We start from the raw sequence: 49,825 nt of genomic DNA on the forward strand, positions 1-49,825 counted from the left end.
GGGGATTCTCCTTCGTTCTCACCTCCCACCCCCGCTCCCACAGGGATCAAGACATTCGAAGAAGAACAACACATGCCCGACCAATCCCACCTCAACGCCGAAATCCGCGACATGCTCATGGACTGCGGCCAGTTCGACACCCTGCAACCCGGCGACTACCTTGCCGCCGCCGGCTATTTCAGCCTCACCACGATCAGCGAAGGCCAGACCATTTTCAGCGAAGGCGATGCCGGCACGTTCATGTGCATCCTGCACCGCGGCGTGGTCTCGGTACGCAAGACCGACGCCACTGGCGCCCTGGTGGAGATCGCCACCCTGCGCAAGGGCCGTGCCTTCGGCGAAATGGCCGTGCTCGACGGTGAGCGGCGCTCGGCCACCTGTGTCGCGGCCAGCGACTGCCAATTGCTCACCCTGGGCAAGGACTCACTGGAAAAAATGCTGATGGACGCGCCGCGCATCGCCGCACGCATCATCCGCGCCCTGGCGGTGGCGTTGTCCAAGCGCTTGCGCATGCAGGACGGGCAAAGCCTGGCGCGCCAGGTCTAGTCGTTTTTGCCCGGGGCTTTCGGCGGGTCCTGGTTCAACCCAGGCAACGGCTGATCCTTCGGCGGCCCAGGCACCGGCATGGGCGGTAACAACGGTGCGCCGGGGCGGTTGGCGCCGGCCTTGGGCGGCGTGCTCGGGGTGATCTGCGGATACGGCGTGGGTGTCGCCGTGCCGGGCGCACCGGGCGCGGGCGTGAGGGAGCCGGCTTGTTGGCCGGCGGCATCGGCCATGGGGGTGGCAGCGCTCAGCAGCGCGGCGAGGATTGCATGCAACATCTGCCACCTCCTGTCGGGAACCTTGCTACAGGCTAGGCCGATCCTTGCGTTTTTGCCTGTCCGCTGACGGCACAGGCGCGCTAGACTCGACGCTATAACCGTCATTCGCCTGATCAGAAAAAAGGTAACACCATGAGCTCCACCTCCGCTGCCACCGCCCGCCTCGACCGCATCCTCGCCGACGCCAAGCGCGACAAGGAAATGGGCTACCGCGACAAGGCGCTGAAAATGTACCCCCACGTGTGCGGCCGCTGCACCCGCGAGTTCTCCGGCAAGCGCCTGTCGGAACTGACCGTGCACCACCGTGACCACAACCACGACAACAACCCCCAGGACGGCTCGAACTGGGAACTGCTGTGCCTGTACTGCCACGACAACGAGCACTCGCGCTACACCGACCAGCAGTATTTCAGCGAAGGCTCGCTGAGCTCGCCGAAAACCGCCGTGGCCACCCATAACCCGTTCGCCGGGCTGGCCAGCCTGCTGAAGAAAGACTGAACGTCGATTCCCGCCCCCACCGCGTCGGCGACCCCGTATAATCGCGCTCTTTTTTTGCGAAGGGCCCGACTCGTGGCGAACAAACGGTACAGCTGCATCGGCCTGTTCAACCCCAAATCCGCCGAGAACGTCGGTTCGGTGATGCGTGCGGCAGGCTGTTACGGGGTCAATTCGGTGTTCTACACCGGCAAGCGCTACGAGCGCGCCCGCGACTTCGTCACCGACACCAAGCGCGTGCACTACGACATTCCGCTGATCGGTATCGACGACCTGCAGCGCATCATCCCGCTGGGTTGCACGCCCGTGGCGGTGGAGCTGGTGGACGGTGCCAGGCCGCTGCCGGAGTACACCCACCCGGATCGGGCGATCTACATCTTCGGGCCTGAGGATGGCTCGCTGAGCGAGGATGTGCGGGGGTGGTGCGAAGAGACCATCTACATTCCGACCCAGGGCTGCATGAACCTGGCGGCGACGGTGAATGTGGTGCTGTATGACCGCATGGCCAAGGGCTTGAATACCCGGTCGGGGCCGAAGTTCAAGTAAGCAGGTCTGGCCCCATCGCGGGGCAAGCCCGCTCCCACAGACGCAGCGCTGTTTTCGTGGACATCACGGAACCTGTGGGAGCGGGTTTACCCGCGAAGGGGCCGGCCCTGGAAACCCAGGACCGGCGTGGTGCCGAACTCCGTCAGAACAGCACCGGTGTTGCTCGCCTTACGAAGCGTTGATCCAGATGGTCTTGAGCTCCGTGTACTGATCATGCGCCCAGATCGACTTGTCGCGCCCGCCAAATCCAGACTCTTTGTAGCCCCCGAACGGCGTCGAGGCATCGCCCTCGCCGAAGCAGTTCACCGTCACCACACCCGCGCGGATCTCCCGCGATAGACGTAGCGCATTGCGCAGGCTACCGGTGTAGGCCGAGGCGGCCAGGCCGTAGACGGTGTCGTTGGCCAGCTCGATGGCTTCATCGATCGTCGCGAAGCTGGTCACGCTCAGCACCGGCCCGAAGATCTCTTCAACGAACAGTTTGTTGTCGCGGCCGACGTTGTCGACGATGGTCGGCTGCACGAACACGCCAGCTTCGGTCTCGCCGCCCTGCACCACGCTGAGTTTGTGCTCGGCGGCGTACTCCAGGTACGACTTCACTTTCTCGAAGTGCGCCTTGCTGACCATCGCGCCCAAGCGGTTGTCCGGGTCCAGCGGGTCGCCCAGCTTCCAGTCCTTCAGGTGCTTGCCGATCAGGCCCAGCAGCTCGTCCTTGACGTCCTTGTGGACGATCAGGCGCGAGGACGCCGAGCAGTTCTCGCCCATGTTCCAGAACGCACCGGCGGTGACGAACTGCGCCACTTCGTCGAGGTCCTCGCAGTCGTTCATGACCACGGCCGGGTTCTTGCCACCCAGCTCCAGCACGATGCGTTTGAGGTTGGACTCGGCGGCGTACTTGAGGAACAGCCGGCCGGTGTCGGTGGACCCGGTGCACCAGCACCACCAGGGTGCAGGGGAAGGTCATGCCAGAGCGATTGTGCCGGTCGGAATCTGGACTGAGCATCCGCGCACGAGCCAGAGTCAGCTGCTATCGCTGCCTACTGAAGACTTGGCGATGCTCAATCTCCATTCCCTAAGCACACAACGTCCATGATCTGGAGCGGATGAGCTCACCGGCCAGCCTACTTTCAGGGGGCAACTGACATCCAATTCTGCAAAAAACGTAGGACGCATCCCTAACGTTTGAAACGGGAAAAAGCGCTGAATCAAGGCTGTTAGCGTTCAGGCTTTCACTCACAAGGACGCTTCAACATGAGCCTGCGCATGAACATTTTCGGCAAAGGACAAGGCCTCGATGGCGACAAAACCAGCACCGGCGCAACCTGCATTGCCAATCAAGCTCGTGGCTTCAACGAAGGGCGTCGCTGGCTGCTCGAAGGCGACAAGACCACCCCCTGCCCTAGCTACGGTGAAGAAGGAACGATCATCGACGGCGAATCACGTTGGCGCCAGGATGGCCTACCCGCCGTAGTCGACGGCACGCAGGTGCAGTGCGGCTGCCCGCCGGGTAACAACTACGTTCTCGCCCCGCTGGAACAACGGGCTACGCCACAAGCGGGCGCAATCCCTCGCCCGGCTCCAAGCGCTTTGCGCAGCCAATCGCCCCTGCAAGCTCGGCAAAACTTAAGCGGGGCGACATCTAACGAGGTTTGGGCAACACCAGGTGGGCTTGAGCCCGGTTTCCACATTGTGCAGAGCAGCACTTCATTTCCACAATTGCTTATGCAGCTGTTCGAGAAGCATGGCGCCTTGCCTGTTGCCCGCTTGCAACGGCTCAACCCGACATTTGCACAGGGCTTCAAGGCCGGTGAGATTTTCGTCATTGGCGACCCTGATAATGGATATACCTGTACTCGCGAGGAGGCTGAGCTGATGGCGGCGGCCGAGCGAGCGCGAGCGGCGCTGGGTGATCTCACGCGTGAGGAAGCCAATTTCATGATGCGCTATCAGACAGAGATCGCAGGACTATTAAGCGATGTGAGCTTGGCAATGGGAGTAAGCCAGGCAATGATGGCAAAATCACTCAACGAGTTGAAAAGTACATTACTGCACATCGAAAAACTACATCAGGCTCAGTTCACAACGCATGGAAACCTCGCTAGCCAAGCATTCTTTGCTGAGCGAAAAAAGTTATTCAAGGAATTGGATGCAAAACTTAGAACCAGCTTCTTGAACAAACAACTGAACCTTGGTAGCTACGATACGCTGCGCAGGGATCTGCGAATCTCCAGCAAAAGCTTGGTACACCACTGGAGCAAAGCCGGTGTGGCCGGACAAATCCCAGGTTACGCGACTCATCTTGACAAACTGGCAAGCATGTCTAAATACCTCCAGGCGGGTGGACGAGTGGGCGTAGTGTTAGGTGGGGCCGGCTCATTCTTGAAGATTCGTGAAGCTTGCACCGCTGGAGATGATGTAGCCTGCAAGAAAATAAAGTTCACGGAGTCTGGAAGTTTTGCTGGGGGGCTTGCGGGTGGCGCGACAGGAGGGGCAGTCGGTCGAGCAGTTGCAGGCTTTGCCTGCATTGGCCTGGGTCCCGCAAGTGCCGCCTGTTCAATCGTGGTCACTGGCGTTAGCGCACTCGGCACCAGCGTCGCGGGAATGAGTGGAGGCGAACAAATAGGAGAGGAACTTTATGAGCTTATTGAGCGCCACTGAAACCCTGAATACGCTTTGGCGCCTGACTTTATCTATGGCGCCCTTCATATTAGGGCTTGCTGGGCTTTCCATGACTGTTCACCTCGCCTGCTCACGTCACTACCATGCTCTTACTTACACACTAAGGCGTAGCAAGTGCTTGACAAGTGCCATTCAAACGTGGGGCAGGAAGGGGGTAAAATCGAGAATATCCGTTGTGTCGACTCTGAACGGAGTTGCGCTCTGCCCTAGATACTTCGTAAAGCGGGGCCTCGTGCATGCGGACGATGCAATACAGTTCCCCCGCTACCTTAAACGACGAATGCAGGTGGCTTCATGGTTACTACTTTCAGGTATGACATGGCTGATCTTGGGCGCATTCATCCGCCATTAGGATGGAAAGACAAATCAAGCGTTGAAATTCCATGTTCTAAAATTTCTCCCTTTGGTAGACAGCCTGAATACAAACGTAAGAGTCACCAGCAGCCTCCTTTCTCTTGAAAATTCAGAGAGCCGCTCACCATCACTTGATGGGCTGATTCACAGGAGCATCTCTACCGCAACAGCTTGCTCTGCAACACCTCGGACTGGCGCCCGAGCACGTTCTCGCTGATCTGCACGAACTCTTCTGTGCTCACGCTGGACAGGCGCATCAGTGCCCGCGCCACATCGTCCAGCGAGCGCTTGTCGTGGTTGTGCAGGCGGATCTCGCGGTCCAGCGCCTGCAACAGCAACACCCCGCGGGCGACTTGCGCGGCGTCGGCCTTGGCGCCCTTGAGCTGAGTCACCTTGGCGCCCTGCTTGTGCAAGCGGGCCTGCAAGGCCTGGTAGCGGTCATCGCTGATGCCGCCTGCCCGGCGCAGCAGTTCGGTGGCGTAGTAGTCGGTGAGGCTCTCGCCGAGCCAGTCGCTGCCATCGCGGTCGTTGATCTGCGCGAACAGCTGTACCACTTCGCGCAGCAGCGGGCTGGCGCCGCTGTCATTGATCAGCGGGGCGCCGCTGTGCAGGTACAGCGAGTTGTGCCCGGCCAGGGCGCCGCGCCACATGCCGTCCCGGGCACCGACCAGCAGCAGCTTGGGCGGGTTGCGCGGGAACACCGCCTGCAGTTGCGGCCAGACGAAGGTCAGCAGGGTCAGCGTATCCATGCGGCGCATGCCCTGGCCCTGCGGCGCGGCAACGGTGACTTCGGTCTCGCCAAGGCGCGCACGGCGGCTGCCGAGGTTGCCGGCGAGCATCCAGCCCGTGGGGCGGTCGAACAGGCGCGAAACATCGTCGATTCGGAATTTCTGTCGGCCGATGCGCGGCCAGGCGGTTTCCACGCTCTTCCAGCCGGCGGGCAACTCGAAGGTCAGGCGCGCCACCAGTTCGGTGCCGTCCTGCTGGTCGAGGCGCGCCGGCGGCACCAGTTGCTCACCGCGCAGCAGCGCCCAATGCGCGGTGATCCGCGCCTCATGGCTGGCGCCAGGCTGTGCCTGATCGAGCAGTACCCGGTAGCTGAGGCTGGTCTTGCCGGGGGCCGGGCGCCACACACCACGGCCGCCCTGGGCCTGCCACTGGCCGTCGGCGAGGAAGTCGCTGTAGGCGCCGCTCTGGCCCAGGTCAAAGTCCAGGCTGCGGACCACGCTACCGTCGGCCAGGGTCAGGCGCACTTCGGCCTGGCCGCTCTGCGGCAGCAGGCGCACCTGGTAATCGAGGTCGACTTTCTTCGCCAATACCTGGGAACTGGCCAATAGGCCAAGCAGCAGCAACAGCGGGCGACGCATACAGAAAACTCCTTGTTCCCCAGAGGCGAAAGCCAGGGCGATTCAACCAGCGCGGAAAATCAGGTGATCTTCCCAGTCGTCTTCATCCACATCGTTTTCACTGAGCATGCGCCCGGACCGGGAAATGCGCTGCTCGTGGACTTGCTCGCGGTCGCCGCTGACCAGGTGATGCCAGGCCGGCAGGTCCTTGCCCTCGCTGACCAGGCGGTAACCGCAGGTGGGCGGCAGCCACTTGAACTGGTCGGCCTTGCCCGGGGTGAGCTGGATGCAGTCGGGCACCTGGGCGAAGCGATTGGGGTAGTCGCTGCACTGGCAGGTGGTGAGGTCGAGCAGTTTGCAGGCGATGCTCGTGTAATAGACGCTGTTGTCTTCTTCGTCCTCGAGCTTCTGCAGGCAGCACAGGCCGCAGCCGTCGCACAGCGACTCCCACTCGCGCGGGTCGAGTTCTTCGAGGGTCTTGCGCCGCCAGAAGGGCGCGGTGTCGGCGATCATCACACGTATTCCTGCAATCAACTTGAATCCGCGGCGCGCGGCGGCGCCAGTCTAGAGGCTGTCCGGCGGCAACGCCAGACCGCTTGTCAGTGCTTGCCGGACGCAGTAGCGTGCGGTCTTTACCCCGCCCACTGCAGGAGCAGCCATGAGCGCCACCCCTCGTATTGCCGATTACGCCATCAACGAGCAGTTCATCAACCGCTGGTCGCCTCGCGCCTTCACCGCCGAGCCGATCAGCCAGGAGACCCTGCTGAGCTTCCTCGAAGCCGCGCGCTGGGCGCCGTCGGCCTACAACTCGCAGCCTTGGCGCTTCCTCTATGCGCGCCGCGACACGCCGAACTGGGAGCGCTACCTGGGCATCCTCAACGAGTTCAACCGCAGCTGGGCGCAGCAGGCTTCGGCGCTGGTGCTGGTGATTTCCAAGACCACCTTCGCCGCACCGGGCTCGGAGGAAGAAAAGCCAGCGCTGTGGCACACCTTCGACACCGGCTCCGCGTGGGGCCATCTGGCGCTGCAGGCCAGCATCAGCGGCTGGCACACCCACGGCATGGCCGGCTTCGACCAGGACCTGGCCCGTAGCGAGCTGAAGATCCCCGAAGGCTACGCGCTGCACGCGATGGTGGCGATCGGCAAGCTGGGCGACAAGGCTACCCTGGCCGAGGGCCTGCAGGCCCGCGAAGTGCCAAGCCCGCGCCGGCCGCTGAGCGAGCTGGCGGCTGAGGGTGAGTTCAGCCTGTAAGCCTTCTGCTGGCTGCTCTGGCCTTTTCGCGGGTAAACCCGCTCCCACAGGGCCTTCACTGCCCTCAAGATCAGTGAGGGCCCTGTGGGAGCGGGTTTACCCGCGAAGAGGCCGGTACAGGCCAAAGATCAATCAATACCCCCGGGCGAAATCCACTTCGCCGCGCAACCCCTGCCCCGCGGCATAGGCCCGCACATTCTCGACGAACAAGCGCACCATCGCCGGCGGCGAGGTCGGCGCCGAGCTGTGCCCGGTCAGCAGCAGCCCCCAGGCGGTCCAGAACGGGTGCCGCGCAGGCAACGGCTCCTGCCGGCAGACATCGATCACCGCACCGGCCAGATGGCCTTCCTTCAGCGCCTCGACCAGGTCCGCATCGACCACCGCCGCGCCACGCCCGGCGTTGATGAACAATGCGCTGGGCTGGAAGCACTTGAACAGCGCGGCATCGTAGAGGTCGTGGGTAGCCGGGGTGTCGGGCAGCAGGTTGAGCACGTAATCGGCCTGCCCGACCATGCGTGGCAACTGGTCGAGCCCGACCACCTCGACGAAGGGTGCCTGCTCGCGCGCAGTGCTGGCTACGCCGTACAGGGTCACGCCAAAGGGCACGAGGAACTCGGCGACCCGCTGGCCGATGTCGCCCGTGCCGACGATCAGTACCCGGCGCCCTTCCAGGCTGCGCCCGGGGCGGTCGTCCCAGCGCCGCTCGACCTGGCTGACCAGGCGCGACAGCACTTCGCGCTCGTGCACCAGCATGTAGGTGAGCATGTACTCGGCCATCACCTGGCCGAAGATGCCCACCGCCCGGGTCAGGCGGTAGTCACGCGGCAGCGCATCGGCCAGCAGCGGGGTGATGCCCGCCCAGGTCGATTGCATCCACTCAGGTTTATGGCCCTGGCGCAGCAGGCTGGCCAGCAGGTCCGGCTGGCCCAGCCACACCGGGCAGTCGGCGGCGAAGCGCGCCAGTTCGGCGGAATCGCCGCTGGTCAGCACTTCCAGGTCCGGTGCTGCCTCGCCGAGCAGGCGGGCGTAGTTGGCATGATCCTGTTCAGCGATCAGTACGCGCATGTGAAACACAACCTTGGCAAACAACGAAAGCGGCCCGCCAGGCGGGCCGCAGCTATGAGGGTGAGCGCGGCCGAATCAGACCGGGTCGTTGCGGCGCAGCAGCTCTTCGGGCAGGTGCTCGATGTACTCCTCTTCCGGCGGCGGCATCTGCAGGTGGTAACCCTGGTTGTCGAGGTTCTCCAGCACTTTCACGATGTCCTCGCGGGCCAGCTTGCGCTCCGGGGTCAGCACCAGGTCGAAGGCGTGCACCGGCGTGCCAAAGAACGGCAACAGGCCTTCCGGGATGCGTTCCAGGCCGTCGGCCTTGAGCGCGTAGAGGTACATGCCGTTCTTGCGTGGGCTTCTGTAAATCGAGCAGATACGTTTCATTGAGCTTCTCCGGCGCCTGCCAGGTCGTCCAGCAGGGCCTGGCCCATACGCTCGCGACGCCAGCCGCGCAGCGAATCGGGCAGTTGATAGGGGCCGTCGGGGTAGCCGCTCTTGAGCAGGGCCTCGAGGGTCTTCTTGCGCAGCATCAGTTCCGGGGCGATCTGCAGGCGTTCGCCTTCGGCCTGGCCGATGGCACGCAGGCGCTTGAGAATGCCGGCGGCTTCGATCGGCAGCGGCTCAGGCAGGCGCTGCGGCCACTGTTCGGCGGGAAGGCCTGCGGCGCGCTTGATCAGCTGGATGAGGAACTCGCCGTCCTGGCGGATGGTGCGCGGGTGCATCTCTTCGATCTTGCCCAGGGCCGGCAGGTTGCCGGGTTGGCTCTTGGCCATGGGCCACAACGAGTGTTCCTTGAGGATACGGTTGCGCGGTACGTCGCGGCTGCGGGCTTCGCGCTCGCGCCAGGCGCACAGTTCGCGCAGCACAGCCAACTGCTGAGGGCCCAGCTTCCAGGCCAGCTTGACATCGCGGTACAGGGTCTCTGGCTCGACTTCACGGCGCAGCGCGGCGACCAGCTCGGCGCCGTCGTCGAGGACCCAGGCGTACTTGTCGTCGGACAATTTCGGGCGCAGCGCGCTGAACAGCTCGGCCAGGTGCACGGCATCCTCGGCGGCGTAGCTCACCTGGGTATCGGACAGTGGGCGCCGCAGCCAGTCGGAGCGGGTCTCGCCCTTGGGCAGTTCAAGCCCCAGGACTTCCTGCACCAGGCGCGAGTAGCCCATGGAGAAGCCAATGTTCAGGTAACCGGCGGCCAGCTGGGTGTCGAACAACGGCTGCGGCAGCTTGCCGGTCAGGCGCAGCAGCACTTCGAGGTCTTCGCTGCAGGCGTGCAGCACCTTGACCACGGCCGTGTCGTCGAGCAGCTCGGCCAACGGCTGCCAGTCACCAATCAGCAAAGGGTCGATGAGGTAGGCGTGCTCGCCGACGCCCACCTGGATCAGGCCGGCTTTCGGGTAGAAGGTGTCGACCCGCATGAATTCGGTGTCGAGCGCTACGAAGGGCAGTTCGCGCCAGCTTTGGCAGTGCTCGGCCAGGGTCTGGTCGTCACGGATCCAGTGAATTTCGATGGCCACGAGGCTCTCCCACTAACATTGGCGCGCAGTATATACGGCGCGGCCCCTGGGGGTGAAACCTCGCGCCATCCATGGTGCCGGGCGGTTGCCCGGACGGTGACCGGGTTTATCCATCGCGGGACAAGCCCGCGATGGCGTAAACACCGTGGCTCAGCGCCCCGCCGCCAGCCACGGCCGGCAGCTGGCGAACATGTCCAGCGACTGCTGGTAGACATCGGTGCGTACCTGCAACAGGCCGAGCATCGAGTGGAACAGGTTGTCCTGGGACAGTGGCGCGTCGCGCAGCTTGGCCAGGCAGTCGGTGTCCAGGCCGAAGTCCTGCTGGTAGCTGTCGGAGAACCAGGTCAACAGCGGCACGTGCTTCTGCTGCTCCGGCGCCATCACGTAGGGGGTGCCGTGCAGGTAAAGGTTGTATTCACCCAGCGACTCGCCGTGGTCGGACAGGTAGATCATCGCCGTGTCGACTTTGTCCTGCTTGCTGCGCAGGGTATCGATCAGCGAGCCAAGCACCTTGTCGGTGTAGGCCAGGGTGTTGTCGTAGCCGTTGACGATTTCCGCCTGGCTGCACTGGTTCAGCGCATTGCTGCGGCACACCGGGGTGAACGGCTCGCTGCCCGTCGGGTAGCGTTTGAAATACTCGGGGCCGTGGCTGCCCATCTGGTGCAGCACCAGCACGGTGTCCTTGTCGAGGTTGTCGATCAGCTCGCCCAGGCCCTGCAGGAGGATCTCGTCGTGACACTCGCCGTTGGCGCACAGGGCCGGGTCGGTAAGGTTGCTCACGTCGATGAACTGCACGCGGTCGCAGGTGCCCTTGCAGCCGGACTGGTTGTCACGCCACTGCACGGCCAGGCCGGCGCGCTGGAGGATGTCGAGCAGGCCTTCGCGGTTCTTGGCCACGCGGGCGTCATAGTCCTTGCGGGTCATGCCAGAGAACATGCACGGCACCGACACGGCGGTTTCGGTACCGCACGAGTGCACATCGGTAAAGCTCAGCAGGCCCTGCTGTTTGGCCAGGTTCGGCGTGGTGTCGCGGGCATAGCCAAGCAGGCCGAAGTTCTCGGCGCGGGCACTTTCACCCACCACCAGCACGGTCAGCGACTTGCGCTCATGGTGCTGCCAGGCGGCATCACGGTGGGCATCCGTACCGTAGGGCTGGAAAGGCCGTGACGCAGTACCCAACTGTTCGCTGACATAACCAATGGACGCACCGACGATATTGCTCGGGGTAAGCATCAGGCGCAGTTCATGGTGGTTGCGAAACAGCGATGAAAGCCCCTGGTAGTTGACCAGTGCCACCGAGCCCAGCGCCGCCACACAGGCCCCCGTTACCACCAATTTGCCCAGCACTTCGCGGTACCAGGGGCGATAGGCAATTTTTGCCTTCCATACCAACAGCGACGGCAGCACGCCGAGCAGCACGATATACAGCGCAAACTTGATCGACAGCAGGTCGCGAACTTCCGCAACGTTGGTTTCCGCCACATTGCGGAACATGCCGGTATCGATCAGCACGCCATATTGATTCATGAAATAGGCAACGCCCGCGCCGCTCATGAACAACAGGATCAATACCGGTTTCAACACATACTTGAATGCCAACAAGGTCAATATCAGATTGAAGGCGAACAACATCAGCACGGCGAATGCCAGCCCCAGCCACAGCCCCACCATGCCGGGCGGCACGATGGCTTGCAGGTGTTGCCAGAGGAAGGTGTTAAGGCCGATCAACAGGTAAAGGCTGGCCAGCAGCGTGACCCATTCAGTCCGCAGGGATTTGACGTTGAGCATGGCATTCGCAGGTAGAGTTCATGAGCGGCCAGGGTGCCCGGGCGGGCACCTTGGGAAGTTGGCCGAACTCTAAGAAGGCTAGCATCAATTTTTTGTGAAAAACTTGGTAACAATTGGTCGGAATGCAGCTTTCACCAATTAAACAAGTTTCATTCAGCTTTTATTCAGCCGGCAGACGCAGCTTGGCGTAGGGCTCACGGTCGATGTCCAGCACCTCCACGCACAGCTGGATATCCAGCCCGGCCTGGGCAGGGATCGCCTCCTGCAGCACCGCGAGCAGGCTGCCCGACAACTGCTGCTTCACCTGCTCCGAGCGCCCGCTGAGGATCGCCAGGCGTACATGGGCGAAGGCACGCTCACCCGGTGCCGTGCCCACCCGGTACTTGGCGAAGGCCTGGGCGCGGCTCTTGATGTCGGCTTCGTCGGCAAACTGGCCGCTGCCCACCAGGGCGTGGTTCAGGCGCAACAGCAGCAGGTCGACGTTGAGTTCGCCCAGGTTGTCGCTGTATTCCAGGTTCAGGTGAGGCATGGCGCAGGTTCCGGTCAAGGGAGGGTGTGCGACAGCCTAACCCAGTCCCCCATTGGGGCAAAGGCGACTATCCTCATGATTCAGGCCCGTTCGCCAACCCTGAAGAGGTGAAGAAATGCCAGTTCCGCACGATTTGCTCGCAGACCTGCACGTTAGCGCCGACCAGTTCCAGGCCCTGATCGACAAGAATCAGGACCTGCACAAGCTGCACAAGGACTACAACGCCAAGGACAAGGAAGTGGTGGCTGCCGAAGGCAACGGCAGCGCCGACGACAAGGTCAACCTGTTACGCAAGGAGCGGCTGCTGATCAAGGACAAGATCGAACGGATCGTCCATCCGCCCAAGTCCTGAACACCCCGGATAACCGGGTAAACCCTTCAAAATGATCGCGGGGCAAGCCCGCTCCCATGTGCGTGGGAGCGGGCTTGCCCCGCGATGACGTCAGCAGCCCTTAAGCCGACGCTTTGAGCGCCGTATCCAGGTCCTCGATCAGATCCCGATAATCCTCGATCCCCATCGACAACCGCACCAGGTTCTCGCTGATCCCCATCACGCCCTTCTGCTCAGGGCTGAGCGAGTTGTGCGACATACTCCAGGAATGGTTGATCATGCTCTCCACGCCGCCCAGCGAATCGGCCAGGACGAAGATCTGCAACGCCTCGACCAGGCGGTTGACCGCAGCCCGGTCACCCTTGATGCGAATGGCCACCACGGCCCCGCCGGTGCGCATCTGGCGCTTGCACAATTCATGCTGCGGGTGGCTCTGAAGCCCCGGGTAATACACCTGCTCGACCTGCGGATGGCCTTCCAGGTACTGCGCCACGCGCAGTGCGTTGGCGCTCTGGCGCTCCATACGCACATCAAGGGTCTTCAGCCCGCGCAACGCCAGGTAGCAATCGAACGGCCCCTGGATCGCCCCCACCGCCATGCTGATCTTGCGCAGGCGCCCCAGCAGTTCGTCGTTGGCCGCCACCACCACGCCGCCGGTGAGGTCGGAGTGGCCGCCGATGTACTTGCTCGCCGAGTGCATCACCAGGTCCACGCCCAATGTGATCGGCTGCTGGTTCCACGGCGAGCAGAAGGTGTTGTCGATGCAGGTCATGATGCCGCGTGCGCGGGCCAGGTCGCAGACCGCCTTGATATCGACCAGGTGCAGCAAGGGGTTGGTCGGCGACTCGATCCAGATCAGTTGCGTGTTCGGGCGAATCGCCGCGGCCACGGCCTCGACGTCGTTGAGGTCGACGTAGGTGGTGGTCAGGCCCGAGGTGCGCCCGCGGTAGTCTTCCAGCAGGCGGAAGGTGCCGCCGTAGACGCCGTTCATCACCACCACGTGGGCATCCTTGGACAGCAGCTCGAGCACCGTGGCCGTCGCGCTGACGCCAGAAGCACAGGCCACCGCGCCGACACCCTCCTCCAGGGCCGCCACGCAGGTCTCATAGGCATGCCGGGTGGGGTTGCTGACCCGGCTGTAGGCGTATTCGGGGTTGTCGTCCAGGCCACGCTTGATGAACGAGCTGGAGGTGACGATGGCCGGGAAGATGGCGTTGTCGGCAACGCTGGACTGCTCGCCGGCGTGGATGGTGCGGGTGGCGAAATTGCGCGGCTTTTCGGACATGGTCGGGTCCATTGACTAGGGATGGAAAAGCGCAACTATCTCATATCCGCCAGCGACCGGCGCCAGCCAGAACATTATTACCTTATGCGGGCCATAGCGATTCCAAGCTGCATCGCCAACGGCTAATCTCGGGAAACTTTTTCTCGCCTGGAGCCCAACAGCGACATGGACAGTTTCGACCAGCACATCCTCACCCTGCTCCAGCGCGACGCCTCGATCTCCCTCAAGGACCTGGCCGAAGCGGTCAACCTGACCACAACCCCCTGCTGGAAGCGGGTCAAGCGCCTGGAGGACGAAGGTTATATCCGCGGCCGCGTCGCCCTGCTCGACCCCCAGCGCCTGGGCCTGGGCCTGACGGTGTTCGTCCAGCTCAAGACCCAGCGCCACGACAGCGCCTGGCTGGCGCAGTTCGCCGCCACAGTGACCGCGTTCGAGGAGGTGATGGAGGTGTACCGCATGTCCGGCGACTGGGACTACATGCTGCGGGTGGTGGTGGGCGACATCGCCGCCTACGACCGCTTCTACAAGAAACTGATCACCAGCACCGACGGGCTGTCGAACATCACCTCGAGCTTTGCCATGGAGCAGATGAAGTACACCACGGCGTATCCGGTGAGCCGCTGATTTCGCTGCCTGCAGGCCCGACCTCATCGCCGGCAAGCCGGCTCCCACAGTGGTTCGCATTATCCCTGTGGGAGCCGGCTTGCCGGCGATGAGGCCCTGACCGGCAACCGATCAGTCAGCCGCTGCCGTCTCGATCCGGCTCCCACAGTGGTTCGCATTGTCCCTGTGGGAGCCGGCTTGCCGGCGATGAAGCCCTGACCGGCAACCGATCAGTCAGCCGCTGCCGCCGCGATCCGGTTCCCCGCGCTGGCCTTCTCCAGTTTGATCGCGACGAACTTCGAGGTTGGCGTGTAAGTGCCGTCGCCATAACTCTCCAACGGCACCAACGGGTTGGTCTCCGGGTAGTACGCCGCCGCCTGCCCCTCGGGCACGTCATAGGCCACCAGGCGGAACCCCGACACCCGCCGCTCGCGGCCATCCGCCCACAGCGACACCAGGTCCACCTGCTCGCCCGGCTCGAAACCCAGGCGGCGGATATCGGCCTCGTTGACGAACACCACTTCGCGCAGGCCAAACACCCCGCGATAGCGGTCATCCAGCCCGTACAGGGTGGTGTTGTACTGATCGTGGGAGCGCAGGGTCTGCAGGATCAGGTCGGGCTTGTCGCCACGGGCCAGCACCTGCTCGTTGACCAGTTGCTCGGGCAATCGGCTCGGGGTGAAGCACGCCTTGCCGGTGGCGGTACGGAAGGTGCGGTCTGCCGCGTTGTTGCCCAGGTGGAAACCGCCCGGATGCTGCAACCGCTCGTTGAAATCGGCAAAGCCCGGAATCACATCGGCAATCATGCTGCGGATGCGGCCGTAGTCGGCAATCGCGTATTCCCAATCGATCGGCGTGTTGCCCAGGGTGGCCTTGGCCATGCCGGCAACGATCGCCGGCTCCGAGCGCAGGTGCGGCGAGCGCGGCTTCAGCTGGCCATGGGAGATGTGCACCATGCTGAAGGTGTCTTCGACCGTCACCCCTTGCGGGCCCTCGGCCTGGCTATCGATCTCGGTACGGCCCAGGCACGGCAGGATCAGCGCGTCGCGCCCGGTCACCAGGTGCGAACGGTTGAGCTTGGTGGAGATCTGCACGGTCAGCGCGCAGTTGCGCAGCGCCGCGTGGGTGCGTGGCGTGTCCGGGGTGGCCTGGGCGAAGTTGCCGCCCAGGGCGACGAACACCTTGGCCCGCCCCTCCTCCATGGCCTTGATCGCCAGCACGGCGTTGTCGCCATGGGCACGCGGCACCTTGAACTGGAAGCGCTTTTCCAGGGCGTCGAGCAGTTGCGCCTTGGGTTTTTCGTCGATGCCCATGGTGCGGTCGCCCTGCACGTTGCTGTGGCCGCGTACCGGTGACAGGCCGGCACCGGGCTTGCCGACGTTGCCGCGCAGCAGCTGCAGGTTGACGATTTCCTGCACGGTCGCCACCGAGTGGCGGTGCTGGGTCACACCCATGGCCCAGCACATGATCACCCGCTCGGCCTTGCGGTACATGCGCGCCGCCAGCTCGATCTCGGCCTTGGTCAGGCCGGACTGCTCGACGATATGGTCCCAGGGCGTGGCCTCGACCACGGCCAGGTAAGCCTCGACACCACTGGTGTGCTCGGCGATGAAGGCATGGTCGAACACCGCCGGTTCATGGTTGAGCTGCGCTTCGCGCTCCCACTGCAACAGGTACTTGGCGATGCCACGCATGGCCGCCATGTCGCCGCCCAGCGCCGGGCGGAAGTACGCGGTACTGGTGGACTCGGAGCCGTTGCTGAGCATCTCCAGCGGGTGCTGCGGGTGCTGGAAGCGTTCCAGCCCGCGCTCCTTGAGCGGGTTGAAGCACACCACCTGGGCGCCGCGCTTGACCGCCTCACGCAGCGGTTCGAGCATGCGCGGGTGGTTGGTGCCGGGGTTCTGGCCGATGACGAAGATCGCGTCGGCCAGCTCCAGGTCATGGAACACCACGGTGCCCTTGCCCACCCCGAGGGTTTGCGACATGCCCACGCCGCTGGCTTCGTGGCACATGTTCGAGCAGTCGGGGAAGTTGTTGGTGCCGTAGGCGCGAACGAACAGCTGGTAGAGGAACGCCGCCTCGTTGCTGGCCCGGCCCGAGGTGTAGAACTCGGCCTGGTCGGGCGACTCGAGGCTGTTCAGGTGCTGGCCGATCAGGGCGAAGGCCTCGTCCCAGCTGGTTTCGACATAGTGATCGGTGGCCGCGTCATAGCGCATCGGGTGGGTCAGCCGGCCCTGGTACTCGAGCCAGTAGTCGGTCTGCTCCAGCAGCGCGCTGACGCTGTACTTGGCGAAGAAAGCCGGGTCCACCGAGCGGCCGGTGGCTTCCCAGTTGACCGCCTTGGCGCCGTTCTCGCAGAACTTGACCATGTCGCTTTCCGGCGACTCGCCCCAGGCGCAACCGGGGCAGTCGAAGCCGCCGTTCTGGTTGGTCTTGAGCATGGCCCGCAGGTTCTTGAAGGCGTTCTCGCTGCCCAGCCAGCTCTTGGTCACGCTCTTGAGCGCGCCCCAGCCAGCGGCCGGCCCCTTGTAGTCCCTGATGTGTTGGTCCTGGCTCATGCGGTCAATCCTCACGCGGGCATGGTAAAGGTGCGGCGGATCACGTTGTCCGCTGTTTTTTTCCAGCCTATGGAGGGTGGTGTGGGGGCGTCCAATCGAAATGTCTGACGGGGTGATAGGCGGTGTCGATCATGGGTTTCAGGTGTCTGTAATAGACCTTTCGCGGGGCAAGCCCGCTCCCACGAGAATGCCGTACGCGCATCTGCCTGGCCCTTGATAGAGGCCATTGATCAAGCGGTCAGGGAAAGCGATTTGACGGGTCTGGCCCCAGGCGATAGCTTGGATTGCATAGCCCCCAGCCCTTCGAGCACCCACGTGGAACAGAACCCCCAGGCCCTGATCGACGGTTTCAACCGCAAGGTCGACTACCTGCGGATGTCGGTCACCGATCGTTGCGATTTCCGCTGCGTCTACTGCATGGCCGAGGACATGCAGTTCCTGCCGCGCCAGCAGATCCTCAGCCTCGAAGAGCTCTATCAGGTGGCCGAACGCTTCGTCGCCCTGGGCACCCGCAAGATCCGCCTGACCGGCGGTGAACCCCTGGTCCGCCAGGGCATCGTCGGGCTCTGCGAACGTATCGCCGCCCTGCCCGGCCTGCGTGAACTGTGCCTGACCAGCAATGGCTCGCAGCTCGGCCGCCTGGCCCAGCCGCTGTTCGATGCCGGCGTGTCGCGCCTGAACATCAGCCTCGACAGCCTCGACCCCGAGCGCTTCCGCGCCCTGACCCGCACCGGTGACCTGCACCAGGTGATCGCCGGCATCGATGCCGCGCGCGCCGCCGGTTTTCGTCGCACCAAGCTCAACGCCGTGGTGCTCAAGGGCCGCAACGACGACGAGATCGTCGACCTGGTGCGCTTCGCCATCGACCGCGAGCTGGACATCTCGTTCATCGAGGAAATGCCCCTTGGGGTGATCAGCGAACACCAGCGCGGCGAGTCCTACTGCTCCAGCGACGATGTGCGCGAGCGCCTGGCCGGGCACTTCAGCCTGATCGAATCGGCCGAATCCTCCCAAGGCCCGGCCCGCTACTGGCGCCTGGCCGAAGCGCCGAACACCCGGGTCGGTTTCATCTCGCCCCACAGCCACAACTTCTGCGCCACCTGCAACCGCGTGCGCCTGACCGTCGAAGGCCGCCTGCTGCTGTGCCTGGGCAACGAGCACTCGCTGGACCTCAAGCAGGTGCTGCGCCAGCACCCCGGCGACAGCGCCCGCCTCGACAAGGCCATCCGCGAGGCCATGCAGCTCAAGCCCTGGCGCCACCACTTCGAAGTGGGTGGCGAGGTGCAGATCCTGCGTTTCATGAACATGACCGGCGGCTGAGCGGCCGCCTCGGGAACCCCTCTTGATCGTCCACTCCCGCCCCGACCTGCTGCGCGTGCTGTTTACCCTCAAGGGTTCGATCGTCAAGCGCATCGCTGTGCGCTGCCTGATGGTCACCCTGCTGGCCGCACTGATCGTGCTCATCGAGCGGCACTACCCGGCGTTGTTCTACCCGGTCAGCGCCACCCCGTTCACCCTGCTCGGGCTGTCACTGTCGATCTTCATGAGCTTTCGCAACAACGCCTGCTACGACCGTTGGTGGGAAGGGCGCAAGGCCTGGGGGCGGATGATCATCGAGGTGCGTTCGTTCGTGCGTGAAAGCGTGGTGATCGAGGATGCCCAACTGCGCTCGACGATGTTGCGCAGCCTGTGCGGTTTTGCCCACGCCCTGAATGCCCGGCTGCGCAACGAGGACGAACTGCGCGCCGCCCGCCCCTGGCTGGCCGAGCAGGCGCCGCTGACCCCGCACAACCTGTGCAACGGCATCCTGCAGGACATCGGTGCGCAATGTTCGCGGCTGGCGCAGCAACAGCTGATCAGCGAGTTTCGTTACACCACCCTGGAACAGCGCCTGTCGGGCCTGTCGGAGGTGCAGGCCACCTGCGAGCGGATCAAGGGTACGCCGCTGCCATTCCCCTACACCCTGCTGCTGCACCGCACCATCTATATCTTCTGCCTGCTGCTGCCGTTCGCCCTGGCCGAACCGCTGGGCTGGCTGGCGCCGCTGTTCACCACCATCGTCAGCTACACCTTCTTCGGCCTGGATGCCATTGGCAACGAGCTGGAAGACCCGTTCGGCCGGGATGAAAACGACCTGCCGACCGATGCGCTGGTACGCACCCTCGAGCGCGATGTGCTGGCGGCGTTGGGGCACGAGCCTTTGCCGCCGGCATTGGAGCCTGTGGATCACGTGCTGAGTTGAGGTTTCAGCCCGCCCCAGCAAGCCGGTAATCACCTGACCAAGCGCAAGCCTGCCAGCACCACCGCGAACACCGCGATGCTCGCGGTATACAGCACCAGCGCCGGCAGCCCGAACACCAGCGCCAGCACTGCCAGCCACCTACCCAGGCGGCCCGGAACAAGCTGGGCGACCAGCGCCAGCCCCAACGCGCTCCAGGCGATCACCTGGAAATGAATGCCCAAGCCCAGCAGCGAGCGCACCTGGCACTGCCAGATCTCCCCCGGCTGCGAGCACAAGCCGACCCACTGGGGCGCTTCCATCAAGCCATAACGCACGCCATAACTGGCAGCCAGCCACAGGGGCAGGAACAGCAGCAAGGCAATGAGCGGCCACGAACGGGACATCCGGTTCTCCAATAGCGGCAATCGAAAGCGTGAATGATCGCTCACGGGCCGATGTAAGGCAAAATCATGGCCCAGCGGCTATGTTGCACAACACAGACATTGCCGTGGACAACAACATCTGGTGCGACAAAGGTATGAACGGCAGGCAACTTTGCCGTGCCGACCATGGTCCTAGCCTGCGTACAAACTGCACGACCTTGCGTTTTTCTGGGGGACTACATGCTTCGATCTTTGCGCCTCGCCGCGCTGCTTGGCGGCCTGCTCATGGCTGCGGCCGCTTCGGCGCGGGATATCGATGCCGCGAGCTACGGCTACCCATTGACCAACCCGTTCGAGGCGACCATCGCCACCACGCCGCCTGAGCAACGCCCGACGCTGCCCAGTGACGATGAGATCAACCAGGACGACTACAGCCTCACCCTGCGCCCGGAACGCGAGTTCACCCTGCCGGACAACTTCTGGTCAGTGAAGAAACTGCGTTACCGCCTGGCCAGGCAGGACCACGAGGCGCCGCTGATCTTCCTGATCGCCGGTACCGGCGCGCCCTACTTCAGCTCGATCAACGAATACCTGAAAAAACTGTTCTATCAGGCCGGCTACCACGTGGTGCAGCTGTCCTCGCCGACCAGCTACGACTTCATGAGCGCGGCCTCGCGCTTCGCCACGCCTGGCGTGAGCGCCGAGGATGCCAAGGACCTGTACCGGGTGATGCAGGCGGTGCGCGCCCAGCACCCGCGCCTGCCGGTCAGCGAGTACTACCTGACGGGCTACAGCCTGGGGGCGCTGGATGCAGCGTTCGTCAGCAAGCTGGACGAAACCCGGCGCAGCTTCAACTTCAAGCGCGTGCTGCTGCTCAACCCGCCGGTCAACCTGTACACCTCGATCAGCAACCTGGACAAACTGGTGCAGACCCGGGTCAAGGGCATCGACAAGAGCACCACGTTCTACGAACTGATGCTGGAAAAGCTCACCCGCTACTTCCAGGACAAGGGCTACATCGACCTCAACGAAGCCTTGCTGTACGACTTCCAGCAGTCGCGCCAGCACCTGTCCAACGAACAGATGGCCATGCTGATCGGCACCTCGTTCCGCTTCTCGGCAGCCGACATCGCCTTCACCTCCGACCTGATCAACCGCCGCGGCCTGATCATTCCGCCGAAGTACCCGATCACCGAAACCACCAGCCTCACGCCGTTCTTCAAGCGTGCCCTGCAGTGCGATTTCGACTGTTACCTGACCGAGCAGGTGATCCCCATGTGGCGCGCGCGCACCGACGGCAACAGCCTGCTGCAGCTGATCGACCAGGTCAGCCTGTACGCCCTCGCCGACTACCTGCACGACAGCCCGAAGATCGCCGTGATGCACAACGCCGACGACGTGATCCTCGGCCCCGGCGACATCGGTTTCCTGCGCCGGGTGTTCGGCGAGCGCCTGACCCTGTACCCCCACGGCGGCCACTGCGGCAACCTCAATTACCGCGTCAACAGCGACGCCATGCTGGAGTTTTTCCGTGGTTAACCGATTGCTGCTCGTCACCGCCCTGCTCGCCAGCAGCTGCGCCCTGGCCGAGGAAGTCGCGCCCCGGGCCAGCGTGGTCGAGGCCGACAAGGCCCCGGCCCTCACGGCAGAACCCGATGGGTTCCTCGATCCGCTGCGCGAACTCAAGTTCAACCCGGGCCTGGACCAGCGCGAGTTCGAGCGCTCGACCCTGGCGGCGTTGAACATCTATGACCCGCTGGAAGCGATGAACCGGCGCATCTATCACTTCAACTACCGCTTCGACCAGTGGGTGTTCCTGCCGGTGGTCGATGGCTACCGCTACATCACCCCAAGCTTCGTGCGCACCGGGGTGAACAACTTCTTCAACAACCTGGGCGATGTGCCGAACCTGTTCAACAGCGTGTTCCAGCTCAAGGCCAAGCGCTCGGCACAAATCACCGCGCGGCTGATGTTCAACACTATTCTCGGTGTCGGCGGGCTGTGGGACCCGGCGACCAGCATGGGGCTGCCACGCCAGAGCGAGGACTTTGGCCAGACGCTGGGCTTCTATGGCGTCCCGGAAGGGCCGTACATCATGCTGCCGATCCTCGGGCCGTCGAACCTGCGCGACACCACCGGGCTGGTGGTGGATTACGTGGGCGAGCAGGCGGTCAATTACCTGGACGTGCCGGAGTCTGCCGAAGAGCACCCAGAGATCACGCTGATGCGGGCCATAGACAAGCGCAACAGCACCAACTTCAGCTATGGCCAGACCAACTCGCCGTTCGAGTATGAAAAGCTGCGCTACGTGTACACCCAGGCGCGCAAGTTGCAGATCGCCGAATAGCACCTGCACCGCCTCTGTAGGAGCGGCCTTGCGCCGCTCCTACAGGAGACCGCTCAGCCCGGCAAACCGAGGAACTGGCACAACTCGCGCTTCTTGGCCAACGCATCCTTGCGCCCCAGCTCGATCAGCTCGCTGCAATAGCTCGCCTCGAACAGCAGATAGCTGAGCACCCCTGCACCACTGGTCCTGGTCGCCCCCGGTCCGCGCAGGAACAGCCGCAGCGCCGCCGGCAAGTCGCGCCGGTGCCGCGCGGCAATCTCGTCCAGCGGCTGGCTTGGCGCCACCACCAGCACCTCGATCGGTGCCAGCCCCAGGCGCCGTGCATCGAGGTGCGCTGGCAGCATGTGGCTGAGGTGGTTGAGGCGTTGCAGCAACTCGATGTCGTCTTCGAGGCTGTCGATGAAGGTGCTGTTGAGCATGTGCCCGCCGATCTGCGCCAGGCTCGGCTGCTGGCCGCTGAACACTCGCTGGGTGGGCAACGGCGGCGCCGGGCGCTGTGGGTTGCCACTGACGCCCACCACCAGCACGCGGCTGGCCCCCAGGTGCAGGGCCGGGCTGATCGGCGCCGACTGGCGTACCGCACCGTCGCCGAAAAACTCCTCGCCGAGCCGCACCGGGGCGAACAGCAGCGGGATGGCGGAGCTGGCCAACAGATGGTCGATGGTCAGCGGCGTGGGCATGCCGATGCGCCGGTGGCGCAGCCAGGGCTCGATGGTGTCGCGGCCCTGATAGAAGGTCACCGCCTGGCCGGACTCATAACCGAAGGCGGTCACGGCGATGGCGCGCAGCTGGTTGGCGGCCAGTGAATGGGCAATGCCGTCCAGGTCCAGGTGCTGATGCAGCAGTTTGCGTAGCGGGCGGCTGTCGAGCAGTGCCACCGGTACCTGGCCGCCCAGGCCCAGCAGGCTGTGGCCGACGAAACGGCTGGCCTGGCGGATAACCCCAGGCCAGTCGCTGCGCAGTACCAGGTGGCTGCGAAAGTTCTGCCAGAAGGCAGTCAGGTGCTGCACCGATTCGGCGAAGCGGGTGGCGCCGCTGGCCAGCTTGACCGCGTTGATGGCACCGGCGGAAGTGCCGACGATCACCGGGAACGGGTTGGCCGCGCCGGGCGGCAGCAGCTCGGCGATGCCGGCGAGCACGCCAACCTGGTAAGCAGCGCGGGCGCCGCCGCCGGAGAGGATCAGGCCGGTGGTGGGGGTCATCGAGTCCTTCCTGGATTACTGGTTGGTTCTAGGGCCTTTTCGCTGGCAAGCCAGCTCCCACAGGTACATCGCCGGGCACAGGTTATGCAAGATCCCTGTGGGAGCTGGCTTGCCAGCGATGAGGCCGGCCCTGCAATCGAAAGACTCAGCGCTTTTTCTTGTCGTACAGCCGCGGCTCGCCCTCAGGCCGCGACTTGAACCGCCGGTGCGCCCACAGGTATTGCTCCGGGCATTCGCGCAGCACACCTTCGACCCACTGGTTGATGCGCAGGCAGTCAGCCTCTTCGGTCTCCCCCGGGAAGCCTTCGAGCGGCGGGTGCACCACCAGGCGGTAGCCACTGCCATCTTCCAGGCGCTTCTGGGTGAAGGGGATCACCCGGGCCTTGCCCAGGCGGGCGAACTTGCTGGTGGCGGTAACGGTGGCGGCCGGGATGCCGAACAGCGGCACGAAGATGCTCTGCTTCATGCCGTAATCCTGGTCGGGCGCATACCAGATCGCCCGGCCCTTGCGCAGCAGCTTGAGCATGCCGCGCACATCGTCGCGCTCCACCGCCAGCGAATCGAGGTTGTGGCGCTCGCGGCCACGGCGCTGGATGAAGTCGAACACCGGATTGCCGTGCTCACGGTACATCCCGTCGATGGTGTGAACCTGGCCCAGCAGCGCGGCGCCGATCTCCAGGGTGGTGAAGTGCACGGCCATGAGGATCGCCCCCTCCCCTTCACGCTGGGCAGCCTGCAGGTGTTCGATGCCTTCGATGTGCGCCAGGCGGGCCAGGCGGGCCTGTGGCCACCACCAGCTCATGGCCATTTCGAAGAAGGCGATGCCAGTGGAGGCGAAATTTTCCTTGAGCAGGCGCTGCCGTTCGTCGCTGGAAAGCTCGGGGAAACACAATTCAAGGTTGCGCGCGGCAATGCGGCGGCGTTCGCCGGCCGCCCGGTACATCAGCGCACCGAGAGCGCGGCCGAGCCCGAGCAATGCGCGGTAAGGCAACTGGGCGACCAGCCACAACAGGCCCAGGCCAAGCCACAGGGCCCAGAATCGCGGGTGGAGAAATTGGCGGCGAAAACGCGGGCGTTCCATTGAAGCTTCCGGCAAGACAAGGGCCGGGCATTCTACATCGGTTGCGGGCAATCGGTCTTATCGCTATAAGTCAGGGCACTTTTCTCGCAACAAGCCGTCTATGCAGACCATGAGCCCTAACCAGACACCCGACAACGCCCCCGTGTTCCAGCTCAAGGGCAGCATGCTTGCCATCACCGTGCTGGAACTGGCGCGCAACGACCTCGAATCCCTCGACCGCCAGCTGGCGGCGAAGGTGGCGCAGGCGCCGAACTTCTTCAGCAACACGCCGCTGGTGCTGGCGCTGGACAAGCTGCCCCCTGACGAGGGCGCCATCGACCTGCCCGGGCTGATGCGCGTCTGCCGCCATCATGGCCTGCGCACCCTGGCGATCCGCGCCAACCGCATCGAGGACATCGCCGCGGCGATCGCCATCGACCTGCCGGTGCTGCCGCCTTCCGGTGCCCGCGAGCGCCCGCTGGAGCCGGAGCCAGAGGTGAAACCCGCCGAACCTGCACCGCCACCGGCGCCAGCCGAACCCGAAGTGCGCCCGACGCGCATCATCACCACGACGGTGCGCGGCGGCCAGCAGATCTATGCTCAGGGTGGCGACCTGGTGGTCACCGGCTCCGTCAGCCCGGGCGCGGAACTTCTTGCCGATGGCAACATCCATGTGTACGGCGCCATGCGTGGCCGGGCCCTGGCGGGGATCAAGGGCAATACCAAGGCGCGCATCTTCTGCCAGCAGATGACCGCAGAAATGGTCTCCATCGCCGGCCAGTACAAAGTCTGTGAAGACCTGCGCCGCGACCCGCTGTGGGGCTCGGGCGTACAGGTCAGCCTGTCCGGTGACGTGTTGAACATCACCCGTCTTTAACGGATACTTGCCGGCATTTTTAGCGCAACTTTTTACCGTTGCCGTTTTTTTGTATTTGCAGGGACGCCTGTCCCGATTATTTAGGGGTGAAACACCTTGGCCAAGATTCTCGTGGTTACTTCCGGCAAGGGGGGTGTGGGCAAGACCACCACCAGCGCCGCTATCGGTACCGGCCTCGCACTGCGTGGGCACAAGACTGTCATCGTCGACTTCGACGTCGGCCTGCGTAACCTCGACCTGATCATGGGCTGCGAACGCCGCGTGGTGTACGACTTCGTCAACGTGGTCAACGGCGAAGCCAACCTGCAACAGGCACTGATCAAGGACAAGCGCCTCGAGAACCTGTACGTGCTGGCCGCCAGCCAGACCCGCGACAAGGACGCACTGACCAAGGAAGGCGTGGAAAAGGTGCTGATGGAGCTCAAGGAGCAGTTCGAGTTCGTCGTCTGCGACTCGCCGGCCGGTATCGAGAAAGGCGCGCACCTGGCGATGTACTTCGCCGACGAAGCCATCGTCGTGACCAACCCGGAAGTCTCCTCGGTACGTGACTCCGACCGCATGATCGGCCTGCTGTCGAGCAAGTCGCGCCGCGCGGAACAAGGTGACGACCCGATCAAGGAACACCTGCTGATCACCCGCTACCACCCAGAGCGTGTCGAGAAGGGCGAAATGCTGGGCGTCGAAGACGTCAAGGAAATCCTCTCGGTCGAACTGCTGGGTGTCATTCCCGAATCCCAGGCAGTGCTCAAGGCGTCCAACCAGGGCATCCCGGTCATCCTCGATGACCAGAGCGATGCCGGCCAGGCGTACAGTGACACCGTCGACCGCCTGCTGGGCAAGCCCAAGCCACTGCGGTTCATCGAAGTGCCGAAGCAAGGATTCTTCGCACGCCTGTTTGGAGGCAAGTAAACCATGAACCTTTTTGACTTCTTTCGTGGCAGACAGAAACAGAGCAGCGCGTCGGTAGCGAAAGAGCGTCTACAGATCATCGTGGCGCACGAGCGTGGCCAGCGCAGCACCCCGGACTACCTGCCTGCCCTGCAGAAAGAGCTGGTCGAGGTGATTCGCAAGTACGTCAACATCGGCAATGATGACGTGCAGATCGAACTGGAAAACCAGGGCAGCTGCTCGATTCTGGAACTGAACATCACCCTGCCTGATCGCTGAGCCTTCAGCAGCCCCAGGTATACCTTGTGGGAGCGGGCTTGCCCCGCGATGGCCATCTGACGCTATCGCGGGGCAAGCCCGCTCCCACAATGCTTTGCAGAGAACGCCCGAACATGCCGCTGTCGAACATCCAGATCCTTCACGAAGACGCCGCCATCCTGGTGATCAACAAGCCGACCCTGCTGCTGTCGGTGCCGGGCCGTGCCGATGACAACAAGGACTGCCTGATCACCCGCCTGCAGGAAAACGGCTACCCCGACGCGCTGATCGTCCACCGCCTGGACTGGGAAACCTCGGGGATCATCCTGCTGGCCCGTGACGCCGACAGCCACCGCGAACTGTCGCGCCAGTTCCACGACCGCGAGACGGAAAAGGCCTACACCGCGCTGTGCTGGGGCCAACCGCAGCTGGACAGCGGCAGCATCGACCTGCCGCTGCGCTACGACCCGCCGACCAAACCGCGCCACGTGGTCGACCATGAGCAAGGCAAGCACGCCCTGACCTTCTGGCGCATCGTCGAACGCTGCGGCGATTATTGCCGGGTCGAGCTGACACCGATCACCGGGCGCTCGCACCAGTTGCGCGTGCACATGCTGTCGATCGGCCATCCGCTGCTGGGGGACCGCCTGTATGCCAACCCGCAAGCGCTGGCCGCCCATGAGCGGCTGTGCCTGCATGCCTCGATGCTGAGCTTTACCCACCCGGTGTCCGGGCAGCGGGTGAAGTTCGAGTGCCCGGCGCCGTTCTGAATTCATGTGGCTGCACCGGCCTCATCGCTGGCAAGCCAGCTCCCACAGGGTGCATCGAACGCTGTGGGAGCTGGCTTGCCAGCGAAAGGGTCGACACAATTTGTCGAGCAATTACGCTAAACTCGCGCCACTGCTGTCTGGAGTGACTTATGCGCGATGCCCTGAACGCCGGCCTGATTGAATTCCTCAAGGCCTCCCCGACGCCCTTCCATGCCACCGCAAGCCTTGTGCAGCGCCTCGAAGCCGCCGGTTTCCAGCACCTGGACGAACGCGACAGCTGGGCCACGGTGCCTGGCGGGCGCTACTACCTGACCCGCAACGACTCCTCGATCATCGCCATCAAGCTCGGCAAGCACTCGCCGCTGATGAGCGGCATCCGCATGGTCGGCGCCCACACCGACAGCCCATGCCTGCGGGTCAAGCCGCAACCCGAACTGCAGCGCCAGGGCTTCTTGCAGCTGGGCGTCGAAGTCTACGGTGGCGCCCTGCTCGCCCCGTGGTTCGACCGCGACCTGTCGCTGGCCGGGCGGGTCACCTTCCGCCGTGACGGCAAGGTCGAAAGCCAGCTGATCGACTTCAAGCTGCCGATCGCGGTGATCCCCAACCTGGCGATCCACCTCAACCGCACTGCCAACGAAGGCTGGATGATCAACCCGCAGACCGAACTGCCGCCGATCCTGGCCCAGGTGGCGGGCGACGAGCGCATCGACTTCCGAGCGCTGCTCACCGAGCAACTGGCCCGCGAGCACGACCTCAACGCCGACGTGGTGCTCGATTACGAGTTGAGCTTCTACGACACCCAGGACGCGGCACTGATCGGCCTGAACGGCGACTTCATCGCCGGCGCCCGCCTGGACAACCTGCTGTCGTGCTATGCCGGCCTGCAGGCGCTGCTGAGTGCCGACAGCGACGAAACCTGCCTGCTGGTGTGCAACGACCACGAAGAAGTCGGCTCCTGCTCGGCCTGCGGCGCCGACGGCCCGATGCTCGAACAGACCCTGCAGCGCCTGTTGCCCGAAGGTGACGCCTACGTGCGTACCGTGCAGCGCTCGCTGATGATCTCGGCCGACAACGCCCACGGCGTGCACCCCAACTACGCTGACAAGCACGACGGCAACCACGGGCCCAAGCTCAACGCAGGCCCGGTGATCAAGGTCAACAACAACCAGCGCTACGCCACCAACAGCGAAACCGCCGGGTTCTTCCGCCACCTGTGCATGGCCGAGGAAGTGCCGGTGCAGAGCTTCGTGGTACGCAGCGACATGGGCTGCGGCTCGACCATCGGCCCGATCACCGCCGGCAACCTGGGCGTGCGCACGGTCGACATAGGCTTGCCGACCTTTGCCATGCACTCGATCCGCGAGCTGTGCGGCAGCCATGACCTGGCGCACCTGGTGAAGGTGCTGACGGCCTTCTACCGCAGCCGCGACTTGCCCTGAGGCCGCGTCACATCCATCGCCGGCAAGCCGGCTCCCACAGGGTTGCGCTGTAGCTGTGGGAGCTGGCTTGCCAGCGATGAGGCCGGCATTGGCAACCCCCTGCCCCCGGTCAATCCGCCTCGCTGGCAAAGCGCTATGCTTGATACATGGCCCATCAAGCACAAGGATTGCCGCACCATGTCCCCGTTCCTGTCGCTGTTCATCCCGGTATTCGGGTTTCTCATGCTGCTGACCATCGGCTTCAGCCTGCGCGAGCGCAATATCGGCGTGCTGATGATGTGGATCGGCACCTTGGGCATCTTCGGCCTGACCTGCTGGAAGATCCTGGAGAAACTGCCCACATAAACCTCTACACTCGGTCAATCGTTTGACCTGAGGTAGATTTCCCGGTGCCTGCCCTCCTGCGTTGCCTGTTCCTGCTGTTTCTCCTGTTCGTCACCCCGGTGCATGCCGCTGGCCTGCCGAGCCTGCTTGGCTCCAGCACGCCCGCCCAGCCCGAGGCCACAGAGCCGCTGGGCAAGTCGCTGGACGAGGTGATCAAGAACCTGGAGAACGACCAGCAGCGCGCCAAGCTGTTGGCCGACCTGAAAAAGCTGCGCGACGCCAGCAAACAATCGCAACCCACCGTCGAACAAGGCGTGCTCGGCCTGATCGGCGGCGCCCTGCACGACTTCGAAAAGCAGTTCAGCGGTGACGCCAGCCCGTTCAACCGCTGGGCGCAGGAAATCAGCCAGGCCCAGGATGAACTCACCGCGCTGATGGTGCCGGTACACCAATGGCCGGCCATTCTCTTCGGTTTCGCGGCTGTCATCGCCGTATGGAGCCTGCTGGCCTACGCCTTCAACTGGATCGGCCACCGGGTGCGGGTGCGCTTCGGCCTTACCGAGGAACTACCGCAGCACCCACGCACCTGGGACCTGGTCCGGTTTGCCCTGCGCAAGCTCGGGCCGTGGCTGGTGGCACTGGTGTTCACCGTCTACCTGAGCTTCGCCCTGCCGCCGTCGCTGGGTAAATCCATGGCCATGGTGCTGGCGTATGCGCTGGTGGTCGGCACGCTGTTTTCGGCGATCTGCGTGATCGCCTTCTCGCTGCTCGACGGCCCGCACCGCCACCGCGCCCTGCACATCCTGCGCCACCAGGCGTTCCGCCCGCTGTGGCTGATCGGCAGTTTCGCCGCGTTCGGCGAGGCGATGAGCGACCCACGCCTGACTACCGCCCTGGGCAGCCATCTGGCCCATGGCCTGGCCACCCTGGCCAACGTCTTCGCCGCGTTGTGCACCGGGCTGTTCATCCTGCGCTTCCGGCGCCCGATCGCCCACCTGATCCGCAACCAGCCGCTGAGCCGGCGCCTGACCCGACGTACCCTCAGCGACACCATCGAGATCCTCGGCAGTTTCTGGTTCATCCCGGCGCTGCTGCTGGTAGCGGTTTCGCTGTTCGCCACCTTCGTGTCCGCCGGCGACACCAGCACCGCCCTGCGCCAATCGCTGATGTGCACGGTGCTGGTGGTGGTGTGCATGGTGCTCAACGGCCTGGTGCGCCGCCACGCCGCCAACCCCAAGCGCGCCAACAAACGCCAGGCGGTGTATACCGAGCGGTTGCGCAACTTCGGCTATGCCCTGGTGCACCTGTTCATCTGGCTGGTCTTCCTCGAGTTGGGGTTGCGCGTGTGGGGCTTGTCGATGATCGACTTCGCCGAAGGCGACGGCCACGAGATCAGCCTGCGCCTGCTGGGCCTGGCAGGCACCCTGATCGTCGCCTGGCTGGTGTGGATCCTGGCCGACACCGCCGTGCACCACTCCCTGGTGCGCTCGCGCCGGGGCCAGGCCAACGCCCGCGCACAGACCATGATGCCGCTGATCCGCAACGTGATGTTCGTGGCGATCTTCATCATCGCGGTGATCGTCGCCCTGGCCAACATGGGCATGAACGTCACGCCGCTGCTGGCCGGCGCCGGGGTCATTGGCCTGGCCATCGGTTTCGGCGCCCAGTCGCTGGTCGCCGACCTGATCACCGGGCTGTTCATCATCATCGAGGACTCGCTGGCCATCGATGACTATGTGGATGTCGGCGGCCACCTCGGCACCGTGGAAGGCCTGACCATCCGCACCGTGCGCCTGCGCGACATCGACGGCATCGTGCATACCATCCCGTTCAGCGAGATCAAGAGCATCAAGAACTACTCGCGCGAGTTCGGCTACGCCATCTTCCGTGTGGCGATCCCCCACAACATGAACATCGACCAGGCCATCACGTTGGTCCGCGAGGTCGGCCAGAAGCTGCGCAGCGACCCGTTGATGCGCCGCAACATCTGGTCGCCGCTGGAGCTGCAGGGGGTGGAGAGTTTCGAGTCGGGCTCGGCGATCTTGCGGGCGCGGTTCAAGACTGCGCCGATCAAGCAGTGGGAGGTGTCGCGGGCGTTCAACCTGGCGTTGAAGCGCCAGTTGGACGAAGCGGGGCTGGACCTGGCGACGCCGCGGTTGTCGGTGCAGGTGGTGACGGCCGGGGGTGGGGCAATGGCTGAAAGCAACGTTACCAGCTAGATCGCTTCGCGGGGCAAGCCCGCTCCCACGCTGCCGTCATGCTCACCACTGTGGACTGCCCCAAGAAGTTGGACACCAACCCAACCCTTGGGGGCAATCCACTACGTGGGAGCGGGCTTGCCCCGCGATGTTCACTTTATCCCGCCTCGGCGCGGATGCGGATCGCATCATGCCGCCAATACTCCAGGTCGCAATCGATCAGATGCCCGCGCTGGTCGCTGTTGACCCGGGTGATATGCAACCCCGGGCTGCCCGCTGACACTTTCAGCGCACTGGCGGCCTCCACCGGCAAGGCGGTCGGCAGGATCTCGAAACACACCTGGCCATACTGAATGCCGTATTCCCGGCCATAAATCTCGGTCAGCGACTGCGCCAGGTCCTGTTCGAGAATCCCAGGGAAGTAGCTCGGGTTGAGGTAATGCTCGGCATACAGCACCGCCCGCCCGTCGATCCGCCGTAAACGACAGATCCGCACCACGCTGGACAACGCCGGCAGGCGCAAGCGTGCGCAGATGGCCGCCGGGGCCGGCTGCAGCCGCGCCGACAACAGCTCGGTGCTGGGCAGCCGCCCCTGGTCCCGCACCATCGCATGGAAGTGGCTACGCTCGATCAGGTCGTAGGTCAGCCGCTCGGGTGCAACGAACCAGCCACGCCGCTCCTCGCGGTAGATCAGGCCCTGGGCCTCCAGCTGCACCAGTGCCTCGCGCAGGGTGATGCGCGTGGTGTCGAACACCTCGCTGAGCTTGCGTTCGGCCGGCAGCTTGCCGCCCGGCGCCAGCAGGCCGTGTTCGATCTGCTCCTGCAGGGCATGGCAGATGGCTGTTACCGCACGCGGTGGCGTCGCTTGCATCAAAGGTTACCTATCTGGACTAGTCCAGCCCCAGAACAGGGCATATGGAGCGTAGTGCAAGCCTAGTCACGGCTGATGAACATCCTGTGACAAAGGCTTTTAGCGGGGCTTGCCAGAACCGGGCCAGCCCCCGTGAATCAAGGCTTTCGATCTGGTCTACGCTGTATTGCCAAGGCTTGCGGCGCACTCTTCAGGCCCGCCCCTTACATCAAACTGTCACGCAACCGGCCTACCTTGGCTCAAGGTTTGCTGACCTAGACCAACGGTTGGCAGGCACCGCTTCATCACATAACAACGATTGCAAGGCACCCACCCAAGGAGCTTCGGATGAAAAAGTTGTTCATGGCGTCACTGCTCGGTTCGGCCATCGCGTTCTGCACCACGGCCATGGCCGAAGACCTCAAGGCCCTGGAAGATGCCGCCCGCAAGGAAGGCACGGTCAACAGCGTGGGCATGCCCGATGCCTGGGCCAACTGGAAAGGCACCTGGGAAGACCTGGCCAGCAAATACGGCCTCAAGCACAGCGACACCGACATGAGCTCGGCCCAGGAAGTGGCCAAGTTCGACGCCGAGAAGGACAACGCCAGCGCCGACATCGGTGACGTGGGTGCCGCCTTCGGCCCGATCGCCACCAGCAAGGGCGTGACCCAGCCCTACAAGCCAAGCACCTGGGAGCAGGTGCCGGCCTGGGCCAAGGACCAGGACGGCCACTGGGCGCTGGCCTATACCGGCACCATCGCCTTCATCATCAACAAGGACCTGGTCAAGGAAGGCGAGCGCCCCACCAGCTGGCACGACCTGGAAAAGGGCAAGTACAAGGTCGCCATCGGTGACGTCGGCACCGCCGCCCAGGCCGCCAACGGCGTGCTGGCCGCCGCCATTGCCTACAAGGGCGACGAGAAGAACATCGAGCCGGGCCTGCAGCTGTTCACCAAGCTGGCCCAGCAGAAGCGCCTGTCGCTGGCCAACCCGACGATCCAGACCATCGAGAAGGGCGAGATCGAAGTCGGCGTAGTGTGGGACTTCAACGGCCTGAGCTACCGCGAACAGATCGACCCCAAGCGCTTCGAAGTGCTGATCCCGTCCGATGGCACGGTGATTTCCGGCTACACCACCATCATCAACAAGTACGCCAAGCACCCGAACGCGGCCAAGCTGACGCGTGAGTACATCTTCAGCGACGCCGGGCAGATCAACCTGGCCAAGGGCCACGCCCGGCCGATCCGTGCCGAGCACCTGAAGCTGCCGGCAGACGTACAGGCCAAGCTGCTGCCCAACGAGCAGTACAAGGCCGCCCAGCCGATCAAGGACGCCGCGGCCTGGGAAGCGACCTCCAAGGCCCTGCCGCAGAAGTGGCAGGAGCAGGTGATCATCGAGATGGAATAAGGCAGCTACAAGATTCAAGCTGCAAGCTGCAAGTAAAAGCAGGCGATCGACATGCCTGTGTCTTCTTGCAGCTTGCCGCTTGCCCGCTTGTAGCTCCGAAGGGAGCCAACATGCAACACAACGTCATCCTGGTCCTGCTCGACGGCCTCAACCATCAGGTCGCCCACCACGCCATGGGCCACCTGCACGCCTACGTCGAGGCCGACCGCGCCGCGCTGTACCGCGTGGAATGCGAGCTGCCGTCGCTGTCGCGACCGCTCTACGAATGCATCCTCACCGGCGTGCCGCCGATCGACAGCGGCATCGTGCACAACAACGTCAATCGCCTGTCCAACCAGCGCAGCGTGTTCCACTACGCCCGCGAGGCCGGGCTGGGCACGGCGGCGGCGGCCTACCACTGGATGAGCGAGCTGTACAACCGCTCGCCGTTCGACCCGCTGCGCGACCGCCACACCCACGCGCCCAAGCTGCCGATCCAGCATGGCCTGTTCTACTACGCCGACCACTACCCCGATTCGCACCTGCTGGCCGACGCCGAATACTTGCGCCGGCGCCATGCACCGAACTTCCTGCTGGTGCACCCGATGAACATCGACGACGCCGGCCACCGCCATGGCCTGGACAGCAGCCAGTACCGCAACGCCGCGCGCAGCGCCGACATCCTGCTGGCCGACTACCTGCCGCGCTGGCTGGAAGAGGGCTACCAGGTGCTGGTCACCGCCGACCACGGCATGAACAACGACCGCTCGCACAATGGCCTGCTGGCCGAGGAGCGCGAGGTGCCGCTGTTCGTCTTTGGTGACGGTTTCAGCCTGGACCCTGCGGCCAAACCGCTGCAGACCGAGCTGTGCGGCACCATCTGCGAGCTGCTCGGTGCTGCGCACGACAAGACCGTCTGCCGGGAGCTGCTCAAGTGAATGCAAGCCCCCGTGGCCGCTACCTGGCCCTGCTCTGCCTGCTGCCGTTCGCCGTGTTCTTCATCATCTTCCAGATTGCCCCGCTGGCCTGGGTGGCGATCAACAGCCTGCAAAGCGAAAGCGGCTGGGGCCTGGCCAACTTCAGCAAGGTGTTCGCCTCGAAGTTCTACCTGCAGGCGCTGCAACGCAGCCTGGAGATCAGCTTCTGGTCGAGCCTGTTCGGCATCGTCATCGCTACCCTGGGCGCCTACTCGCTGCGCCAGGTCGATTCGAAACTGCGCGACTTCGTCAGCGCCTTCGCCAACATGACCAGCAACTTTTCCGGGGTGCCGCTGGCGTTCGCCTTCATCATCCTGCTGGGCTTCAACGGCGCACTGACCTTGCTGCTCAAGCAGATGGGCCTGCTCGGTGACTTCAGCATCTACTCCAAGACCGGGCTGATCCTGGTGTACACCTACTTCCAGATCCCGCTGGGGGTGCTGCTGCTCTACCCGGCCTTCGACGCCCTGCGCGAAGACTGGCGCGAATCCGCGGCGTTGCTGGGGGCCAACCACTGGCAGTTCTGGCGGCATATCGGCCTGCCGGTGCTCACCCCTGCCCTGCTCGGCACCTTCGTCATCCTGCTGGCCAACGCCCTGGGCGCCTACGCCACGGTCTACGCCCTGACCACCGGCAACTTCAACGTGCTGCCGATCCGCATCGCCGGCCTGGTAGCCGGCGACATCAGCCTCGACCCGAACCTGGCCAGCGCCCTGGCCATGGTGCTGGTGGGGCTGATGACCCTGGTCACGGTGGTCCATCAATGGCTGCTCAAGAGGAGCTACCATGCGCGCTGAAAAAACCTCCGGCGGGCTCTACCACAAGCTGGTGGTCTACCTGCTGTTCCTGATCCTGCTGCTGCCGCTGGCCGGCACCCTGCTCTACTCGCTGGCCACCAGTTGGTCGGCAACCCTGTTGCCCAGCGGCCTGACCTTCAAGTGGTACATCGCGCTGTGGAGCGAGCCGCGCTTTCTCGCCGCCTTCGGCCAGTCGCTGCTGGTGTGCGTGGGTGCGCTGCTGCTGTCGGTGGTGCTGATCCTGCCGCTGTTGTTCGTGGTGCACTACCACTTCCCGAAACTCGACGCGCTGATGAACGTGCTGATCCTGCTGCCGTTCGCGGTGCCGCCGGTGGTGTCGGCGGTGGGCTTGCTGCAGCTGTACGGCAGCGGGCCGATGGCCATGGTCGGTACGCCGTGGATCCTGATCGGCTGCTACTTCACCGTCGCCCTGCCGTTCATGTACCGGGCCATCACCAACAACCTGCAGGCGATCAACCTGCGCGACCTGATGGACGCCGCCCAACTGCTGGGGGCCAGCACCTGGCAGGCCGCGTTCCTGGTGGTGCTGCCCAACCTGCGCAAGGGCCTGATGGTGGCGTTGCTGCTGTCGTTTTCGTTCCTGTTCGGCGAGTTCGTGTTCGCCAACCTGCTGGTGGGCACCCGCTACGAGACCTTGCAGGTGTACTTGAACAACATGCGCAACAGCAGCGGCCACTTCAACAGCGCGCTGGTGATCTCCTATTTCGCCTTCGTGCTGGTGCTGACCTGGGTCGCCAACCGTTTGAACAAGGACAAGACCTGACATGAGCTTCGTCAGCGTACAGAAACTGCAAAAGAGCTACGCCGGCAGCCCGGTGTTCGAAAACATCGACTGCCAGATCGAGCGCGGCGAGTTCGTCACCCTGCTCGGCCCCTCGGGCTGCGGCAAGTCCACCCTGCTGCGTTGCATCGCCGGGCTGACGCCGGTGGACAGCGGCCATATCCTCCTCGACGGCCACGACATCGTGCCGCTCAGCCCGCAGAAACGCGGGATCGGCATGGTGTTCCAGAGCTACGCGCTGTTCCCCAACATGACCGTGGAGCAGAACGTCGCCTTTGGCCTGCGCATGCAGAAGGTCAAGGCCGAAGAAAGCCAGGCACGGGTGCGCGAAGTGCTCGACCTGGTCGAGCTGGGCAGCTTCGCCGGGCGCTACCCGCACCAGTTGTCCGGCGGCCAGTGCCAGCGCGTGGCGTTGGCCCGCTCGCTGGTCACCCGCCCGCGTCTGCTGCTGCTCGACGAGCCGCTGTCGGCGCTGGATGCGCGCATTCGCAAGCACCTGCGCGAGCAGATCCGCGCGATCCAGCGCGAGCTGGGGTTGACCACCATCTTCGTCACCCACGACCAGGAGGAGGCGCTGACCATGTCGGACCGCATCGTCCTGATGAACCAGGGGCGCATCGTCCAGAGCGGCGATGCCGAAACCCTCTACACCGCGCCCGTCGACCTGTTCGCCGCGGGCTTCATCGGCAACTACAACCTGCTCGACGCCGACAGTGCCAGCCGCCTGCTGCAGCGCCCGGTGACCAGCCGCCTGGCGATCCGCCCGGAGTCCATCACCCTGGGCGTGAACGGCGAGCTGGACGGCGAGGTACGCAGCCACAGCCTGCTCGGCAATGTCATCCGCTACCGCGTGCAGGTGCGCGGCGTGGAGCTGGTGGTGGACGTGCTCAACCGCTCGGCGGCCGACCTGCACGCCGACGGGCAGCGTGTATCCTTGTCGATCGACCCCACGGCGCTACGGGAAGTGGCCTAAGGAGATTCAACCCATGGCATTGGCAATTTTCGATCTGGACGAAACTCTGATCCACGGCGACTGCGCGTCGCTGTGGAGCGAACAGATGGCCCGGCTGGGCTGGGTCGACGGCAAGGCGTTCCTCAAGCGCGACCATGAACTGATGGAGGCCTACGGCAAGGGCCACCTGGCCATGGAGGACTACATGGCCTTCAGCCTGGAGCCGATCGCCGGGCGCACCCTGGAAGAGGTGGAGCACCTGGTCGAACCTTGGGTCGAGGAGGTGATCGAGCCGATCATCTATGGCGATGCCTGCCGCTGCATCGCCGAGCACCGCAAGCGTGGCGACCGCATCCTGATCATTTCCGCGAGCGGTGCGCACCTGGTGGGGCCGATTGCGGCGCGGCTGGGGGTGGACGAATACCTGGCCATCGATCTGGAAGCGGTCAACGGCGTCTTTACCGGCAAGACCCACGGCGTGCTGACCTACCGCGAGGGCAAGATCACCCGTTTGCTGGAGTGGCTGGACCAGGAGCAGGAGAACCTGGAAGGGGCGAGTTTCTATTCCGATTCGCGCAACGACTTGCCGTTGTTGCTGAAGGTGGATCATCCGCATGTGGTGAACCCGGATGCGGTGTTGCGTGAGCATGCCGAGAAAAATGGATGGCCAGTCCTCAGCTGGACCTGAGGCTTTGTGCTGACCCGATCGCCGGCAAGCCGGCTCCCACATATATCCCTGCGGCCTCGAAGCCTGTGGCGATCCTGTGGGAGCCGGCTTGCCGGCGATAAGGCCGAAATGCCTTACACCAGGCTCGGGTCGATCACCAGCACCAGCTTGCCCGACACCTGGTTGCTCTCGAGCTCGGCATAAGCCGCCTGGGCGAACTCCACCGGATAGGTATCGACCAGTTGCGCCGACAACCGCCCCTCAGCGAACAGCGGCCACACCTGCTGCCCCAGCTCGCGCAGCAGCTCAGCCTTGAACCCGTCATCGCGGTTACGCAGCGTCGACCCGGTAACCTGCAAGCGCTTGCCCAGCACCAGCGCCAGGTCCAGCTCGACCTTGCGCCCGCCCATCAGGCCGATGATCACCCAGCGCCCATCGCGGGCCAGCAGCTTGAGGTTGAGCGGCCCGTAGCTGGCACCGACCGGGTCGAGGATCACATCGAACGGCCCGAGCTGCTCCAGCGCGTCGAGGTTGGCGTTGCGCACCACACCGCCCGCCGCCCCCAGGCCCTGGCAGTAGGCCAGGCGCTCGTCAGAGCCGACGCTGACCCATACCGGGTTGCCGAAGGCCTTGCACAGCTGGATCGCCGCCGAACCTACGCCGCTGGCGCCAGCATGCACCAGCACCTTCTCGCCAGCCTTGAGGCCACCAAGCTGGAAGATGTTCAGCCAGGCCGTGGCGTACACCTCGGGGATCGCTGCCGCTTGGTGCAGGCTCAGGCCTTCGGGCACCGGCAGCACGTGGCGGGCATCGACCACCACCTCTTCGGCCATGCCGCCACCGGCCAGCAGGGCGCAGACCCGGTCACCGACGCGCCAGTCGGCGCCGGCGCCGACCTCTTCGATGATGCCGGCGCACTCCAGGCCCATATAAGGGCTGGCACCCGGCGGCGGTGGATAAAGGCCGGCCTTTTGCAGCAGGTCGGCGCGGTTCAGCCCCGCAGCGGCCACTCGAATGCGCACCTGCCCTGCGTCACAGGCCGGGCGTTCGGCCTCGACCCAGGCCACATGTCCGTCAACGCCTTGCAATGCCTTCACAGTGCCTCCATAGTTGAATCATATGACTGAGCCTGGGATCACCGTCCCAGGCTTTTTGCAGTATTTTCCCGGTTTCATGGAACCGGCGAACGGAAAAGACGGCCTACTATGCGTGATCAATTGCCTACACGTCGAATCAGCATGAAGCATTTCCTCCCCAGCACCGCCCTCGCCCTTGTCATCGGGCTTGGCAGCCTCACGCTCGGTGGCAATGCGGCCGCCGCCAACAAGTGGGACAGCCTGCAGCCGGACCGTGACGAAATCGTCGCCAGCCTCAACGTGGTCGAGCTGCTCAAGCGCCACCACTACAGCAAGCCGCCGCTGGACGACGCCCGTTCGATCATCATCTATGACAGCTACATCAAGCTGCTGGACCCTGCGCGCAGCTACTTCACTGCGGCCGACATCGCCGAGTTCGACAAGTGGAAGACGCAGTTCGACGACTTTCTGAAAAGCGGCAACCTCGACCCCGGCTTCACCATCTACAAACGCTACCTTGACCGTGTGAAGCAGCGCCTGGACTTCGCCCTGGCCGAGCTGAACAAGGGCGTCGACAAGATCGACTTCACCGTCAAAGAAGACCTGCTGGTCGACCGCAAGGACGCCCCGTGGATGAAGAATTCGGCCGAGCTCGACGACCTGTGGCGCAAACGCGTGAAAGATGAGGTGCTGCGCCAGAAGATTGCCGGCAAGGACTTCAAGCAGATCCAGGAAACCCTGACCAAACGCTACAAGAACCAACTGGCGCGCCTGGATCAGACCCGTGCCGAAGACATCTTCCAGGCCTACATCAACACCTTCGCCCAGTCGTACGATCCGCACACCAACTACCTGTCGCCGGACAACGCCGAAAACTTCGACATCAACATGAGCCTGTCGCTCGAAGGTATCGGCGCGGTACTGCAGAGTGACAACGACCAGGTCAAGATCGTGCGCCTGGTGCCGGCAGGCCCTGCGGCGAAAACCAAGCAGGTGGCCCCGGCCGACAAGATCATCGGCGTGGCGCAAGGCAACAAGGAAATGGTCGACGTGGTCGGCTGGCGCCTGGACGAAGTGGTCAAGCTGATCCGTGGCCCGAAAGGTTCGGTGGTACGCCTGGAGGTCATCCCGGCGAGCAATGCGCCGAACGATCAGACCAGCAAGATCGTCTCGATCACCCGTGAAGCGGTCAAGCTCGAAGAGCAGGCAGCGAAGAAGTCGGTGCTCAAGCTCAAGCAGGACGGCCGCGACTACAAGCTGGGGATCATCGAGATCCCGGCCTTCTACCTCGACTTCAAGGCGTATCGCGCCGGGGACCCGGACTACAAGAGCACCACCCGCGACGTCAAGAAGCTGCTCACCGAGCTGCAGAAAGAGAAAGTCGACGGTGTGGTCATCGACCTGCGCAACAACGGCGGTGGCTCGCTGCAGGAAGCGACCGAGCTGACCAGCCTGTTCATCGAAAAAGGTCCGACCGTGCTGGTGCGCAACAGCGACGGCCGCGTGGATGTGCTCGAAGACGAAAACCCCGGCGCCTTCTACAAAGGCCCGCTGGCGCTGCTGGTCAACCGCCTCTCGGCCTCGGCCTCGGAGATCTTCGCCGGCGCCATGCAGGACTATCACCGCGCGCTGATCATCGGTGGCCAGACCTTCGGCAAGGGCACCGTGCAGACCATCCAGCCGCTCAACCATGGCGAGCTCAAGCTGACGCTGGCCAAGTTCTACCGGGTTTCCGGGCAGAGCACCCAGCACCAGGGCGTGCTGCCGGACATCGCCTACCCGTCGATCATCGACACCAAGGAGATCGGCGAGAGCGCCCTGCCCGAAGCCATGCCGTGGGACACCATCCGCCCGGTGATCAAGCCGGTGGCCGACCCGTTCAAGCCGTACCTGGCCCAGCTCAAGGCACAGCATGAAGCGCGCAGCGTCAAGGATGCCGAGTTTGCCTACATCCGTGATCGCCTGGCCCTGACCCAGAAGCTGATGGACGAAAAAACCGTCAGCCTCAACGAACAGGACCGCCGCGCGCGCCACGACCAGATCGAGGCCAAGCAACTGGCGCTGGAAAACATCCGCCGCAAGGCCAAGGGCGAAGAACCGCTCAAAGAGCTGAAGAAAGAGGACGAGGACGCGCTGCCGGCCGAGCCGGACGACACCAAGCCGGAAGACGACGCCTACCTGTCGGAGACCGGGCGCATCCTGCTCGACTACCTGAGCTTGAGCACTTCGGTAGCCAAGCACTGAGGTGATGGCAATTTAATGTGAGCCGTCATCAAACAGTCATCTGGCTGTCGTGAAATAGAAGGGCCGAGCGTGAAAACGCCCGGCCTTTTTCTATTCAGGAAGCAGTCCATGACCGTCACCGAACAGCTCAGCGCACTGAGCGCCATCCTGGCTCAACGTAGCGTGCACAGCCTGTTCCAGCCGATCGTCTGTCTTACCGAACGGCGCATTCTCGGCTATGAAGCCTTGAGTCGCGGCCCCTCCAACAGCCCGCTGCATTCGCCACTGAACCTGTTCGCCATCGCCCGCCAGGCCGGGCGCCTCAGCGAACTGGAAGTGCTGTGCCGCGAAACCGCCTGCCGGCGTTTTGCCGAGCAGAACCTTGAGGGCAAGCTGTTCCTCAACGTCTCCCCCGAGTCCTTGCTTGAACCGCACTACCCGTCCGGGCGCACCCTGAAGATGCTCGAACAGGTCGGCCTGTCGCCCAGCCGGGTGGTCATCGAACTCACCGAGCAGACGCCCACCGAAGACTTCCAGCTGCTGTTCAACGCCCTGCACCACTACCGCGACATGGGTTTCTCGATTGCCCTGGATGACCTCGGCGCCGGCTATTCCAGCCTGCGCCTGTGGTCGGAGCTGCGCCCGGACTACGTGAAGATCGACCGTCATTTCATCGACGGTATCCACCAGGACCCGCTCAAGCGCGAGTTCGTCGGTTCGATCCTGCAAATCGCGCGCGCCTCACGCGCCCAGGTGATCGCCGAAGGCATCGAACTGGCAGAAGAGCTGACCGTATTGGCTGAAATGGGCGTCGAGCTGCTGCAGGGCTATCTGCTTGGTCGCCCTCAGGAGACCGCTGCGCGTGAATGCTCGATCCTGCCGCCACTGGCGCCGGGCAGCCCTGGAGCGTTGAACGAAGACAGCGCCGACCTTGGCGCCCTGCTCATCCAGCAGCCGGCGGTGCCCCTGGAAACCGCCACCCAGCAAGTGTTGGAGGCCTTCCGCGGCCAAGCCAACCTCAATTCCCTCGCCGTACTGGACCAACAGGGCAAGCCCTGTGGCATCGTCCACCGTCATTCGTTGCCCGAAGACCTGCTCAAGCCTTTGGGCTGCAACCTGTTGGCAGCCAAGCCCGTCAGCCAACTGATGAGCAGGGACTTTGTGGTGGTCGAACGTGGACAATCGCTGCAGCAGGTCAGCCGCCTGCTTACCGGCCGGGCGCAACAGCGCATCGAGGAGGCGTTCATCATTACCCAGGGCGGCCGTTACCTGGGGCTGGGGCGGGTGATCGACGTGCTCAAGCTGATCACCGAACAACAGAGCGAGCGTGCCCGCGATCAAAGCGCCTGTTGCTAGGTGGGCCAGCGCATGTGAAAGCGACTGTTTTGTACTGACTGCATTGCGCCCCTCAGATACAACGCTTGGCGTCAAAGCGGCGCGCCGCCTGCTTCGCGGGTAAACCCGCTCCCACAGAAGTTACGCAGCCCTTGTGGGAGCTGGCTTGCCAGCGATGGGGCCGGCACTGCCGACCTGTTTCACGCCTCTTCCGGATACCGGTACTCGAACACCCGCACCACTTCCGAGGCATGCCACGACGCTGCCTCCATACCATCCACCGGCCCATTGAACCTGCCCAGCCGCTCTACGCACTCGAAAAAACCGGTACGTGGCAGGCGGCTGGCGCCCTGGCTGATCACCAGCGAGCTGCGCAACGGCTGCTCGGCACGGGCATCGAGCAGCGCCAGGTATTCCAGGGCAGCGGTCAGTGTCTGCATGGCCGGGCTGGGTAGCTGGAGACGTTCGAGCAATGCACGGTAAGTGAGCAGGTGGCGTTGTCGGCGGGCCAGGTCGAGCTCGGTCAGCAGACTCTCCCAGTGCTGACGGCTGATCCTGACCTGGCTCATGACGGCTCGCTCCAGCCACCAATGCCCAGGTGCCAGGCCAGGCTGCGCAGGATCGCTGCGTCAGGGCGGCGCTCGCCGGCCTCGATCATCGCCAGGTAAGCCGGGCTGATGCCCACCGTGCGCGCCAGTTGCTCGGGGGGCAGGCCCTTGGCTTGACGCAACGACGCCAGCTCGTCCAGGGAGCGCAGGCTCGCGCTCTGCGTTGTGCTTTCGACAGTGTCGCTGTTGCCTGGCGCCGTGGCAGGTGCCTGGCCCGCGGCGGCCAGCAGCGCCTGATACTGCTCCCAGGGAACCACTGCGTACTCGGGCTGACCGTCCCGGCTGATGACCTGAATACCCATACAACCCCCTTGACGTTGGATCACGGCATGTAATCCCTAGGCATAACGCTTATGCCAATTATATTACCAACCTCGGGGGTCTGTGCGCTCGCTGCTTATTCAGCGGTTGGGGCGCTCCAGGCGCAGCGCCTCGGGCGTGTCCGGCAAGCGCTCGACCACCCGCAGTTTCTCCGGCGCCTGGCTGTCGCGCCAGGCCCTGAAGCGGCTCAGCTCATCGGCCACGGTCTTGAGTACCCAGCCGAGCACGGCGATATCGTCAAGCAAGCCCACACCCAGCAACCAGTCGGGGATCGCATCCAGGGGGCTGACGAAATACAGCAGCCCGGCGACGATGGTCACCAGCGCCTTGGGGCTCACGGCACGGTACTCGCCGCGCCACCAGGCCAGGCACAGGGCCTGCATCAGCCGCACATCCTCGCGCAGCTGGCCAAGCTTGGGCCCCTTGCGCGCGACCGCGAACAACAGTGCCGGCAAACGGCCACGGCTGAGCAGGCGCTCGGCAAGCGGCAGAAAACGGGCGAAATTCCAGGGAGCGCTCATGCAACCTCCAGAGCAACGGACAGTTATCCACATTTATTGTGGATAACCTTGTGAACAGGACCGCCTTTGCGCCGCTCGGTGCCCGCCGGGCAAGGGCCGGGCACGGATCGGGCGTTTTTTACACAGTCGTTTCAATCGCGCAAACGTTTTGCGACAACCCGCCGCAGGATCACCTACGGCATTGCTTGCGACAGTGAAGGACGCCAGCGGTTCGCGTCAACCACCGGCAAAAACGACGACGCCCCGTCGAAACGGGGCGTCGTTGTACAGCAAAGGTTGCGCTTACTCAGCCTGGGCTGGTTCGGCGTCCTGCTTGCTCGGGTCTTTGATGCCCAGCAGTTCCAGGTCGAAGACCAGGACCGAGTTGGCCGGGATCAGCGGGCTCGGGCTCTGGGCGCCGTAGGCCAGCTCAGCCGGGATGTACAGCTTGTACTTCTCGCCGACATGCATCAGTTGCAGACCTTCGACCCAACCCGGGATCACGCCGCTGACCGGCAGGTCGATGGGGGCGCCGCGCTCGACGGAGCTGTCGAACACCTTGCCATCGATCAGCTTGCCTTCGTAGTGAACGGTCACTACATCAGTCGGTTTTGGTTGCGGGCCATCGGCCTTCTTCACCACTTCGTACTGCAGGCCCGAAGCCGTGGTGACCACGCCAGCCTTCTTGGCGTTTTCTTCCAGGAACTTCTTGCCGGTGGCGGCAGCTTCTTCGCTGGCCTTGGCCAGGCGCTCTTCGGCGCGCTTCTGCAGGGCGGAGAAGGCCTCGACCAGCTCTTCGTCCTTCAGGCGCTGTTCTTTCTTGCCAACCGCGTCCTCGATACCTTGGGCGACAGCTTTCGAATCCAGGTCGTCCATGCCTTCCTGAGCCAGGCTCTTGCCCATGTTCAGGCCGATACCGTAGGAAGCTTTCTGTGCCGGAGTCTTCAGTTCGACGCTGCTGGTCTGGGCATCGCAGCCCGCCAGCACCAGACCTACCAGGGCAACCGCAGCCGCCAGACGAGTTTGTTTCATGCTGATTCCTTGTTCATGCGCCAGAGGGGCAAATCAGGGTAAAGCCGCGAGCTTATCAGGCGGCCACGACCAATGGCTACCGGCATAGGAGCCAGGAAAGCGCGATAAGTTCCGGTATTGAAACTGCTGATGTCACAGCGCCAAGCCATGCAGCGCGAATTGCGTCGACGGCGAGATGCCAGATCGCCATCACCGCCCTCGATCCAGTGCCTGACAAAGGGCCCCGAGGCCCCGCGCTGTGGCCCGTTCAGGGGTACAGGCCGTCCCGGTACTGCCCGGCCACCTCGCGCAGCACTTCACACACCCACTGCGCAGGCAGGCTCGCCGGCAAGGCGGCGTTGCGGCAAATGCCCACCGAGCCGCCCGGCTCGCGCACGCCCAGGTCCAGCTCGGCCAGTTCGTTACGGCGCAGGTCGAGCAGCACCGCGTCGCGCGGCGCCACCCACAGCGCATTGCTGCCCAGCAGGTAACGACGGCTCAAGGCCAGCGACAAGGTTTCCAGGCGTTGTGCCGGCAGCGGGATACCGCACTGCACGAACAGGCTGTCGGCGTGCTGGCGAATGGTGGTGCCCTGGGGCGGCAGCACCAGCGGGTAAGCCCCCACCTGTGCCCGCTCCACCGGCGTACTGGCCAGCAGCGGGTGGCCCGGGCGCACCACCAGGGCCATCGATTCGCTGTACAGATGCTCGAACGACAGGCCCTGGATCTGCGGGCTGTCGGTCATGCGCCCGACCACCAGCTCCAGCTCGCCAAGGCGCAATTGCCCGAGCAATTGCGCGCTCACCCCGGTGACCACGCTGATCACCAGTGCTTCATGGCGCTGGTGCAGGCGGCACAGCACCTCGGGCATCAGCAGGCCCTCGACCGTCGACAGCACGCCGATACGCACCTGCGAGGGCGTCCTGGCATCGCCGCGCACACTGCCCACGCCATCGCGCAGGGCCTGCACGCTGGGCCCGGCGTACCGCATGAAACGGGTGCCGGCGGGGGTCAGGGTGACGCCCAGGTGGGTGCGCTCGAACAGCCGCGCTTCGAGCAGGTCTTCCAGTTCCTTGAGGGTCTTGGAGATGGCCGGCTGGCTGATGGCAAGCACATCGGCGGCACGGGCCAGGCTGCCCTGCCGGGCAATCTCCAGGAAGCACAGCAGGTGGCGGAACTTGATGCGGGTGTCGAGGTTCATGCGAGGCAGTGTATCTGTAGGTGTCGGCGCGTGGGAAACGGCGATTGCCGTGGGAGAAACTGTCGGCTGGTGAACAGCAACCTTCGCCTTGGCCCGGCTTTGCCAGGCTTCGCCAGCATCGATACTTCTTGAGGCGGCCGGTGCCGCCCCCTATTCATTGCACCTATGCTGAGTCACGATCAAGATTCAATCCTAGCGCTTTACATTGCTCAACCAAGGTTTCGCTAAGGACATGCATGAATTTTATGTAATCTGATTTGCTTATGTCCAATAGAAGCAGATCTTCTCCCTCCCAAAGTCTAACCACCATGCTCTCGTGGTCGTCAATTCTTACAAATCCTACAAAGTCACCGTCAAAACCTTCTACCCCAATAGGCAGAAAGGAATTTCTTATGTCCGATTCAGCTTCTTGTATTTTAGCTTTCAGCTGACTGACTGTTAATCTTATTGGCTCGTTAACTTCTGCTCGTTTAAACAAGTCCTTGATGGCGCCATCTAGAGCTGCGGCCAGCATTAGCTGGCCATAGTCGCCGACTGTTACATCGCCAAAAATCAAACAGCACTGTGTGAAGTGAACACTTCCATCATCGGATTTGAATATGTCAATTTTGGCCTTAAGCTCAACCATGTTGTCACTCTGAGCTACCGTTTTCGAAATGGAAGTACTCTTGAGCTGCGGACGAAAATTTCTGTATAAAGACAGAAAATTTTTCTTTCTCACTCTTTATACAAAAGTGCCTGTTTTTTACTGCCCAATCGTACACAGAAATGCCAACAGGATATTTGGTGAGCACACCGCTCAGGCCATTATTTTTTATCCACTCCTCTGCGCCACCTAGCTCCAAAAATACTGCAGATGGGAATCGCCCTTCTGCCCCGTTAAAAACCCAAACTTCTTTCATGATGTGTTCCTTTATCTCTATACGTTCAGGTTGGTCGCAGCACGGGCAGTCATCGGGTGATTTTTGGCACCTATTCCAACGCTGGATTTTATCTACGCTACGCCTCAAGCAGGCAATGCACAATGCGACCGGTGTCGCCTTCTTCGCGCGGCGGTAAGCTTTCCCAGGCCAAGGTGTCGCTTGAGTAGGCCAGGGCTTTCTATGGTTGTGGCGCGGAGATTAATTGCAAGTTTTGTGGCTTTAATATGGCTGCGACAAGAGTTTGAATTTAGGTCTTAACCAATGCCTTGCTTTATGCACTGAACTGGCAGAATGTTATTGATGGACCATAGTCATCAATATTGTTTTCGACAGATATCGCAAACTTCTTTTCAGGGAACCTATCACGCAAAATCAAACCCCAAGAGTACTTCAGTAGCGCCGACAGCCTTACAAACACTTCATCTGACACATTACCCGGACACCCATCATACATATCATAGAGCAATGTATGATTCATGCTTTTCTCTATACTTGAAGTGCATTCTCCTTTTTTTCTCAAGGATAGATAGGTGGATTCATTGAATGAAAGTTCAAGAAACACACCGTCGTCGACGCATAGCATGTCGGGCAATAGCAACTTGCTTACGACCAAAGTATCCTCCGGGTGGCATTCACTACGAAGGTATGAGAAAAGGTTGAGACCTGATGGGTTTTCCCATTGCTCTCGCCATGACTCATACTTCTCCAACCTTCCCAAGTCCGGAGTGGAATGAAGTTTATTCATGGTATTTCCTCTGCAGTTGCTGGGCGCGGCGGCAATTTTGAGGATGGTGAGTTTACTCTGACTACCCCATTTGGAAAAGTATTCCTACCATACTCTAGTACGTGGGGCGTTGGCATGCGACCGTGGGCAGAACCGGTAACATCTACACGTTTCAGAATGCGGCCGTGCTCATCATAGGTTACGTAACTTGTTATATTAGCCTGATTGTCGAATCTGTATATGAAATGCATCTGCACTCGCCCATATTTCGTTGAAACGGGGATTCGCAATGCGAATGTACCCCATTACAATCCGCCTCCCGCTTCGCCTTGCCCGGCCTTCACGCAGACACATCTCATACAGACCCTAGTGAACTTCACCGGCAGGGTATCCTAGCCAGATGAAGACACTTTCAAAAAAGATACTTGAGCTTGACTATAAGTTGGTCAAATACCTCAAAACGCCCGGATACTCGGATGAAAAATCTTCCGACTTAAGAAATGAGATGGCAGTTTCTCTTTCACTGTCAGGTGATTTTTTTATGTACTCAAGCAATAATTCAAAGTCACCATAATCAAGCTCAATACCGACCAAGGTTATTGCCCACTCCTTATTCGGAGCTCGTTTAATTATGCCATCAAGCTCTGCGATCAGAGCCGGGTAGAAGATGCGACGATCAATTGCTTCAAGCATATTCCGGGTGCGCTCTTGAATTCCGAAATCATCGGCATCAGAGAATGACTGAAGAAGCGCCAATACTACTTCGTAGCTCATATGCTCTTCTGCCTCACTTAAGAGAGTCAGAAACTTTTCATGACTCCCATCGCCTTCGAATTTTTCACACGTATGCAAGCGTGTACGCCAGTGATCAAAATTGAAAGTCATTGACATTTCGTACTCTCACCATTAGAGACAGATCCATTTCCCTACTGACCTAGGCTGCGAATGTGGGTAGATCGCAGTGAATCATGATGGTTTGTGTTTTTTGTATTCATGCTTGACTCATACAAGCGGTAGCCACCGTAACTGTGGCTACCGGTGAGTTCCGGTCTGGCGCGAGGGGAACTCCATATCAGAAGTTTAGATTTGTGGTTCGAAGTACCAGATCAAAAACTCGTTGAAGCTTTTCCAACGAGCAGGGAGCTCGCCATTAAGGAATTCATCAAGACGTGAAATGTCGAGATCGTAAACGGCACCGTCGTTTATTCCGTATAAGTACATCCCCTCGCTTTCGTCTGACGATAGCGCGAGATAGTTCTTCGGTATTTCGTACCTATCCCAGACATAATCAGTTTGATCTGGGATTGCTGGGATATCTGGACCTTCAATATCAAGGAGTTCGGCGACAGGCCGGGGACTTATAAAGCTGCCTTGATACTTAAGGTAGAAGCGCCCGAATTCCGTGTCTGCCGCCACTCCTAGTTGCTTAAGCGCCGACGCTGCATTATTTTGATCCGCTCTGGCGACATCGCCCTTGTAGCTACTTAAGTATTTTGTGACTTCCGATGGAATCATATGCTGCAGCCTCCTCTTCTCGATTTATTCACTTCTGCCGCACGATCTTTCCAGTACTGCCCTCGGTCAATGTCAAAAGCATTGCGATCAACAGGGAAGTCTGGGTTCTTCTTGTTTCCGTGTGCATGCAAGGCTTCTCGGCCTCGACCTCTTGCAGCCCTGTGTGTACTTGTTGTTACCTCGAACAGTGGCCCGATCGACTGTTGACGGGAGTGGTGAAGCTGAAGCTGCTGCGGCACACCATTCTTCATCATGTAAGGGGCGCCACCTTCCATGGCCCGTTGTAAATTTGTCTTACCTTTGTGCTCCATATCCCAGTCGATGTTTTGCTGGTAAACAGTGTAGGTAAGCCCGGTGCCTCGGTTACATGGCCCCCAGCTTCCCTTTTTGAAGCGGTTCAAGCCGAGTGGATCGAGCCAGTCTATTGGATTCGGCGCATAATGATAAAAATTGAGTCCACCAGCCAAACCAATAGGGTCTTGGCTTACAAACCGTCCCGCAATGGGGTCGTAGTACCGGTGCCGGTTGTAATGTAGCCCCGTCTCATGGTCCTGGTATTGCCCTTGGAAGCGAATCGGGTTGCCCAGGCCGTGCTGTTTGGCCCATTCCGAACGCTCTTCGCGCACTTCTCCCCAGGCCTTGTATTCCCCCGTCCAAGCGACATTGCCCTGCTCGTCGGTGAGCTCCATCGGCGTGCCGAGGTGGTCGCAGTGATACCAGGCAATCGCCTCGAACGCCTGTGGTTTCACCTCGGTATGCCACAACGGATCCTGCTCGAAGTCGTACTCGCGCTGACTCCAGTCCGGCACCTTGTGCAGCCGGATCGGGCTCTTGCGCAG

Annotated in this window: 52 protein-coding genes and 2 pseudogenes; 26 read left to right on the plus strand and 28 right to left on the minus strand. The window is 62.8% G+C overall.

Features of this window, described 5'->3' with window-relative positions; all coding sequences use genetic code 11:
- The first annotated feature begins 72 nt into the window (after window positions 1–72).
- A complete protein-coding gene (locus ACQ4N9_RS19845) occupies window positions 73–546 on the plus strand; it encodes a cyclic nucleotide-binding domain-containing protein (RefSeq protein WP_390967660.1) in 474 nt (157 codons plus the stop codon).
- Here the strand turns inward: ACQ4N9_RS19845 and ACQ4N9_RS19850 are convergent.
- Window positions 543–821, minus strand: a complete 279-nt coding sequence (locus tag ACQ4N9_RS19850; RefSeq protein WP_125463066.1) for a hypothetical protein — start codon at window positions 819–821, stop codon at window positions 543–545. The genes ACQ4N9_RS19845 and ACQ4N9_RS19850 overlap by 4 nt on opposite strands.
- A 132-nt stretch (window positions 822–953) precedes the next feature.
- On the opposite strand from ACQ4N9_RS19850, the gene ACQ4N9_RS19855 reads away from it, so the two are divergent.
- Both ACQ4N9_RS19855 and ACQ4N9_RS19860 read left to right on the plus strand, forming a co-directional pair.
- Window positions 954–1,319: a YajD family HNH nuclease gene (locus ACQ4N9_RS19855; protein WP_110992478.1), complete on the plus strand. Its 366-nt coding sequence runs from the start codon at window positions 954–956 to the stop codon at window positions 1,317–1,319.
- A gap of 72 nt (window positions 1,320–1,391) precedes the next feature.
- Entirely contained in the window at window positions 1,392–1,862 is a 471-nt protein-coding gene (locus ACQ4N9_RS19860; RefSeq protein WP_046856681.1) for an RNA methyltransferase, read from the plus strand.
- A gap of 168 nt (window positions 1,863–2,030) precedes the next feature.
- Here the strand turns inward: ACQ4N9_RS19860 and ACQ4N9_RS19865 are convergent.
- A pseudogene (locus ACQ4N9_RS19865) lies at window positions 2,031–2,792 on the minus strand (aldehyde dehydrogenase family protein); the annotation flags it as partial.
- A gap of 321 nt (window positions 2,793–3,113) precedes the next feature.
- Between ACQ4N9_RS19865 and ACQ4N9_RS19870 the strand changes: the two are divergent.
- Window positions 3,114–4,520 carry a PAAR domain-containing protein gene (locus ACQ4N9_RS19870; RefSeq protein ID WP_390967659.1) on the plus strand — a complete coding sequence of 469 codons (1,407 nt, stop codon included), beginning with the start codon at window positions 3,114–3,116 and terminating at the stop codon, window positions 4,518–4,520.
- Window positions 4,521–5,053: 533 nt separating this feature from the next.
- Here the strand turns inward: ACQ4N9_RS19870 and ACQ4N9_RS19875 are convergent.
- Window positions 5,054–6,262 (minus strand): hypothetical protein, encoded by a 1,209-nt coding sequence (locus ACQ4N9_RS19875; RefSeq protein ID WP_125857782.1) that lies wholly within the window; start codon window positions 6,260–6,262, stop codon window positions 5,054–5,056.
- Between the two features lie 42 nt (window positions 6,263–6,304).
- Complete coding sequence (locus ACQ4N9_RS19880) at window positions 6,305–6,754, minus strand: YcgN family cysteine cluster protein (protein WP_232880653.1); 450 nt, start codon at window positions 6,752–6,754, stop codon at window positions 6,305–6,307.
- Between the two features lie 145 nt (window positions 6,755–6,899).
- On the opposite strand from ACQ4N9_RS19880, the gene ACQ4N9_RS19885 reads away from it, so the two are divergent.
- Entirely contained in the window at window positions 6,900–7,493 is a 594-nt protein-coding gene (locus ACQ4N9_RS19885) for a nitroreductase family protein (protein ID WP_390967658.1), read from the plus strand.
- 132 nt (window positions 7,494–7,625) lie between these two features.
- Here the strand turns inward: ACQ4N9_RS19885 and ACQ4N9_RS19890 are convergent, their stop codons facing one another.
- From ACQ4N9_RS19890 to ACQ4N9_RS19910, 5 genes are all read right to left on the minus strand, one after another.
- Window positions 7,626–8,558 (minus strand): D-2-hydroxyacid dehydrogenase, encoded by a 933-nt coding sequence (locus ACQ4N9_RS19890; protein ID WP_390967657.1) that lies wholly within the window; start codon window positions 8,556–8,558, stop codon window positions 7,626–7,628.
- Window positions 8,559–8,633: 75 nt separating this feature from the next.
- The gene (locus ACQ4N9_RS19895) at window positions 8,634–8,927 is read right to left on the minus strand and encodes a YcgL domain-containing protein (RefSeq protein WP_390967656.1); all 294 of its coding nucleotides are present in this window, start codon (window positions 8,925–8,927) and stop codon (window positions 8,634–8,636) included.
- A complete protein-coding gene (gene rnd, locus ACQ4N9_RS19900; RefSeq protein WP_390967655.1) occupies window positions 8,924–10,057 on the minus strand; it encodes a ribonuclease D in 1,134 nt (377 codons plus the stop codon). The genes ACQ4N9_RS19895 and rnd overlap by 4 nt, the downstream gene beginning before the upstream one ends.
- Before the next feature lie 150 nt (window positions 10,058–10,207).
- Window positions 10,208–11,845, minus strand: coding sequence for a phosphoethanolamine transferase (locus tag ACQ4N9_RS19905; protein ID WP_390967654.1), 1,638 nt, complete (start codon window positions 11,843–11,845; stop codon window positions 10,208–10,210).
- Window positions 11,846–12,005: 160 nt separating this feature from the next.
- Window positions 12,006–12,374: a 5-carboxymethyl-2-hydroxymuconate Delta-isomerase gene (locus tag ACQ4N9_RS19910; RefSeq protein WP_153787162.1), complete on the minus strand. Its 369-nt coding sequence runs from the start codon at window positions 12,372–12,374 to the stop codon at window positions 12,006–12,008.
- Between the two features lie 115 nt (window positions 12,375–12,489).
- Here ACQ4N9_RS19910 and ACQ4N9_RS19915 point away from each other — a divergent pair, with 115 nt between their 5' ends.
- On the plus strand, window positions 12,490–12,726 hold the full coding sequence (locus ACQ4N9_RS19915; protein ID WP_125463057.1) for a YdcH family protein: 237 nt from the start codon (window positions 12,490–12,492) through the stop codon (window positions 12,724–12,726).
- 100 nt (window positions 12,727–12,826) lie between these two features.
- Here ACQ4N9_RS19915 and ACQ4N9_RS19920 read toward each other — a convergent pair whose 3' ends face one another.
- The gene (locus tag ACQ4N9_RS19920; RefSeq protein ID WP_347151598.1) at window positions 12,827–14,002 is read right to left on the minus strand and encodes a trans-sulfuration enzyme family protein; all 1,176 of its coding nucleotides are present in this window, start codon (window positions 14,000–14,002) and stop codon (window positions 12,827–12,829) included.
- Between the two features lie 153 nt (window positions 14,003–14,155).
- Between ACQ4N9_RS19920 and ACQ4N9_RS19925 the strand changes: the two genes are divergently transcribed.
- Window positions 14,156–14,614, plus strand: a complete 459-nt coding sequence (locus ACQ4N9_RS19925; RefSeq protein ID WP_125463055.1) for an Lrp/AsnC family transcriptional regulator — start codon at window positions 14,156–14,158, stop codon at window positions 14,612–14,614.
- Window positions 14,615–14,823: 209 nt separating this feature from the next.
- On the opposite strand, the gene ACQ4N9_RS19930 is transcribed toward ACQ4N9_RS19925, so the two are convergent.
- Window positions 14,824–17,151, minus strand: a complete 2,328-nt coding sequence (locus ACQ4N9_RS19930) for an FdhF/YdeP family oxidoreductase (RefSeq protein WP_390967653.1) — start codon at window positions 17,149–17,151, stop codon at window positions 14,824–14,826.
- A gap of 315 nt (window positions 17,152–17,466) precedes the next feature.
- Between ACQ4N9_RS19930 and moaA the strand changes: the two genes are divergently transcribed.
- Window positions 17,467–18,471 carry a GTP 3',8-cyclase MoaA gene (gene moaA / locus ACQ4N9_RS19935; RefSeq protein ID WP_110996250.1) on the plus strand — a complete coding sequence of 335 codons (1,005 nt, stop codon included), beginning with the start codon at window positions 17,467–17,469 and terminating at the stop codon, window positions 18,469–18,471.
- 22 nt (window positions 18,472–18,493) lie between these two features.
- A complete protein-coding gene (locus ACQ4N9_RS19940) occupies window positions 18,494–19,393 on the plus strand; it encodes a bestrophin family protein (protein WP_390967652.1) in 900 nt (299 codons plus the stop codon).
- A 29-nt stretch (window positions 19,394–19,422) separates the two neighbouring features.
- On the opposite strand, the gene ACQ4N9_RS19945 is transcribed toward ACQ4N9_RS19940, so the two are convergent.
- A complete protein-coding gene (locus ACQ4N9_RS19945) occupies window positions 19,423–19,776 on the minus strand; it encodes a hypothetical protein (protein ID WP_390967651.1) in 354 nt (117 codons plus the stop codon).
- Between the two features lie 219 nt (window positions 19,777–19,995).
- Between ACQ4N9_RS19945 and ACQ4N9_RS19950 the strand changes: the two genes are divergently transcribed.
- Window positions 19,996–21,294 carry a serine/threonine protein kinase gene (locus ACQ4N9_RS19950; RefSeq protein ID WP_125857773.1) on the plus strand — a complete coding sequence of 433 codons (1,299 nt, stop codon included), beginning with the start codon at window positions 19,996–19,998 and terminating at the stop codon, window positions 21,292–21,294.
- A complete protein-coding gene (locus ACQ4N9_RS19955; protein ID WP_323833038.1) occupies window positions 21,287–22,102 on the plus strand; it encodes an MlaA family lipoprotein in 816 nt (271 codons plus the stop codon). The genes ACQ4N9_RS19950 and ACQ4N9_RS19955 overlap by 8 nt, the downstream gene beginning before the upstream one ends.
- 53 nt (window positions 22,103–22,155) lie before the next feature.
- On the opposite strand, the gene ACQ4N9_RS19960 is transcribed toward ACQ4N9_RS19955, so the two are convergent.
- Both ACQ4N9_RS19960 and ACQ4N9_RS19965 read right to left on the minus strand, forming a co-directional pair.
- Window positions 22,156–23,304, minus strand: a complete 1,149-nt coding sequence (locus tag ACQ4N9_RS19960) for a patatin-like phospholipase family protein (protein WP_390967650.1) — start codon at window positions 23,302–23,304, stop codon at window positions 22,156–22,158.
- A 145-nt stretch (window positions 23,305–23,449) separates the two neighbouring features.
- Window positions 23,450–24,385, minus strand: coding sequence for a lipid A biosynthesis lauroyl acyltransferase (locus tag ACQ4N9_RS19965; RefSeq protein WP_390967649.1), 936 nt, complete (start codon window positions 24,383–24,385; stop codon window positions 23,450–23,452).
- A gap of 100 nt (window positions 24,386–24,485) precedes the next feature.
- Between ACQ4N9_RS19965 and minC the strand changes: the two genes are divergently transcribed.
- The 7 genes from minC to ACQ4N9_RS20000 all read left to right on the plus strand — a co-directional run bounded on the left by minC (window position 24,486) and on the right by ACQ4N9_RS20000 (window position 31,139).
- Window positions 24,486–25,241, plus strand: coding sequence for a septum site-determining protein MinC (gene minC / locus ACQ4N9_RS19970; protein WP_390967648.1), 756 nt, complete (start codon window positions 24,486–24,488; stop codon window positions 25,239–25,241).
- Between the two features lie 96 nt (window positions 25,242–25,337).
- Window positions 25,338–26,150 carry a septum site-determining protein MinD gene (minD, locus tag ACQ4N9_RS19975; protein ID WP_110996258.1) on the plus strand — a complete coding sequence of 271 codons (813 nt, stop codon included), beginning with the start codon at window positions 25,338–25,340 and terminating at the stop codon, window positions 26,148–26,150.
- A gap of 3 nt (window positions 26,151–26,153) precedes the next feature.
- Window positions 26,154–26,408: a cell division topological specificity factor MinE gene (gene minE, locus ACQ4N9_RS19980; RefSeq protein ID WP_023631120.1), complete on the plus strand. Its 255-nt coding sequence runs from the start codon at window positions 26,154–26,156 to the stop codon at window positions 26,406–26,408.
- 113 nt (window positions 26,409–26,521) lie between these two features.
- Window positions 26,522–27,157 (plus strand): RluA family pseudouridine synthase, encoded by a 636-nt coding sequence (locus ACQ4N9_RS19985; protein ID WP_390967647.1) that lies wholly within the window; start codon window positions 26,522–26,524, stop codon window positions 27,155–27,157.
- 149 nt (window positions 27,158–27,306) lie between these two features.
- Window positions 27,307–28,596, plus strand: a complete 1,290-nt coding sequence (locus ACQ4N9_RS19990; protein ID WP_390967646.1) for a M18 family aminopeptidase — start codon at window positions 27,307–27,309, stop codon at window positions 28,594–28,596.
- Between the two features lie 177 nt (window positions 28,597–28,773).
- Window positions 28,774–28,941, plus strand: coding sequence for a hypothetical protein (locus ACQ4N9_RS19995; protein ID WP_167409870.1), 168 nt, complete (start codon window positions 28,774–28,776; stop codon window positions 28,939–28,941).
- 44 nt (window positions 28,942–28,985) lie between these two features.
- On the plus strand, window positions 28,986–31,139 hold the full coding sequence (locus tag ACQ4N9_RS20000; RefSeq protein WP_390967645.1) for a mechanosensitive ion channel family protein: 2,154 nt from the start codon (window positions 28,986–28,988) through the stop codon (window positions 31,137–31,139).
- A gap of 136 nt (window positions 31,140–31,275) precedes the next feature.
- On the opposite strand, the gene ACQ4N9_RS20005 is transcribed toward ACQ4N9_RS20000, so the two are convergent.
- Window positions 31,276–31,989, minus strand: a complete 714-nt coding sequence (locus ACQ4N9_RS20005; protein WP_125857767.1) for a UTRA domain-containing protein — start codon at window positions 31,987–31,989, stop codon at window positions 31,276–31,278.
- 327 nt (window positions 31,990–32,316) lie between these two features.
- Between ACQ4N9_RS20005 and ACQ4N9_RS20010 the strand changes: the two genes are divergently transcribed.
- The 6 genes from ACQ4N9_RS20010 (at window position 32,317) to ACQ4N9_RS20035 (ending at window position 37,570) form a co-directional block, all read left to right on the plus strand.
- Window positions 32,317–33,375 carry an ABC transporter substrate-binding protein gene (locus tag ACQ4N9_RS20010; protein ID WP_390967644.1) on the plus strand — a complete coding sequence of 353 codons (1,059 nt, stop codon included), beginning with the start codon at window positions 32,317–32,319 and terminating at the stop codon, window positions 33,373–33,375.
- A 110-nt stretch (window positions 33,376–33,485) separates the two neighbouring features.
- Window positions 33,486–34,292, plus strand: coding sequence for an alkaline phosphatase family protein (locus ACQ4N9_RS20015; RefSeq protein WP_110996264.1), 807 nt, complete (start codon window positions 33,486–33,488; stop codon window positions 34,290–34,292).
- Complete coding sequence (locus ACQ4N9_RS20020; RefSeq protein WP_390967643.1) at window positions 34,289–35,128, plus strand: ABC transporter permease; 840 nt, start codon at window positions 34,289–34,291, stop codon at window positions 35,126–35,128. Before ACQ4N9_RS20015 ends, ACQ4N9_RS20020 begins: the two co-directional genes overlap by 4 nt.
- On the plus strand, window positions 35,118–35,912 hold the full coding sequence (locus tag ACQ4N9_RS20025; protein ID WP_390967642.1) for an ABC transporter permease: 795 nt from the start codon (window positions 35,118–35,120) through the stop codon (window positions 35,910–35,912). Before ACQ4N9_RS20020 ends, ACQ4N9_RS20025 begins: the two co-directional genes overlap by 11 nt.
- Window position 35,913: 1 nt before the next feature.
- Window positions 35,914–36,903, plus strand: coding sequence for an ABC transporter ATP-binding protein (locus tag ACQ4N9_RS20030; RefSeq protein WP_390967640.1), 990 nt, complete (start codon window positions 35,914–35,916; stop codon window positions 36,901–36,903).
- A gap of 13 nt (window positions 36,904–36,916) precedes the next feature.
- On the plus strand, window positions 36,917–37,570 hold the full coding sequence (locus tag ACQ4N9_RS20035) for an HAD family hydrolase (protein ID WP_390967639.1): 654 nt from the start codon (window positions 36,917–36,919) through the stop codon (window positions 37,568–37,570).
- Window positions 37,571–37,683: 113 nt separating this feature from the next.
- Here the strand turns inward: ACQ4N9_RS20035 and ACQ4N9_RS20040 are convergent, their stop codons facing one another.
- Window positions 37,684–38,646 carry an NAD(P)H-quinone oxidoreductase gene (locus ACQ4N9_RS20040; protein WP_390967638.1) on the minus strand — a complete coding sequence of 321 codons (963 nt, stop codon included), beginning with the start codon at window positions 38,644–38,646 and terminating at the stop codon, window positions 37,684–37,686.
- A gap of 141 nt (window positions 38,647–38,787) precedes the next feature.
- Between ACQ4N9_RS20040 and ACQ4N9_RS20045 the strand changes: the two genes are divergently transcribed.
- Window positions 38,788–40,869, plus strand: coding sequence for a carboxy terminal-processing peptidase (locus ACQ4N9_RS20045; RefSeq protein ID WP_390967637.1), 2,082 nt, complete (start codon window positions 38,788–38,790; stop codon window positions 40,867–40,869).
- A 108-nt stretch (window positions 40,870–40,977) separates the two neighbouring features.
- Window positions 40,978–42,183, plus strand: a pseudogene (locus ACQ4N9_RS20050) (EAL domain-containing protein); the annotation flags it as partial.
- A 200-nt stretch (window positions 42,184–42,383) separates the two neighbouring features.
- On the opposite strand, the gene ACQ4N9_RS20055 reads toward ACQ4N9_RS20050, so the two are convergent.
- The 12 genes from ACQ4N9_RS20055 to ACQ4N9_RS20110 all read right to left on the minus strand — a co-directional run.
- Window positions 42,384–42,752 (minus strand): hypothetical protein, encoded by a 369-nt coding sequence (locus tag ACQ4N9_RS20055; RefSeq protein ID WP_110993079.1) that lies wholly within the window; start codon window positions 42,750–42,752, stop codon window positions 42,384–42,386.
- Window positions 42,749–43,093: a helix-turn-helix domain-containing protein gene (locus tag ACQ4N9_RS20060; RefSeq protein ID WP_258705896.1), complete on the minus strand. Its 345-nt coding sequence runs from the start codon at window positions 43,091–43,093 to the stop codon at window positions 42,749–42,751. The genes ACQ4N9_RS20055 and ACQ4N9_RS20060 overlap by 4 nt, the downstream gene beginning before the upstream one ends.
- Window positions 43,094–43,192: 99 nt before the next feature.
- Window positions 43,193–43,633 carry a YkvA family protein gene (locus ACQ4N9_RS20065; RefSeq protein ID WP_110993077.1) on the minus strand — a complete coding sequence of 147 codons (441 nt, stop codon included), beginning with the start codon at window positions 43,631–43,633 and terminating at the stop codon, window positions 43,193–43,195.
- Between the two features lie 282 nt (window positions 43,634–43,915).
- Window positions 43,916–44,644: an FKBP-type peptidyl-prolyl cis-trans isomerase gene (locus tag ACQ4N9_RS20070; RefSeq protein ID WP_125463028.1), complete on the minus strand. Its 729-nt coding sequence runs from the start codon at window positions 44,642–44,644 to the stop codon at window positions 43,916–43,918.
- A gap of 247 nt (window positions 44,645–44,891) precedes the next feature.
- Entirely contained in the window at window positions 44,892–45,824 is a 933-nt protein-coding gene (pcaQ, locus tag ACQ4N9_RS20075; protein WP_390967636.1) for a pca operon transcription factor PcaQ, read from the minus strand.
- Between the two features lie 163 nt (window positions 45,825–45,987).
- Window positions 45,988–46,452, minus strand: coding sequence for a hypothetical protein (locus ACQ4N9_RS20080; RefSeq protein ID WP_390967635.1), 465 nt, complete (start codon window positions 46,450–46,452; stop codon window positions 45,988–45,990).
- Between the two features lie 4 nt (window positions 46,453–46,456).
- A complete protein-coding gene (locus ACQ4N9_RS20085) occupies window positions 46,457–46,726 on the minus strand; it encodes a DUF7710 domain-containing protein (RefSeq protein ID WP_390967633.1) in 270 nt (89 codons plus the stop codon).
- 292 nt (window positions 46,727–47,018) lie between these two features.
- On the minus strand, window positions 47,019–47,492 hold the full coding sequence (locus tag ACQ4N9_RS20090) for a hypothetical protein (protein ID WP_390967632.1): 474 nt from the start codon (window positions 47,490–47,492) through the stop codon (window positions 47,019–47,021).
- Window positions 47,489–47,722 carry a polymorphic toxin type 24 domain-containing protein gene (locus ACQ4N9_RS20095; RefSeq protein WP_374046929.1) on the minus strand — a complete coding sequence of 78 codons (234 nt, stop codon included), beginning with the start codon at window positions 47,720–47,722 and terminating at the stop codon, window positions 47,489–47,491. Before ACQ4N9_RS20095 ends, ACQ4N9_RS20090 begins: the two co-directional genes overlap by 4 nt.
- 184 nt (window positions 47,723–47,906) lie before the next feature.
- The gene (locus tag ACQ4N9_RS20100; protein WP_390967631.1) at window positions 47,907–48,356 is read right to left on the minus strand and encodes a hypothetical protein; all 450 of its coding nucleotides are present in this window, start codon (window positions 48,354–48,356) and stop codon (window positions 47,907–47,909) included.
- A 195-nt stretch (window positions 48,357–48,551) separates the two neighbouring features.
- Entirely contained in the window at window positions 48,552–48,986 is a 435-nt protein-coding gene (locus ACQ4N9_RS20105; RefSeq protein WP_390967629.1) for an SMI1/KNR4 family protein, read from the minus strand.
- On the minus strand, window positions 48,983–49,825 hold an 843-nt coding region (locus ACQ4N9_RS20110; RefSeq protein WP_430933564.1), incomplete at its 5' end, for an RHS repeat-associated core domain-containing protein. The genes ACQ4N9_RS20105 and ACQ4N9_RS20110, both read right to left, overlap by 4 nt.

Origin of the sequence: Pseudomonas sp. ES1 (genome assembly GCF_050586605.1) — a bacterium.
In the GTDB taxonomy this organism is placed as follows: domain Bacteria; phylum Pseudomonadota; class Gammaproteobacteria; order Pseudomonadales; family Pseudomonadaceae; genus Aquipseudomonas; species Aquipseudomonas sichuanensis.

What these genes read in the sequence shown, in the direction of transcription:
- ACQ4N9_RS20025 (WP_390967642.1), top strand. Translation starts at nt 35,118, where the DNA reads ATGCGCGCTGAAAAAACCTCCGGCGGGCTCTACCACAAGCTGGTGGTC.
- ACQ4N9_RS20080 (WP_390967635.1), bottom strand. Translation starts at nt 46,452, where the DNA reads ATGGTTGAGCTTAAGGCCAAAATTGACATATTCAAATCCGATGATGGA.
- ACQ4N9_RS19910 (WP_153787162.1), bottom strand. Translation starts at nt 12,374, where the DNA reads ATGCCTCACCTGAACCTGGAATACAGCGACAACCTGGGCGAACTCAAC.
- ACQ4N9_RS19995 (WP_167409870.1), top strand. Translation starts at nt 28,774, where the DNA reads ATGTCCCCGTTCCTGTCGCTGTTCATCCCGGTATTCGGGTTTCTCATG.
- ACQ4N9_RS19985 (WP_390967647.1), top strand. Translation starts at nt 26,522, where the DNA reads ATGCCGCTGTCGAACATCCAGATCCTTCACGAAGACGCCGCCATCCTG.
- ACQ4N9_RS20010 (WP_390967644.1), top strand. Translation starts at nt 32,317, where the DNA reads ATGAAAAAGTTGTTCATGGCGTCACTGCTCGGTTCGGCCATCGCGTTC.
- ACQ4N9_RS19925 (WP_125463055.1), top strand. Translation starts at nt 14,156, where the DNA reads ATGGACAGTTTCGACCAGCACATCCTCACCCTGCTCCAGCGCGACGCC.
- ACQ4N9_RS19905 (WP_390967654.1), bottom strand. Translation starts at nt 11,845, where the DNA reads ATGCTCAACGTCAAATCCCTGCGGACTGAATGGGTCACGCTGCTGGCC.
- ACQ4N9_RS19890 (WP_390967657.1), bottom strand. Translation starts at nt 8,558, where the DNA reads ATGCGCGTACTGATCGCTGAACAGGATCATGCCAACTACGCCCGCCTG.
- ACQ4N9_RS19915 (WP_125463057.1), top strand. Translation starts at nt 12,490, where the DNA reads ATGCCAGTTCCGCACGATTTGCTCGCAGACCTGCACGTTAGCGCCGAC.
- ACQ4N9_RS19960 (WP_390967650.1), bottom strand. Translation starts at nt 23,304, where the DNA reads ATGACCCCCACCACCGGCCTGATCCTCTCCGGCGGCGGCGCCCGCGCT.
- ACQ4N9_RS19855 (WP_110992478.1), top strand. Translation starts at nt 954, where the DNA reads ATGAGCTCCACCTCCGCTGCCACCGCCCGCCTCGACCGCATCCTCGCC.
- ACQ4N9_RS19870 (WP_390967659.1), top strand. Translation starts at nt 3,114, where the DNA reads ATGAGCCTGCGCATGAACATTTTCGGCAAAGGACAAGGCCTCGATGGC.
- ACQ4N9_RS19850 (WP_125463066.1), bottom strand. Translation starts at nt 821, where the DNA reads ATGTTGCATGCAATCCTCGCCGCGCTGCTGAGCGCTGCCACCCCCATG.
- pcaQ (WP_390967636.1), bottom strand. Translation starts at nt 45,824, where the DNA reads ATGAACCTCGACACCCGCATCAAGTTCCGCCACCTGCTGTGCTTCCTG.
- minC (WP_390967648.1), top strand. Translation starts at nt 24,486, where the DNA reads ATGCAGACCATGAGCCCTAACCAGACACCCGACAACGCCCCCGTGTTC.
- minE (WP_023631120.1), top strand. Translation starts at nt 26,154, where the DNA reads ATGAACCTTTTTGACTTCTTTCGTGGCAGACAGAAACAGAGCAGCGCG.
- ACQ4N9_RS20060 (WP_258705896.1), bottom strand. Translation starts at nt 43,093, where the DNA reads ATGGGTATTCAGGTCATCAGCCGGGACGGTCAGCCCGAGTACGCAGTG.
- ACQ4N9_RS20070 (WP_125463028.1), bottom strand. Translation starts at nt 44,644, where the DNA reads ATGAAACAAACTCGTCTGGCGGCTGCGGTTGCCCTGGTAGGTCTGGTG.
- ACQ4N9_RS19965 (WP_390967649.1), bottom strand. Translation starts at nt 24,385, where the DNA reads ATGGAACGCCCGCGTTTTCGCCGCCAATTTCTCCACCCGCGATTCTGG.
- ACQ4N9_RS19880 (WP_232880653.1), bottom strand. Translation starts at nt 6,754, where the DNA reads ATGATCGCCGACACCGCGCCCTTCTGGCGGCGCAAGACCCTCGAAGAA.
- ACQ4N9_RS20045 (WP_390967637.1), top strand. Translation starts at nt 38,788, where the DNA reads ATGAAGCATTTCCTCCCCAGCACCGCCCTCGCCCTTGTCATCGGGCTT.
- ACQ4N9_RS20100 (WP_390967631.1), bottom strand. Translation starts at nt 48,356, where the DNA reads ATGACTTTCAATTTTGATCACTGGCGTACACGCTTGCATACGTGTGAA.
- ACQ4N9_RS19930 (WP_390967653.1), bottom strand. Translation starts at nt 17,151, where the DNA reads ATGAGCCAGGACCAACACATCAGGGACTACAAGGGGCCGGCCGCTGGC.
- ACQ4N9_RS20030 (WP_390967640.1), top strand. Translation starts at nt 35,914, where the DNA reads ATGAGCTTCGTCAGCGTACAGAAACTGCAAAAGAGCTACGCCGGCAGC.
- ACQ4N9_RS19990 (WP_390967646.1), top strand. Translation starts at nt 27,307, where the DNA reads ATGCGCGATGCCCTGAACGCCGGCCTGATTGAATTCCTCAAGGCCTCC.
- ACQ4N9_RS20105 (WP_390967629.1), bottom strand. Translation starts at nt 48,986, where the DNA reads ATGATTCCATCGGAAGTCACAAAATACTTAAGTAGCTACAAGGGCGAT.
- ACQ4N9_RS19950 (WP_125857773.1), top strand. Translation starts at nt 19,996, where the DNA reads ATGCTTCGATCTTTGCGCCTCGCCGCGCTGCTTGGCGGCCTGCTCATG.
- ACQ4N9_RS19945 (WP_390967651.1), bottom strand. Translation starts at nt 19,776, where the DNA reads ATGTCCCGTTCGTGGCCGCTCATTGCCTTGCTGCTGTTCCTGCCCCTG.
- ACQ4N9_RS20065 (WP_110993077.1), bottom strand. Translation starts at nt 43,633, where the DNA reads ATGAGCGCTCCCTGGAATTTCGCCCGTTTTCTGCCGCTTGCCGAGCGC.
- ACQ4N9_RS19845 (WP_390967660.1), top strand. Translation starts at nt 73, where the DNA reads ATGCCCGACCAATCCCACCTCAACGCCGAAATCCGCGACATGCTCATG.
- ACQ4N9_RS20035 (WP_390967639.1), top strand. Translation starts at nt 36,917, where the DNA reads ATGGCATTGGCAATTTTCGATCTGGACGAAACTCTGATCCACGGCGAC.
- ACQ4N9_RS20055 (WP_110993079.1), bottom strand. Translation starts at nt 42,752, where the DNA reads ATGAGCCAGGTCAGGATCAGCCGTCAGCACTGGGAGAGTCTGCTGACC.
- ACQ4N9_RS20090 (WP_390967632.1), bottom strand. Translation starts at nt 47,492, where the DNA reads ATGAATAAACTTCATTCCACTCCGGACTTGGGAAGGTTGGAGAAGTAT.
- ACQ4N9_RS19885 (WP_390967658.1), top strand. Translation starts at nt 6,900, where the DNA reads ATGAGCGCCACCCCTCGTATTGCCGATTACGCCATCAACGAGCAGTTC.
- ACQ4N9_RS19875 (WP_125857782.1), bottom strand. Translation starts at nt 6,262, where the DNA reads ATGCGTCGCCCGCTGTTGCTGCTGCTTGGCCTATTGGCCAGTTCCCAG.
- ACQ4N9_RS20005 (WP_125857767.1), bottom strand. Translation starts at nt 31,989, where the DNA reads ATGCAAGCGACGCCACCGCGTGCGGTAACAGCCATCTGCCATGCCCTG.
- ACQ4N9_RS19895 (WP_390967656.1), bottom strand. Translation starts at nt 8,927, where the DNA reads ATGAAACGTATCTGCTCGATTTACAGAAGCCCACGCAAGAACGGCATG.
- ACQ4N9_RS19920 (WP_347151598.1), bottom strand. Translation starts at nt 14,002, where the DNA reads ATGGACCCGACCATGTCCGAAAAGCCGCGCAATTTCGCCACCCGCACC.
- ACQ4N9_RS20095 (WP_374046929.1), bottom strand. Translation starts at nt 47,722, where the DNA reads ATGCATTTCATATACAGATTCGACAATCAGGCTAATATAACAAGTTAC.
- ACQ4N9_RS20015 (WP_110996264.1), top strand. Translation starts at nt 33,486, where the DNA reads ATGCAACACAACGTCATCCTGGTCCTGCTCGACGGCCTCAACCATCAG.
- ACQ4N9_RS20085 (WP_390967633.1), bottom strand. Translation starts at nt 46,726, where the DNA reads ATGAAAGAAGTTTGGGTTTTTAACGGGGCAGAAGGGCGATTCCCATCT.